General features: G+C 52.4%; 65 protein-coding genes and 6 pseudogenes (2 of these 71 only partly in view). 19 read left to right on the top strand and 52 right to left on the bottom strand.

Annotated elements, in window-relative coordinates; translation table 11 throughout:
- Together CPH80_RS01010 and CPH80_RS01005 are read right to left on the bottom strand one after the other, a co-directional pair.
- Positions 1-112: the beginning of an AmpG family muropeptide MFS transporter gene (locus tag CPH80_RS01010; RefSeq protein WP_172898573.1), read on the bottom strand. 1235 nt of this gene lie to the left of the window's left edge; only the first 112 of its 1347 coding nucleotides appear in the window; the start codon lies at positions 110-112; its stop codon lies off the left edge, out of view.
- A 78-nt stretch (positions 113-190) separates the two neighbouring features.
- Positions 191-673 carry a YajQ family cyclic di-GMP-binding protein gene (locus tag CPH80_RS01005; RefSeq protein ID WP_096275204.1) on the bottom strand — a complete coding sequence of 161 codons (483 nt, stop codon included), beginning with the start codon at positions 671-673 and terminating at the stop codon, positions 191-193.
- Positions 674-789: 116 nt separating this feature from the next.
- On the opposite strand from CPH80_RS01005, the gene CPH80_RS01000 reads away from it, so the two are divergent.
- A complete protein-coding gene (locus tag CPH80_RS01000; protein ID WP_096275203.1) occupies positions 790-1761 on the top strand; it encodes a response regulator in 972 nt (323 codons plus the stop codon).
- A gap of 306 nt (positions 1762-2067) precedes the next feature.
- Complete coding sequence (locus tag CPH80_RS00995; RefSeq protein ID WP_096275202.1) at positions 2068-3087, top strand: AraC family transcriptional regulator; 1020 nt, start codon at positions 2068-2070, stop codon at positions 3085-3087.
- A gap of 21 nt (positions 3088-3108) precedes the next feature.
- Here CPH80_RS00995 and CPH80_RS00990 read toward each other — a convergent pair whose 3' ends face one another.
- From CPH80_RS00990 to CPH80_RS00965, 6 genes are all read right to left on the bottom strand, one after another.
- A complete protein-coding gene (locus tag CPH80_RS00990) occupies positions 3109-4320 on the bottom strand; it encodes an argininosuccinate synthase (protein WP_096275201.1) in 1212 nt (403 codons plus the stop codon).
- A 257-nt stretch (positions 4321-4577) separates the two neighbouring features.
- Positions 4578-4970 carry a flagellar export chaperone FliS gene (gene fliS / locus CPH80_RS00985; RefSeq protein WP_096275200.1) on the bottom strand — a complete coding sequence of 131 codons (393 nt, stop codon included), beginning with the start codon at positions 4968-4970 and terminating at the stop codon, positions 4578-4580.
- Positions 4971-5027: 57 nt separating this feature from the next.
- Positions 5028-7007: a flagellar filament capping protein FliD gene (fliD, locus tag CPH80_RS00980; RefSeq protein WP_096275199.1), complete on the bottom strand. Its 1980-nt coding sequence runs from the start codon at positions 7005-7007 to the stop codon at positions 5028-5030.
- A gap of 325 nt (positions 7008-7332) precedes the next feature.
- The gene (locus tag CPH80_RS00975) at positions 7333-7770 is read right to left on the bottom strand and encodes a flagellar protein FlaG (RefSeq protein WP_096275198.1); all 438 of its coding nucleotides are present in this window, start codon (positions 7768-7770) and stop codon (positions 7333-7335) included.
- A gap of 70 nt (positions 7771-7840) precedes the next feature.
- On the bottom strand, positions 7841-9706 hold the full coding sequence (locus tag CPH80_RS23120; protein WP_096275197.1) for a flagellin: 1866 nt from the start codon (positions 9704-9706) through the stop codon (positions 7841-7843).
- A gap of 228 nt (positions 9707-9934) precedes the next feature.
- Complete coding sequence (locus tag CPH80_RS00965; protein WP_096275196.1) at positions 9935-10528, bottom strand: hypothetical protein; 594 nt, start codon at positions 10526-10528, stop codon at positions 9935-9937.
- A 611-nt stretch (positions 10529-11139) separates the two neighbouring features.
- Between CPH80_RS00965 and CPH80_RS23115 the strand changes: the two genes are divergently transcribed.
- Positions 11140-13032, top strand: coding sequence for a flagellin (locus CPH80_RS23115; protein ID WP_096275194.1), 1893 nt, complete (start codon positions 11140-11142; stop codon positions 13030-13032).
- Between the two features lie 86 nt (positions 13033-13118).
- Here the strand turns inward: CPH80_RS23115 and CPH80_RS00950 are convergent, their stop codons facing one another.
- Entirely contained in the window at positions 13119-14525 is a 1407-nt protein-coding gene (locus CPH80_RS00950; RefSeq protein WP_096275193.1) for a plasmid pRiA4b ORF-3 family protein, read from the bottom strand.
- A 108-nt stretch (positions 14526-14633) separates the two neighbouring features.
- Between CPH80_RS00950 and CPH80_RS00945 the strand changes: the two are divergent.
- A pseudogene (locus tag CPH80_RS00945) lies at positions 14634-14826 on the top strand (type II toxin-antitoxin system RelE/ParE family toxin).
- Between the two features lie 13 nt (positions 14827-14839).
- A complete protein-coding gene (locus CPH80_RS00940; protein ID WP_096275192.1) occupies positions 14840-15127 on the top strand; it encodes a HigA family addiction module antitoxin in 288 nt (95 codons plus the stop codon).
- Positions 15128-15320: 193 nt separating this feature from the next.
- On the opposite strand, the gene CPH80_RS21470 is transcribed toward CPH80_RS00940, so the two are convergent.
- The 3 genes from CPH80_RS21470 to CPH80_RS00925 form a co-directional block, all read right to left on the bottom strand.
- Positions 15321-15443: a HepT-like ribonuclease domain-containing protein gene (locus tag CPH80_RS21470; protein WP_227520308.1), complete on the bottom strand. Its 123-nt coding sequence runs from the start codon at positions 15441-15443 to the stop codon at positions 15321-15323.
- The gene (locus CPH80_RS00930; RefSeq protein WP_096275191.1) at positions 15433-15756 is read right to left on the bottom strand and encodes a nucleotidyltransferase family protein; all 324 of its coding nucleotides are present in this window, start codon (positions 15754-15756) and stop codon (positions 15433-15435) included. Before CPH80_RS00930 ends, CPH80_RS21470 begins: the two co-directional genes overlap by 11 nt.
- A 102-nt stretch (positions 15757-15858) precedes the next feature.
- The gene (locus CPH80_RS00925) at positions 15859-16200 is read right to left on the bottom strand and encodes a type II toxin-antitoxin system HicB family antitoxin (protein ID WP_227520307.1); all 342 of its coding nucleotides are present in this window, start codon (positions 16198-16200) and stop codon (positions 15859-15861) included.
- Positions 16201-16492: 292 nt separating this feature from the next.
- Here CPH80_RS00925 and CPH80_RS00920 point away from each other — a divergent pair, with 292 nt between their 5' ends.
- A complete protein-coding gene (locus CPH80_RS00920) occupies positions 16493-16771 on the top strand; it encodes a type II toxin-antitoxin system ParD family antitoxin (RefSeq protein ID WP_096275190.1) in 279 nt (92 codons plus the stop codon).
- Positions 16772-16989: 218 nt separating this feature from the next.
- The gene (locus CPH80_RS00915) at positions 16990-18990 is read left to right on the top strand and encodes a hypothetical protein (protein WP_096275189.1); all 2001 of its coding nucleotides are present in this window, start codon (positions 16990-16992) and stop codon (positions 18988-18990) included.
- Between the two features lie 128 nt (positions 18991-19118).
- Here the strand turns inward: CPH80_RS00915 and CPH80_RS00910 are convergent, their stop codons facing one another.
- The 3 genes from CPH80_RS00910 to CPH80_RS00900 form a co-directional block, all read right to left on the bottom strand.
- Positions 19119-19547, bottom strand: a complete 429-nt coding sequence (locus CPH80_RS00910) for an endonuclease domain-containing protein (RefSeq protein ID WP_227520306.1) — start codon at positions 19545-19547, stop codon at positions 19119-19121.
- Between the two features lie 154 nt (positions 19548-19701).
- Positions 19702-21144 (bottom strand): exodeoxyribonuclease I, encoded by a 1443-nt coding sequence (sbcB, locus tag CPH80_RS00905; protein WP_096275188.1) that lies wholly within the window; start codon positions 21142-21144, stop codon positions 19702-19704.
- 48 nt (positions 21145-21192) lie between these two features.
- Positions 21193-22092 (bottom strand): hypothetical protein, encoded by a 900-nt coding sequence (locus CPH80_RS00900; protein WP_096275187.1) that lies wholly within the window; start codon positions 22090-22092, stop codon positions 21193-21195.
- Positions 22093-22367: 275 nt separating this feature from the next.
- Here CPH80_RS00900 and CPH80_RS00895 point away from each other — a divergent pair, with 275 nt between their 5' ends.
- Positions 22368-23399, top strand: a complete 1032-nt coding sequence (locus CPH80_RS00895) for a response regulator (RefSeq protein WP_096275186.1) — start codon at positions 22368-22370, stop codon at positions 23397-23399.
- Positions 23400-23402: 3 nt separating this feature from the next.
- Positions 23403-24359 (top strand): GGDEF domain-containing protein, encoded by a 957-nt coding sequence (locus CPH80_RS00890; protein WP_096275185.1) that lies wholly within the window; start codon positions 23403-23405, stop codon positions 24357-24359.
- An 89-nt stretch (positions 24360-24448) separates the two neighbouring features.
- Here the strand turns inward: CPH80_RS00890 and CPH80_RS00885 are convergent, their stop codons facing one another.
- The 7 genes from CPH80_RS00885 to CPH80_RS22145 all read right to left on the bottom strand — a co-directional run bounded on the left by CPH80_RS00885 (position 24449) and on the right by CPH80_RS22145 (position 27106).
- On the bottom strand, positions 24449-24817 hold the full coding sequence (locus tag CPH80_RS00885; protein WP_096275184.1) for a histone-like nucleoid-structuring protein, MvaT/MvaU family: 369 nt from the start codon (positions 24815-24817) through the stop codon (positions 24449-24451).
- A gap of 172 nt (positions 24818-24989) precedes the next feature.
- Entirely contained in the window at positions 24990-25106 is a 117-nt protein-coding gene (locus CPH80_RS00880) for an MBL fold metallo-hydrolase RNA specificity domain-containing protein (RefSeq protein WP_264754855.1), read from the bottom strand.
- Positions 25107-25514: 408 nt separating this feature from the next.
- The gene (locus tag CPH80_RS23240; protein WP_413772254.1) at positions 25515-25934 is read right to left on the bottom strand and encodes a polysaccharide biosynthesis protein; all 420 of its coding nucleotides are present in this window, start codon (positions 25932-25934) and stop codon (positions 25515-25517) included.
- The gene (locus CPH80_RS23235; protein ID WP_413772279.1) at positions 25885-26037 is read right to left on the bottom strand and encodes a hypothetical protein; all 153 of its coding nucleotides are present in this window, start codon (positions 26035-26037) and stop codon (positions 25885-25887) included. Before CPH80_RS23235 ends, CPH80_RS23240 begins: the two co-directional genes overlap by 50 nt.
- Before the next feature lie 147 nt (positions 26038-26184).
- The gene (locus CPH80_RS21810; RefSeq protein WP_166671483.1) at positions 26185-26331 is read right to left on the bottom strand and encodes a hypothetical protein; all 147 of its coding nucleotides are present in this window, start codon (positions 26329-26331) and stop codon (positions 26185-26187) included.
- Between the two features lie 110 nt (positions 26332-26441).
- Positions 26442-26792 (bottom strand): hypothetical protein, encoded by a 351-nt coding sequence (locus CPH80_RS00865; protein ID WP_413772278.1) that lies wholly within the window; start codon positions 26790-26792, stop codon positions 26442-26444.
- 104 nt (positions 26793-26896) lie between these two features.
- The gene (locus tag CPH80_RS22145; RefSeq protein ID WP_227520304.1) at positions 26897-27106 is read right to left on the bottom strand and encodes an Rpn family recombination-promoting nuclease/putative transposase; all 210 of its coding nucleotides are present in this window, start codon (positions 27104-27106) and stop codon (positions 26897-26899) included.
- Positions 27107-27387: 281 nt separating this feature from the next.
- Here CPH80_RS22145 and CPH80_RS00860 point away from each other — a divergent pair, with 281 nt between their 5' ends.
- Positions 27388-27570: a type II toxin-antitoxin system ParD family antitoxin gene (locus tag CPH80_RS00860; RefSeq protein ID WP_096275182.1), complete on the top strand. Its 183-nt coding sequence runs from the start codon at positions 27388-27390 to the stop codon at positions 27568-27570.
- A 97-nt stretch (positions 27571-27667) separates the two neighbouring features.
- Here CPH80_RS00860 and CPH80_RS00855 read toward each other — a convergent pair whose 3' ends face one another.
- Both CPH80_RS00855 and CPH80_RS00850 read right to left on the bottom strand, forming a co-directional pair.
- The gene (locus CPH80_RS00855; protein WP_096275181.1) at positions 27668-27946 is read right to left on the bottom strand and encodes a helix-turn-helix domain-containing protein; all 279 of its coding nucleotides are present in this window, start codon (positions 27944-27946) and stop codon (positions 27668-27670) included.
- Positions 27946-29166 (bottom strand): RNA-guided endonuclease InsQ/TnpB family protein, encoded by a 1221-nt coding sequence (locus tag CPH80_RS00850; RefSeq protein WP_096275180.1) that lies wholly within the window; start codon positions 29164-29166, stop codon positions 27946-27948. The genes CPH80_RS00855 and CPH80_RS00850 overlap by 1 nt, the downstream gene beginning before the upstream one ends.
- A gap of 23 nt (positions 29167-29189) precedes the next feature.
- Here CPH80_RS00850 and tnpA point away from each other — a divergent pair, with 23 nt between their 5' ends.
- The gene (tnpA, locus tag CPH80_RS00845) at positions 29190-29600 is read left to right on the top strand and encodes an IS200/IS605 family transposase (RefSeq protein ID WP_096275179.1); all 411 of its coding nucleotides are present in this window, start codon (positions 29190-29192) and stop codon (positions 29598-29600) included.
- A 45-nt stretch (positions 29601-29645) separates the two neighbouring features.
- Here the strand turns inward: tnpA and CPH80_RS00840 are convergent.
- From CPH80_RS00840 to CPH80_RS00795, 11 genes and pseudogenes are all read right to left on the bottom strand, one after another.
- Positions 29646-30045, bottom strand: a pseudogene (locus CPH80_RS00840) (MBL fold metallo-hydrolase); the annotation flags it as partial.
- Between the two features lie 84 nt (positions 30046-30129).
- Positions 30130-30642, bottom strand: coding sequence for a hypothetical protein (locus tag CPH80_RS00835; RefSeq protein ID WP_227498960.1), 513 nt, complete (start codon positions 30640-30642; stop codon positions 30130-30132).
- A gap of 32 nt (positions 30643-30674) precedes the next feature.
- A complete protein-coding gene (locus tag CPH80_RS00830) occupies positions 30675-30989 on the bottom strand; it encodes a DUF1778 domain-containing protein (RefSeq protein ID WP_096275177.1) in 315 nt (104 codons plus the stop codon).
- 339 nt (positions 30990-31328) lie between these two features.
- Positions 31329-31721 (bottom strand): hypothetical protein, encoded by a 393-nt coding sequence (locus CPH80_RS21465; RefSeq protein ID WP_157746825.1) that lies wholly within the window; start codon positions 31719-31721, stop codon positions 31329-31331.
- A 133-nt stretch (positions 31722-31854) separates the two neighbouring features.
- Positions 31855-32607, bottom strand: coding sequence for a transcriptional regulator (locus CPH80_RS00820; protein ID WP_096275175.1), 753 nt, complete (start codon positions 32605-32607; stop codon positions 31855-31857).
- Positions 32608-32919: 312 nt separating this feature from the next.
- Complete coding sequence (locus CPH80_RS00815; RefSeq protein WP_096275174.1) at positions 32920-33249, bottom strand: addiction module antidote protein; 330 nt, start codon at positions 33247-33249, stop codon at positions 32920-32922.
- Positions 33250-33351: 102 nt separating this feature from the next.
- Positions 33352-33705, bottom strand: coding sequence for a hypothetical protein (locus tag CPH80_RS00810; protein WP_096275173.1), 354 nt, complete (start codon positions 33703-33705; stop codon positions 33352-33354).
- Between the two features lie 217 nt (positions 33706-33922).
- Positions 33923-34285: a hypothetical protein gene (locus tag CPH80_RS00805; protein ID WP_172898633.1), complete on the bottom strand. Its 363-nt coding sequence runs from the start codon at positions 34283-34285 to the stop codon at positions 33923-33925.
- Between the two features lie 300 nt (positions 34286-34585).
- Positions 34586-34915, bottom strand: coding sequence for a hypothetical protein (locus CPH80_RS22140; RefSeq protein ID WP_227520302.1), 330 nt, complete (start codon positions 34913-34915; stop codon positions 34586-34588).
- A gap of 22 nt (positions 34916-34937) precedes the next feature.
- Entirely contained in the window at positions 34938-35342 is a 405-nt protein-coding gene (locus CPH80_RS22135; protein ID WP_227520301.1) for an Rpn family recombination-promoting nuclease/putative transposase, read from the bottom strand.
- 271 nt (positions 35343-35613) lie between these two features.
- Complete coding sequence (locus tag CPH80_RS00795) at positions 35614-36612, bottom strand: Rpn family recombination-promoting nuclease/putative transposase (RefSeq protein WP_096275172.1); 999 nt, start codon at positions 36610-36612, stop codon at positions 35614-35616.
- A gap of 202 nt (positions 36613-36814) precedes the next feature.
- Here CPH80_RS00795 and CPH80_RS00790 point away from each other — a divergent pair, with 202 nt between their 5' ends.
- Complete coding sequence (locus CPH80_RS00790) at positions 36815-37108, top strand: hypothetical protein (RefSeq protein ID WP_227520300.1); 294 nt, start codon at positions 36815-36817, stop codon at positions 37106-37108.
- Between the two features lie 145 nt (positions 37109-37253).
- Here CPH80_RS00790 and CPH80_RS00785 read toward each other — a convergent pair whose 3' ends face one another.
- From CPH80_RS00785 to CPH80_RS00750, 7 genes and pseudogenes are all read right to left on the bottom strand, one after another.
- Positions 37254-37682: a hypothetical protein gene (locus CPH80_RS00785; RefSeq protein ID WP_096275171.1), complete on the bottom strand. Its 429-nt coding sequence runs from the start codon at positions 37680-37682 to the stop codon at positions 37254-37256.
- A gap of 217 nt (positions 37683-37899) precedes the next feature.
- Complete coding sequence (locus CPH80_RS00780) at positions 37900-38871, bottom strand: Rpn family recombination-promoting nuclease/putative transposase (RefSeq protein WP_096275170.1); 972 nt, start codon at positions 38869-38871, stop codon at positions 37900-37902.
- Between the two features lie 23 nt (positions 38872-38894).
- Positions 38895-39122: a hypothetical protein gene (locus tag CPH80_RS00775; RefSeq protein WP_096275169.1), complete on the bottom strand. Its 228-nt coding sequence runs from the start codon at positions 39120-39122 to the stop codon at positions 38895-38897.
- Positions 39123-39634: 512 nt separating this feature from the next.
- Complete coding sequence (locus tag CPH80_RS00765) at positions 39635-39817, bottom strand: hypothetical protein (RefSeq protein ID WP_101469853.1); 183 nt, start codon at positions 39815-39817, stop codon at positions 39635-39637.
- A gap of 116 nt (positions 39818-39933) precedes the next feature.
- Entirely contained in the window at positions 39934-40872 is a 939-nt protein-coding gene (locus CPH80_RS00760; protein WP_096275167.1) for an Rpn family recombination-promoting nuclease/putative transposase, read from the bottom strand.
- Positions 40873-40895: 23 nt separating this feature from the next.
- Positions 40896-41123 carry a hypothetical protein gene (locus tag CPH80_RS00755; RefSeq protein WP_096275166.1) on the bottom strand — a complete coding sequence of 76 codons (228 nt, stop codon included), beginning with the start codon at positions 41121-41123 and terminating at the stop codon, positions 40896-40898.
- A 206-nt stretch (positions 41124-41329) separates the two neighbouring features.
- Positions 41330-42223 (bottom strand): annotated as a pseudogene (locus CPH80_RS00750) (polysaccharide biosynthesis protein); the annotation flags it as partial.
- A gap of 252 nt (positions 42224-42475) precedes the next feature.
- Here CPH80_RS00750 and CPH80_RS00745 point away from each other — a divergent pair.
- Together CPH80_RS00745 and CPH80_RS00740 are read left to right on the top strand one after the other, a co-directional pair.
- On the top strand, positions 42476-42754 hold the full coding sequence (locus CPH80_RS00745) for a type II toxin-antitoxin system ParD family antitoxin (protein WP_096275164.1): 279 nt from the start codon (positions 42476-42478) through the stop codon (positions 42752-42754).
- A complete protein-coding gene (locus CPH80_RS00740) occupies positions 42754-43068 on the top strand; it encodes a type II toxin-antitoxin system RelE/ParE family toxin (RefSeq protein ID WP_096275163.1) in 315 nt (104 codons plus the stop codon). The genes CPH80_RS00745 and CPH80_RS00740 overlap by 1 nt, the downstream gene beginning before the upstream one ends.
- Positions 43069-43667: 599 nt before the next feature.
- On the opposite strand, the pseudogene CPH80_RS00730 reads toward CPH80_RS00740, so the two are convergent.
- Together CPH80_RS00730 and CPH80_RS22865 are read right to left on the bottom strand one after the other, a co-directional pair.
- A pseudogene (locus tag CPH80_RS00730) lies at positions 43668-44612 on the bottom strand (UDP-N-acetylglucosamine--undecaprenyl-phosphate N-acetylglucosaminephosphotransferase); the annotation flags it as partial.
- 282 nt (positions 44613-44894) lie between these two features.
- The gene (locus tag CPH80_RS22865) at positions 44895-45017 is read right to left on the bottom strand and encodes a hypothetical protein (RefSeq protein WP_264754863.1); all 123 of its coding nucleotides are present in this window, start codon (positions 45015-45017) and stop codon (positions 44895-44897) included.
- 267 nt (positions 45018-45284) lie between these two features.
- On the opposite strand from CPH80_RS22865, the gene CPH80_RS00720 reads away from it, so the two are divergent.
- The gene (locus tag CPH80_RS00720; protein ID WP_227520298.1) at positions 45285-45512 is read left to right on the top strand and encodes an MbcA/ParS/Xre antitoxin family protein; all 228 of its coding nucleotides are present in this window, start codon (positions 45285-45287) and stop codon (positions 45510-45512) included.
- A gap of 393 nt (positions 45513-45905) precedes the next feature.
- On the opposite strand, the gene CPH80_RS00715 is transcribed toward CPH80_RS00720, so the two are convergent.
- Positions 45906-47468, bottom strand: a complete 1563-nt coding sequence (locus CPH80_RS00715; RefSeq protein ID WP_096275161.1) for a hypothetical protein — start codon at positions 47466-47468, stop codon at positions 45906-45908.
- 591 nt (positions 47469-48059) lie between these two features.
- Here CPH80_RS00715 and CPH80_RS23230 point away from each other — a divergent pair.
- A complete protein-coding gene (locus CPH80_RS23230; protein WP_413772253.1) occupies positions 48060-48536 on the top strand; it encodes an RES family NAD+ phosphorylase in 477 nt (158 codons plus the stop codon).
- Here CPH80_RS23230 and CPH80_RS00700 read toward each other — a convergent pair.
- The 5 genes from CPH80_RS00700 to CPH80_RS00680 form a co-directional block, all read right to left on the bottom strand.
- Complete coding sequence (locus CPH80_RS00700; RefSeq protein ID WP_096275159.1) at positions 48453-48725, bottom strand: antitoxin; 273 nt, start codon at positions 48723-48725, stop codon at positions 48453-48455. The two genes, CPH80_RS23230 and CPH80_RS00700, sit on opposite strands and share 84 nt — an antisense overlap.
- The gene (locus tag CPH80_RS00695; RefSeq protein WP_096275158.1) at positions 48722-49000 is read right to left on the bottom strand and encodes a DUF4258 domain-containing protein; all 279 of its coding nucleotides are present in this window, start codon (positions 48998-49000) and stop codon (positions 48722-48724) included. The genes CPH80_RS00700 and CPH80_RS00695 overlap by 4 nt, the downstream gene beginning before the upstream one ends.
- A 125-nt stretch (positions 49001-49125) precedes the next feature.
- Entirely contained in the window at positions 49126-49584 is a 459-nt protein-coding gene (locus CPH80_RS21805) for a hypothetical protein (RefSeq protein WP_166671485.1), read from the bottom strand.
- Between the two features lie 335 nt (positions 49585-49919).
- A complete protein-coding gene (locus CPH80_RS00685; protein WP_172898572.1) occupies positions 49920-51269 on the bottom strand; it encodes a type II toxin-antitoxin system HipA family toxin in 1350 nt (449 codons plus the stop codon).
- Positions 51263-51664: a helix-turn-helix domain-containing protein gene (locus tag CPH80_RS00680; RefSeq protein WP_096275157.1), complete on the bottom strand. Its 402-nt coding sequence runs from the start codon at positions 51662-51664 to the stop codon at positions 51263-51265. The genes CPH80_RS00685 and CPH80_RS00680 overlap by 7 nt, the downstream gene beginning before the upstream one ends.
- Before the next feature lie 454 nt (positions 51665-52118).
- On the opposite strand from CPH80_RS00680, the gene nadS reads away from it, so the two are divergent.
- Genes nadS through CPH80_RS00660 form a run of 3 tightly spaced genes read left to right on the top strand, consistent with a single transcriptional unit; the run spans position 52119 to position 53119 of the window.
- Positions 52119-52496 carry a NadS family protein gene (gene nadS / locus CPH80_RS00670; RefSeq protein ID WP_134036786.1) on the top strand — a complete coding sequence of 126 codons (378 nt, stop codon included), beginning with the start codon at positions 52119-52121 and terminating at the stop codon, positions 52494-52496.
- 35 nt (positions 52497-52531) lie between these two features.
- Complete coding sequence (locus CPH80_RS00665; RefSeq protein WP_096275155.1) at positions 52532-52750, top strand: AbrB family transcriptional regulator; 219 nt, start codon at positions 52532-52534, stop codon at positions 52748-52750.
- An 18-nt stretch (positions 52751-52768) separates the two neighbouring features.
- A complete protein-coding gene (locus CPH80_RS00660; RefSeq protein WP_096275154.1) occupies positions 52769-53119 on the top strand; it encodes an IS66 family transposase in 351 nt (116 codons plus the stop codon).
- A gap of 205 nt (positions 53120-53324) precedes the next feature.
- Here CPH80_RS00660 and CPH80_RS00655 read toward each other — a convergent pair.
- Both CPH80_RS00655 and CPH80_RS00645 read right to left on the bottom strand, forming a co-directional pair.
- A pseudogene (locus CPH80_RS00655) lies at positions 53325-54211 on the bottom strand (nucleotide sugar dehydrogenase); the annotation flags it as partial.
- A gap of 330 nt (positions 54212-54541) precedes the next feature.
- Positions 54542-54664 (bottom strand): annotated as a pseudogene (locus CPH80_RS00645) (IS630 family transposase); its annotated part runs 626 nt beyond the window's last position; the annotation flags it as partial.

Below are 54664 nucleotides of genomic sequence, written 5' to 3'. Positions count from 1 at the left end.
ACCCGATGGTCGCCGTCTCCACGCCCACATCCGCCAAGCGCGCGTTCAGCGTAGAAAAAACCAGCAAGAATGGCAGCCCGGCAGAAAAACCGAGGAACAGCAACGCAATCACCTGCCAACGAGTGTAGGTGTGCAGGGTATCCCGGATCAGATCCAGGCGGGTGCCGGTTGAAATGGGGGAGCCTCCGAATCAGTCACGAAAATTATTGAACTGTAGAGGTATTTCCAGTTCGGTTTCACGTAGCAAGGCAATGGCGGTTTGCAGGTCGTCCCGCTTCTTACCGTTAACCCGAACCTTGTCGCCCTGAATACTGGTCTGCACCTTCAGCTTGGCATCCTTGATCATCTTCACAACCTTTTTGGCCATGTCCGTTTCAATGCCCTGCCTCAGTTTCAAATGTTGCTTTACGAGTTTGCCGGCTTTGCTGTCGCCGTCTTCTTCCAGGGCACGGCTATCGATGTTGCGCTTGGCAAACGCCATCCGCAGCATATCCATAAGCTGCTCAAGCTGGAATTCCTGAGGTGCACTGATCGTAATGCCCTTTTCATCCAGCTCAACATCTGCGTCTACGTTTTTAAAATCCCAGCGGTTGCCAAGATCCCGCTTGGTTTGATCCACCGCATTGGTGACTTCGTGCATGTCGATTTCAGAAACAATGTCAAAAGAAGGCATGATCGTTATTCTCCGGGAGCTGTAGCGAGTATACTCGGTGCTTCAAAATAAGGGCCAAGCATACCAAGCCCCGGAACTCCCCGCATCCGACAATGGACTGGTAAAAGTAGATAACAATGCCAAACCTAGATCTCCCTATCCTTGTAGTAGACGACGCGAAATTCAGCAGTATGGTGGTTGGCCGCACCCTGCGAAATGCCGGATATCGCGACGTACGTATCGTCAACGACGCGCCGGCGGCGCTTAAGCTGATAGAACAACGCCCAGTGAGCGTGCTGATAGCAGACTGGCTGATGCCTGAAATGGACGGCTTGCAGCTAACCGATCAAGTGCGCCAACAAGATGAACAAAACAACCACTACACCTATGTGATCCTCCTAACGGCTAGGGAAAGTGTAGCCGCCCTGGCAGAAGCATTCGATCGGGGCGTAGACGACTTCATCTACAAGTCCGACATGACCAAGCAGCTGATCCCCAGAATTTATGCCGCGGATCGCATGGCAGATCGCCAAAACACCCTGCTGCGCGCCAATGCCCTGCTCATCGAAAACAACCGGGACTTAGAATCCAGCAACATCATCGACCTGGAAACCGGGCTTTGCAACAACCGCTATGGCCGCGACCGCCTCACCAAAATGTTGCGACACGCAGAATCCCGGGGTGGCGCATCCGCCTATGTGCTGTGCGGCATTCGTAACTGGCAAGAGTTAAAAGGCAAGCACCCGCCCTCGGTAATGACCGAGTTGGCCGTTGGCATTGCTCGCAGGCTGAGCACTCTGGTTCGCCCCATCGATGTTCTGTGCCGCGTGGGTGACAACCAGTTCGCACTCATTGCCTATTTCCCGAACAGCGACAACTGCACAACAACCGCCTTTCGACGGGTGTTCGATGGCATTAACCACAAAGCCCTGAAAACCACCGCAGGGTATATTTCCGTAGAAGCGGGCATGGCGCTTTGCAAAGCCGATGCCCAGAACGGCACACCCTCCATTCAGGATATGGAGCGGGCTTCTGTTCACGGCCTGATGGACGCTTACGAAACACGCCGGTTTACCGAAACCGCACCAGAGATGGGCACAAACGCCTGACCCGGAAAACAATTCGTAACAGTGCGACACACATCACACACAGACACAGTAAAGCGAAAACCCTATTCTGAAATTGTGGATTTAAGCAGTATCCCCCATGGCGGAGGAGCCGAGTTGTACCTCCGCCGCCAAATGGGAAATCCATCGAATTAACGAATTTCTCAGGCACTTTCGTTGTTCTCTTTTTAGGCCAGCTAATTAGCTGGCTTTTTTATTTTCTGCGCCATACACATTCTTCGCTTAAAGTCCTTCGGCACAACTTCCGTTATACTGCGGCCATAACTTCCAAAAAACTGCGCTGTAATCATGAAGAATCTTGGAACCGCATCTATAGCCGCGCTTCGCCAATACGTTCGCGCCGCCGAATCCGCAGGTGCCGACACCTCCGCTCTTTTTACAAAAGCCGGCCTGGATCCTGCCATTCTGGATTCCAACGAGGATCGGATTAACGGCGAGCAGTTTCAGAGTTTCATCCTCCTACTGTGCGAACTCACCAACAACCCGATTCTTGGGCTAGAAACCGGCGACTTCGTGCAGCCAGGCTCCTACAGCGTACTGGGTTACATCACCATGAGTTGCGCCACCCTGGGGGAAGCCGTTGCGCGAATTGCCCCATTTGAAAAACTGGTTGGCGACATGGGAACAACCGGGCTCGCCATGGCCCAAGGCTCAATCAAACTCACCTGGCACTGCAACTACGACGACCCCATAGTACGGCCACAAGTGGTCGATAACGTATTCGCCTCCTGGGTAACCTACGCCCGCTGGCTAGCAGACGACACGGCCGCCTCCCCCACCCGCGTGCGCCTGAAGCGACAATCACCCGGCGCCGAACTGGAACAGGCCTACCGCCAGCGCTGGAACTGCCCGGTGCAGTTTGGTGCAGATGAAGACTCTATTACCCTGAAACAAGAGTTGATGAACACACGCTTGCGCCAGCCAGACCCCATGCTACGCAAAACGCTGGAAGCCCACGCCCTCACCCAACTGGCCTCACTGGATACAGACACCGACCTCACCTCACGGGTAAAGCACAGCATTCAGCAACAATTGCTGCACGGCATAACCCGGCAAGACATGGTGGCAGAAGATTTAGGAATAACCAGCCGAACCCTACAGCGAAAACTCAGCCAAGAAGGGGTTTCGTATCAGAAACTGCTGGATGAAGTAAGACAGAAAATGGCAGAAGATTATCTACTGAACAGCGACCTGACCATTCCGGATATTGCACTAAGGCTGGGCTACAGCGAAACCACCTCGTTCCACCGTAAATTCAAAGCTGTGGAAGGAAAAACGCCCGGAGAGTTCCGGGCGTACTCTGCATAATTTTATAGCTTGGGCCTGACCTTAAAGCTTACGACCCTTGCCAGCGGCAATGCGCAGGCGCAGAGCGTTCAGCTTGATAAAGCCTTCCGCGTCCTTCTGATCATAGGCACCATGATCTTCCTCGAACGTCGCAATCTTCTCATCGAACAGTGAATCGTCTGACTTACGACCAACCACATCCACGTTGCCCTTATAAAGTTTCAAACGAACCGTACCGTTCACGTAGGCCTGAGTCTGATCAATCAGCGCCTGTAGAGCTTCACGCTCCGGCGACCACCAGTAGCCGTTATAAATAACCTCGGCATAGCGCGGCATCAGGCTGTCTTTCAAGTGAGCTACTTCGCGATCCAGAGTGATGGACTCGATGGCACGGTGCCCACGCAGCATAATGGTGCCACCCGGTGTTTCGTAACAACCACGGGATTTCATGCCTACATAACGGTTCTCAACAATATCCAAGCGACCAACACCATTGGCGCCGCCAACCTTGTTCAGGTGCTCCAGCACTTCGTGTGCCTTCATTTCAACGCCGTCAACGGCAACAATGTCGCCCCTACGGTACTCAAGCTCAATGTACGTCGGCTTTTCTGGCGCAGCTTCCGGAGACACACTCCAGCGCCACATCTCTTCCTCGGCTTCCGCCCAAGGATCTTCCAGATTCATGCCTTCGTAAGAAATGTGCAGCAAGTTGGCATCCATGGAGTAAGGCGACTTGCCCTTCTTCATCTCCACCGGAATGTCGCGCTCTTCGCAGTACTGGAGCAGCTTTTCACGGGAATTCAGATCCCACTCACGCCAAGGCGCAATAACCTTCACACCCGGCTTAAGCGCATAAGCACCCAGCTCAAAACGAACCTGATCGTTACCCTTGCCAGTCGCGCCATGGGAAATAGCGTCTGCGCCGGTTTGGTTGGCAATATCGATCAAGCGCCTAGCAATCAACGGGCGAGCGATAGACGTACCCAGCAGGTACTCACCTTCATAAACGGTGTTCGCACGGAACATCGGGAATACATAATCGCGCACAAACTCTTCGCGCAAATCCTCGACGTAAATTTCCTTAACGCCCAACGCCTCAGCCTTCGCCCGCGCCGGCTCAACTTCTTCGCCTTGGCCTATATCAGCGGTAAACGTGACCACCTCACAGTTATAGGTATCCTGCAACCACCGAACAATAACGGAAGTGTCCAAGCCACCAGAATAGGCCAGAACCACCTTTTTAATATCAGACATGCCTGTGCTCCAGACTGAACAGAATGGATGTATTGAAAACAAGGGGCGATTGTACGGGAGTGCGGGGGAGTTGGCTATTGGGAGTGGAAGGGCAGCGGTTGTGGGGAACTAAGCAACCCCTCTCCCCCGGCCCCTCTCCCGCAAGGGGTGAGGGGAGCCAAACACCCAACCTTCAAGCTGGGAGTCTTTAGCCCCTCACCCCTTGCGGGAGAGGGGTTGGGGAGAGGGGGTTCTGTAGGCAGTAAAAATCAACAACCCTAAGCCGACTGCGCCACAGCCTCTTCACGAATGCCATCCCAGCCGCCTTTAATAGAGCGAAGCAAATCCGCCACCTCATCTAGCTTAGCCAAGTCGTTTTTGGCACTCGCCTCAAGAAGCGTTCGCTCCATATAGTCGTACAAAGCTTCAAGACGCCCAGCCAGATCACCACCATTCTCGAAATCCAGAAAGCCCTTGAGGCCGCCGATAATTTCAATCGCCTTCCCAATCAGCTGGCCCTTGCCAGCATAGTCCTTCGCCTGCATGCGAGCCTTGGCCATATTAATCCGCTCCAGCGCGCCGTTATACAACAGCTGAATCAATCGGTGCGGGTCGGCATCGGTGATGCTGGTTTGGGTATTTACCTGTTGGTATGCTCTTAAACCTTTCATTGATAACCTCGTTTCTCGCCGGCTACGCCGGACTTATCAAAGCGTTAGCCGGAATTACTACTTGTTGAAATTCTGTGGTGCCAGCGCGTCAAGCTGCTGGGTCACGTAATCTCGGGTGCTGTTGAGCTGGGAGATCAGCGCATCGGCGGCGCTGAACTGCTTCACCAGGCGCTCGCGGTAGGATTCGATGCGCCCATCCAGCTGCACCTGGTTTTCTTTAATTTGTTCCAACTCGCGGTTCAGGTTGCTGGCGCGGGATTCCAATCTACCCTCTGCACCCACAAAGCTATTAACCAGGTCGACGGTGTTTTTACCCAAACCCTGCACAAAATTGATAGAGCCGCGGGAACCAATCTGGTCGCCTAAAATGCGCACCTGCAAACCGGATGCCGGGCCATCGTCGCTGCTCAGAAACAGAACCTGACCATCGCCTTGGGCAGCCTTACCGCCGATGGTGCCAGCTATGTCTTTACCCCCGCTGCCAGTGGCGATTGACAAGCCAAACGCGCCGGGGCTTTCAACAGAATCAACGCTGACATTGGATTCCGAGCCGTATTTACCCGACGTAAATACAAGTTTGTTGTCGCTGCCCATAGACACTTGCACCGACTCGCCAGAGGCTTTCAAGGCTGCGTTGCTGTTTAACTGGGCCTGAATGTCCTCTACCAATGCCTGAGCGGAAACATCGGTGCCTTGAGTAAGCTTCAGATTTACCGTGGTTTCGCCATTTACCTTCAGAGCGAGCTCATCATTATCAGCAGTCACGTCAACCGATGACGCCAGCGCAGAACCGGCAACCAGCTGGCCTTGGGTAGCAGCCTGAGTGACGTTGATATCGTACCGGCCCGGCTGAGTGTTCAGACCACTGCGCACAAACTCCACCTGGCCATCGGTGGTTCTGCCCTGCTCGGCGAACAGCGCGGTTACGTCATCCGGATTATTCTTCAGCTGGGCTTCGAATTCTTCGCGATCGAATTCTAAGGCGCCGGTGCTGGGGTCGGTGGAAATGCCAACGTCGGCCAGGCTGCGCACGTTAGCATTTTCCAGCCCAGGAACTACGCCGGTCAGCACCTGGCGCAGCTCCCTCTGCAATGCACGCACGGTACTGTCGCCGGTCAACAAACTGCCTACGCCCGCTTCGGAGTTAAAACCTGCCAAGCCTTCGATGGTGCCCTGCAGTGCGTTGAACTTGTCGACAAAGCCCTGAACACGATCCGTTACCGCGCCCACGTCTTGGCTGACTTTGACGGTGGATGTGCCAATATCCTTGATATCAAAAGACAGGCCGTCAATCACATTTTCAAAACTGTTGCTGGAGCGGGTGACGGTGATACCGTTGATATCCATCTTCGCATCGGTGGCTTCAATCGTTTCGCTGAGCCCCCCCGCGTCCCCGGCGGTATAGGCAAAACGTGACAGTCCCGAACCGTCGGTGATGGCGTTGCCGTCACTGTCGGTGGCTGTGATGCTCGCCGCATTGGCCTTGCCAGTGTCATCCGCCGACAGCACCAGCTGAAAGCCGTTGCCCGTATCAATAACGCCCGCAGACACACCCACGCCGGCATCGTTAATGGCGTTGGCCAAGCCTTGCAAAGAGTTATTACTACTATCGATGGTGATCTCGGCCGTTTTGTCGCCCACGGCGATAGACAGCTTGCCTTCACCCACTGGCGTGGTGTCGCGATCGGCAAACACCTCCAGCGACGCCAGAGCCTGAGCGGAGGCCAAGCTGGTTACATCCAGGCTATAGCTGCCGCGGTTGGCTTTGGTGCTGTCTACCGAAACACCAATGTCTTCATTGGATGAGCTGGCGGAAAACGCCTTCAGATTGTCAGCAGCACTTAACTGGCGCATGGGCAGGCGCAGTTCGGTAATAGCGCTACGCAGCTTGCCATAAGCAGACAACATCGCCTCTGACTGCTGGGTCTTTTGGGCCAACCGATTATCAGTTGGCCTGCGCTCTGCTGCAACCATCTGATCCACCAAATCGGACGTCAACACGCCAGAGCCGATTCCCAGTGATGAAATACCTGCCATACCAATGCCTCCTTGAAGGGGCCAATCACTCTATCGTCTATTTAACGGCCGCAAGCGGCAAAACTTTGCCTCTTTCCCATCGCCAATTTGTAACACCGCGTAACACTGCTAACGAGCCCCCACTCCCCAACCCCTCCCCCGCAAGGGGCGAGGGGCTTTAACTGCACCGATGTGCTCCCCTCTCCCCCTGCGGGAGAGGGGCCGGGGGAGAGGGGGTAGGGCCAACCCTCCGTAAAAACCAGAACACCGCCGGCCCCTCACGGGTGCGGCGGTGCTGAACAACCATTGCCAACATCAAATCAAAAGCGGCAACTCTTTACACTTTTTATACCTTGATGTTAAACAACGTCAGCGGTTCGTCCTGCTGCAATTTCTCTGCCAACCTTAGCGCCAGTTCATCAGGAATTTGCCGAATAACTTCCTGGGTTTGCTGATCCACCACCCTTACGATGGTCTGCCCCAAATCGTTATCCATTTCAAACTGCAGATCTCTCTGAACGTTCTGAACATAATCATTCAGCTGAGAAACCGCCTCATCCAGCTCCTCCCGCTTCGCCTCATTCCGCTTCTGCAGCTGTTCAGCTTTAGAAACGTCTTGAGCTTGGGAAGCCGTCTGATTCGGCACTACACGCCCAGCTGATAAAGACGCAAGCTCGGAGGCATTCCTGCCTTCGGCCTGAGATGACGACAGTGCCCGAGCCGGAACCGCCTCGCCGGAGCGAGCCAGTTTCAGATCCGTACTGTTCAGGGTAACGTCATTCATAGCTTACCTCACTGTACTGAAACGGCGTAAAGCCGAAGCCCGAAGGCTTCGACTGTTATCCGCTAACCTCTTACTGAAGCAGCGACAGAACCTGCTGAGGACGAGCGTTGGCCTGTGCCAGAACCGAAATACCGGCTTGTTGCAGTACCTGGGACTTAGCCAGCGCCGCAGTTTCTGAAGCGAAGTCGGCGTCCAAGATGCGGCTATTGGCGGCGCTGAGGTTCTCTACTGAGGTACTCAGGTTCGCGATGGTAGATTCGAAGCGGTTCTGGACCGCACCGAGCTCAGAGCGGAACTCGTTCACCTGGTTGATCGCAAAATCAATCGCCACCAGCGCCTCATCAGAACCACCACGGGTGCTGATATCCAGACTGTTGAGCGATATATCTGAGCTCGCATCCGTGGTAACGTTCTGGTTGACCTCAACAGTCGCCGCGTTGTCGTCAATATCGGTAGTGATCGAAGCTGTAAAGCTCTCGCCCTTGGCTGACGCAAACACAATCTCGTCACCCTCAGCACTCAGGAATCCTGAAACACCGGTATTCTTCGTTTCAGCATTAACCTGCGCTACGACGTCCCGAAGGCTACTTGCGTCATCGACGTCAAAAGCTGTGCCCCCCACATTCAGGCTAAAAGAAACGGTATCACCTGCCTCAAACTTTGTGGCAATAGTTACGTCCTCAGCCGCTTTCAAAGAGCTCAAGCTACTTCCAACAGATTTATCTGGGGTTCCGCCATCGCTGATTGTGAAGTTTGTAATATCGTACGTAGTACCGCCGGCATTGGCATTTGTGAACTGAATGTCGTTGGTGTCTTCCTGAACCGTCAAGTCGGAACCTATAGCTCCCTCAGCCGCACTCCCGAGTTGGCTATTGATCTCCGCGACAATGGCAGCCGGATCATTTGTTCCAGCGGATAACGAGAAGCTTATAGTTTCCGTTGCACCACCACTCCCGATGATGTCGAAGCTGCCTGTAACGCCATCATCTTTTTTTGCCAGGTTCGAAAGATCGACACCAACGCTTGCAGGTGTGGTTTGTGCCAGCGTAGAGATGCTGCCAGTTTCAGTGATTTGATCACCTGACGCATCCGTGATCGAAAAACCACTTAAATCCACGGCTGTGGTTGTCGGATTGCTGATAGTCAGCGAGTTCCCATCATCTGAAGCAGTGACGGTTGCCTGATCGAGACCAGTTTCTTTTCGGATCTCAACTTGGAGGGCATCAGCCAAAGCGGCTGCAGGGCTTGGGGTACCTGCTGAATAGTCGCTAGTCACGCCACTGAGATCCGTTGCTCCAGCTCCCACCGTGCCTGCAACAGTGACCGTATCCGTCAAATCCAGGGATGAAATATCCAGAAGCGTCTCGCCCGCATCACCGGCACCTAGCACGTCTGTAGACAGCCCGCTGGTCTGGGAAATAGTGGCTCCCAGCTCGCTGCCTTTGGAATTCAGGCCATCAACTGAAATGGTTTCACCGGCGTTAGCACCCACCTGAAAAGCTTGAGTGCCAAAGGTACCATCAAGGACTTTCAGCCCGTTAAAGGACGTTTGGCTGGCAATGCGGTTAACTTCCTGAATACGCTGATCCACTTCGTTGTTCAGAGCGTCGCGGTCTGAATCACTGTTGGTTGCGTTAGCAGACTGAACCGACAGTTCCCGTATACGCTGCAGGTTGTTGGTGATCTCGTCGAGTGCACCCTCAGCGGTTTGCGCCAGAGAAATGCCGTCGTTCGAGTTACGAGTTGCAACGTTCAAACCGGAAATCTGTGACTGAAAACGAGTAGAGATCGCCAGACCAGCCGCATCGTCTTTGGCCGAGTTAATTCGCAGACCAGAAGACAAACGCTCCAGCGCCTGATCGTTCATGCCCTGAGACTTGGTCAGCTGGTTTTGGGCCATTAGTGAGGCTACGTTGGTGTTGATTCCGAGAGCCATGGTGATTCTCCTTCGACTGTAAGTCGTTATTTCATGGAAGAGGTCTGGCGTTCTCTTTTTGGTTTGGAGCGCCGCCCTGTTATTTCTCTTAACGGCGCCCCCTGCGGATCCTTTAGAAAAAAATATCAGGCTTTTGTAAAGGAATGTAAGCGCCAGTCACTCGCCGCGGTAATCCCCTCCTCCGAAACCTCACACCATGCTTCGTTCCTGAATTGTAGTGGTTCAACGCTACGCAACCGCTGCAAAAATCCCTTTGAGTTCCTGGATAGAGGCAGGCTGCCTCTCCATTAACACCTCTTCGTTGATCAACAGAATCACGCTCTTTATCAAATCTGTAGTGTTTTCGATATGCGCGGTCGTTTTGAGCTTGTTAATGTCTTCTGTAATTTTCCGGCCTTTCAGGGAAAGCCGCTTTTCAGCCTTGCCCTGTGCAAGCTCACTTTTCAGAAGAGCCGGAAGCTTGCTGGCTTTTTTTGGATCATAGGCAAGCTTGTGGATATAGTACTTCATCAAACTCGGTACAAAATCCGACGTACCGCCCAATTCAAAAGCTGCAAGACTGAGGATGTCCAGCATGTGGGCCGGCAATCTGCTTTCTACAGCTTTTCGTTGAGCATCTAACTGCGCCTTAATCGCTGGGGTGGATTGATGTGGTAGCAGGCACACCTGGTCGCACTGATCGCAAACACCCACTAGCGCCTTTTTTACAACTCCGCTGCCGTCACTTAAAGGCACATCCCGCAACCTGAAAGTTGCATTCTGGATTGAGCCGCAATGCTCACAGATGGCCTGTTTTGAATCGCCAACTTTGAAAATTTTCATAATGCCACCTTAGTGATGCACGCTGATGAAGACACTGTCAGGTTCCAAAAAATACCACTTGATATACCAATCCGCGCCGTACGACCTAGTTCTAATCACATGAACATCTACGCTGGCGACTGTATGGTGCGGGCTGCAACGATAATCTGTACCGCGAGCCCTGCCGATCACAGCTGCAACTTCGTCAAGCGTAACTTCACCCGTTGCAAGCAGGTTTTTAATATCGATATTCGCTCTCTCAGCGTGCAAGACCGCTCCCCTATCCAAACACGCCAATACACTGGCTTTAACATCCTTGAAACCCAAATCATACCTCCATTGTACGATAACTGGCGTACACTTCAACTTGCATTTATTTGTCAGCGAAAAATAACAGAAAGCGGCAATCCATTTCCTGTTTGACGCGACTAAAAACTGGCACCTGCTTTCCAATACTCTTTTCCCCATTCAACATAGTTGCATAGAAACAAACACTTATAGGATTTTTTGGAAAGCTGGCACACACTTCGCTTTACTCTCCCTCAAACGGTCATTTAACGATTCTTTGCCGGTATGCTGCCAAAATCTATACGAGCAGCGTGGCCCGGCACCTCTGAGTAGGGAGATTAGATATGCCTCAGGTCATTAACACCAACATTGCCTCACTGAACGCACAGCGTAACTTGAACGCTTCACAGACTCAGGCGAATACGGCTCTGGAGCGTTTGTCTTCTGGCTTGCGCATCAACTCCGCCAAAGACGATGCCGCCGGCCTCGCGATTTCTGAACGGTTCCAATCCCAGATCTCCGGCCTTAACCAGGCTCAGCGGAATGCAAACGATGGCATTTCCTTGGCGCAAACGGCTGAAGGGGCCATGAATGAGATCACCAACAACCTGCAGCGCATTCGTGAATTGGCGGTGCAGTCTGCCAACGCTACGAACAGCATTTCTGACAGGCAAGCGCTGAACCAAGAGGTACAGCAGCGGATTGAAGAGATCAATCGGATTGCCAGCCAAACCTCGTTTAACGGACTCAAGGTATTGGATGGCACGTTTGCAACTCAAACCTTTCAGGTTGGAGCAAACACCGGAGAGACCATCGCTCTAAGTGGCCTTGACTCTCGTGGAAGTCAGATCGGGTCTGTGCTGAAAGAAACCAGCAGCCTTGGTGGTTTTGTAGTTGGCCCTGGCGAGGCATCCTCAACACGGTTTGATGTGTCCAGCTTTGCTTTTGATGGCGCTGAAGATATTGGAGGTACCATCGAACTGAATGGCGTCAGCCTAACTATTGCCGCCACCGGCCCTGGCGGTGCCCAAGCATTGGGTACCGCCATCCAAGATAAAATTGATGCGGCTGCTCTGGCCGACGTAGACGATGCCGCTGCAAAACTGGAGGGCATTAAAGTCACTGGCGATAATGCTACCGGGGAGTTGACGTTCAGTAATGCCAATAACGAAACGATCGATGCGGATTTTAATCTGCTAGCGGATGGCATTACTCAACCAACGATTGCAAGTGTGACTGCAATTGATAACGCAGTTAAACCCGCTTACACCGTAGGGAATGCAACAGCTATTGAAGGTGCTACGGGCGGGGGAACTCTCACGTTTACAGTCGGTGGAACTCTTGCGGATGGCACTGTTGTAGATCAAGCGGTCACGGTGGACATCGCAGAGGGCGACAATGCTGCCGCTCAGTTCGCGGCTATTAACAGCTCTCTCTCTGGGGCTGGCAACAATCCTGGCGGACTTACGTTTAGTGAAAGTGGTGGTGCTGTGCAGGTCGCAGCGGCTGCCGCCGGAGATGCGATCACATTGGGCGATATTCAATTTGTTGGGAATGAGGATCTAGGAAAGCTCGTCTCAGGCAATACCCCGGATACCCTGACCGCCGCACCCGATATAACACTGGCTGACCAATTCACTGATGGCAAAGCTTACGACGTTAATGTCGATATCAACGGAGAGCTCTATTCCTTTGAAAAAATGACATCTCTTAACGACATCGTTAGCCAGATTAATTCCAAATCAAACGAAACAGGCATTAATGCCAATCTCAACGCTAACAACGATGAGATTATATTTTCAACGCAATTTGGCGAACCGTTTACCGTCAATATTCAAACGGACTTTGATGGAAATGGGACGTTTGACCCTGCAACAGAGACCGTTCAGTCTATGGTTGCATCGGTCGAAAATGACACGAAATCGATGAACGATATCGACATTTCAACTTCGAAGGGCGCCGATATTGCCATGATCGCAGTTGATCTCGCCATCGATACCATCAACGGCTTCCGCGCCGAACTCGGTGCAGTCCAGAATCGCTTCGAGTCCACCATCGCAAACCTGGCAACAACCTCAGAAAACCTCTCAGCCGCCAACAGCCGAATCCGCGATGCGGACTTTGCGGCGGAATCCGCCGAACTGGCGCGCACCCAGGTGCTTCAGCAGGCTGGCCTTTCTGTACTGGCTCAGGCTAATGCCCGGCCACAGCAGGTTCTGCAGTTACTGCAGGGTTAAAAGAAGCACGGAACCACAAACAACCGGGCCAAGCGCTCGGTTGTTTTGTTTAACCACACCGAATTCATAGGGCTTCCCCAAAGACATCACACCCTCACAAACATCCCCTCAAACAACGCCGTCCGCCGCATCATCTGCTTATCTTCCTCGCGAAACAGGGTCTGTTCCGGATTCAACTCTATCAGCCCAAGTATCCGGTAAAGGATCAGCATTCTGGAACTCAACACCCACCTCACTTGGTCTTCCTCGCTCGCATAGGGCATGGGATAGGCAGCAAGAGGCAACTGTGGAAAGGCTTTGAGCATATCGGCCAGGTATTCCTGAACCGGCAGCCATTGGCCACCCTTTTCTGACAGCAGCCAGAAGCAGAATGGGCCTATGTATTGCACATCTTCCAGGCCCTCGCTGTAATCCATCCAGGCCCAGTTGAACTGTGACAGCGCCGCGGCAAAAATGTCTCTGTAAACCGTAAGCCAACCTTTTTTTGCCAGGCGGGTTGCGGCAGTCTTTTTCAGCAGTAGGTAGCCTTTTTGCTTTTTGGTAAACCCGGCAATGTCCAGCAACACACGGGTGAGGTGGACGGCCAGAACGTTTTCCTCTGAACGCACTTTGCCAAATCTGGCCATGGGAAAAACAATCTCTTCCCCGCCCGCCTGAATCATGGCTTGAACCTGCCGCAACGGAAGATTGCCCTTGCCGGTCAGGCGAATGCCTTTATCTCCCATGGCGTCGATCAACACCTTGGCCATGCGGATAACCGGCGCGGTATCGAGTGCCTGGTTCACGGCTTCTGCATTGAAAAGAGGTTTGAAGACTGAGGGGCAGTTCAGAGGGTTCTGCAATAACTCATGAACCTGGTTCGGGTTCAGACCACAGAAGTCGCTGGCTGGTGGCGGTGCGTCGTAAGCGCTTTCAGCAAACAGGGCATGGCGTTCGAGAAGGTCTTCATTGATCTGGCCAAGATCCACAAACTCCGGATCAAACCACTCACCGCCCAGCCATTCCCTTACCGCAACATGGTCTGGGTGCGCCATATCCTCCATGATTTCTAAAAAATCATAGAACCCCGGCAAGCCCCCGACATCGTCCGGCGGGCACTGCCGCACGGCCTTTATGCACTGGGGCACTGGTTCGGTGGAATTGCCCGGCAGAATCTTTTCAAGCTCGACCTCATGCTCCCAGGAATCGCCAAAATCGTATTCATACTTCAACGCCTGCCCTTCCCTGGCCAGCAAGCTGGAGACCGGCACCGTGGATTCATCCACAAAATTCATCATGCCGTCAAAATCTTCGGCCAAGTCGCCCACCAGTCTGCCGTCCTCAGCCTGGAACAAATGCAGGTGCGAAGCCTGCCAGCTCATCGCCACCTGAATAATCCGGTGAAGATCCTGAAAGGTTGTGTCCGGCTCAATCAGTAATCGCCGCCAGATGGGTGGTTTCGCTCCGATGAGTGATACTTTGATTTGGTATAGGTTGTTGCTTCTTTTCGTCATGAAGTCTCCGCAGTTTTAAATGGAGGATCTGGGCCATGTCATCGTTGTCAATGCCCACCCAATCCAGCGCAAATTGCATCCCGTAACGCTACAAGATACACTCTTGTAATGATCACAGGATTCCGACACAAGGGGCTCGAGGCCTTTTATAAAACAGTAACAACCCGGGGTATCCAAGCTGCATCAGTTGAAAGGTGATTTAAAGGGGTATTGGTCACTTTCGGTAAATGGCAACTGGCAAGTGACCTTCCGTTTTATTGGCGTTGATGTCGAACTGGTCAATTATGTTGATTATCACTAAAGGAGATCGCACCATGATGATGAACCCTCCGCACCCTGGCGAACTACTGCGAGAGGACGTGGTCGCGGAACTTGGCTTGTCAGTCACCGAAACCGCCGCCCGGCTGGGCATGTCTCGCGTTGCCCTGTCTCGCGTATTGAATGGCCGCGCCGCAATTAGCCCTGACCTGGCTTTGCGCTTGGAAATGGCTGGCGTAAGCACTGCCCGCGCTTGGCTTGCCATGCAGGTAAATTATGACCTTGCCCAAGCTAAACTACACGTTCAACCGCCGATTCGCGCACTGCAGCCCACTCCAGACTAGCTTGGTTCATAAGGTCAAACTCACCCGCCAGCTTTTCATATTCAGTGCGAACCATCTCGTTCTGCAGCGCTTTCTGTTTTAGTGCTTCCAAACTCATGATTGTTTAACCTCCCGCAATCCATCCAGTGCTAACTTCAACTCTTTTTTCGGAATTTTCTGATCCTTCTTCACAAAAGCGTGTCTTAATAATGTTTCAAGCTCCCTCAAGAATAGCGGTGACCTGTTCAACCAAGTATTCAAGGTTACTCTCGATTACACCCCAAACGATCAGTGGTTCAATAGTCGCATAGCCGTGAATCAAAACCTCACGCTGCATACAGTGGCTGCCTTTCTTCCATCACAGAGCTGCGAAAATACGGATTGGTCAGAGAGGACGCGGTAACCAAATCTACCGATCGTGAGAACATGACCTCCAGCTCTTCTTTAAGCCCAAAAAAAGCAGCGGCTATGTCTCTCGCTGAAAGCGTTTCTTCAAAATCCACGAGAAAATCCAAATCGCTGGATGCGTTGAATTTTCCTGTAACTACCGAACCAAACACAGCCAACTGAGTCACTTTGTGCTTTTCACAAAGCTGGCGAATTTCATCGTGCTTATTACGTAGCAACTGAAGCATGTCCAGATTAGGCATGTTGTTTTCGCTCTGTGTACCATAGTGATCCTGAGTCTAGCTCAAGCGATTGGCAATGGAAATTGGAGTACCCAGAACTCGGACTTCTCTTGAATTCCCCGACTATTGCGCGACTACAAATTTCTCAACGGCCCGCTGAACCGCCTCATTCAACCCAAGCCCCTCATCCGCTGCTTTTATCGCTAGTTTCTGATGCAAATCCCTTCCAATCCGAATATTGAACGACCCTTTGAACGGCTTGTTGGGCGAAAGCCCCAGACCCTCACAATCAGCCAGGTACTCATCCACTGAGATTCTGAACTCCGACTCTAAGCCCCTTAGGCTTTCAGCTTCATACGTTACGAGATCGTTTATAAAAAGAAGCTTTCCGTAAAGCACACCTTGCTCTAAATCATGCTCAATAGAGCCTATCTGCCCTTTGTGTTTCATAACGTTGCTGTTCATAACAGACCCCATGCTTTTAATACACGCACTACATCCTTAACCATTAACGGGCCACATACTTTCTCCGGATGTAGTCTGTGCAGCCTGATCAACGCTTGCAACTATTATCTAGTTGCAAATAAGATTTTGCAACGCCGAGAGGCCCAACGCTCCGCGAGCTCGTTTGGCGGCCTAGGGCTTCCATGTACTGCATGAGAGTTAACGAACTTCTAATTAGCTCGGGCCAGAAGAAACTTGGCACACATCTTAACGAATGGCATTATATGCCAATCACTGAACCGGAGGTCTCAACATGGCAACGAGAAATATTGTTTTAACGGATCACCAGGAACATCTAGTAGGCACGCTTGTTAAAGTCGGCCGCTATCAGAATGCCAGCGAGGTTCTTCGTGAAGGACTTCGCTTGGTTGAAGAGAAAGAGTTACAGCATCAGCAGAAGCTCATAGCTTTAAGAGAAGCAGTGGCTGAGGGCCTACAGGATGTCGAAGAAGGCCGCACGGTCAGCATCGGTGTTGGTGACGAGATCACAGACTACCTCTCCAGCAGGGCTTCTGAACTCACAGGGAAATGACGGAATTTTATTCTCCCACTATGGACGATGTAGATCTCGCAAAAATCAGACAACAAAAATCCTAATCCTCCGCATACTGCACAAATCTATGGATTTTGGTGAGCACCTCTAATCTGGCACGCCTTTCGCTTTATCTAATAAAAAGCAGCACAAACCATCAAAAAACTGCAGGCCTTTGCCGCACATTTCGCAATAGCGGCAGGTAAATGAGGTATCCCATGCAAGCCAAACATCACATCCAGGAATCCCGCGCCCAACAGGCACAGGCTGCTCGCCTGCTTCTGCAGGCCAACCTTGCTTACGGCGAGTCTAACAGCAGCGGGCTTAGCCATATCCAGCGCTTGCAGGCCCGGCAGGAATGCCGCGTGTACCTGGAAGAGGTGATTGCGCTTGAACCAAACAGTGCCGTCGCTTTGGGTTTACTGGGGCGTGTTGAGATGGACGACGGGCAACTTGAAAACGCCCACGACCTCTTCAACGCTAGCCTGCAAGTTCAACCTGGCCAAGCGCAGCAACACGCCAACCTAGGCTACTGGGCATTAAAAACTGAGCGCCCGGCTCTGGCGGAGCAGCACTTTCTGCAAGCCTTGGATTGCGACCGGCAATCCGCAGCCGCTTTTTGCGGTGTGGCCCATGCCAAACGGTTGCAGGGGCAGTTTGATGTGGCGTACCTGCATTACCGCAAACTGCTAGAAACCGGCGCTGAATGGGATTCCGTATATAGCGGCATGCTCACCTGCGCCCAACACCTCAGCGTAAACAAAGCGGATAGCCGCTTGGCTCTGGATGCCATTGCCCTGCTAAGCCACGAAGGCCTACCCCATCAAGAAATCGGGCGTTTTGTGGGTGCCATTATCCGCCAGCAATATGACTTGGATAATCCTCAGGCAGAGATATTTCTGGATGCCGCCTGTGCAGATGAACTGCTGATTCTGGCGCTGCAAAACACACTGATGCCAGACCCAGCCGTGGAAGAGCTTGTAGTCATGCTACGCCGCGCCATTTTGGCGGAAGTCGCCCAAACCGTTGAGCTTCGCGACGAGCTACAACAACTCACCCTCGCCATAGCCCAGTATGCAGACCGCACCGGCTATGCGCTGACAGCAGAAGATGACGAAGAGCGGCTCGTAGCAGCCGTGAACGACAGCCTAAAAGCACAGCTTGTGATGGGCGAAGCCCAAGAAGCCTTGACTGGTTCATTGATGATCAGCGCCATGTACGGCGCATTGTTTCATCAGGATTTTGCGGTACAGCTTGGGCAGTGGAATTTAGTGGACTGGCCGTTGGCACTTCAGCCGGTTCTCGCCGCCAGCTACTATCACCGCGCCGAAGAAGAAGGCATTAAACAACACTTTGATGAAAAAGCAGAAGAACTGTGCCTGGATAAAACCGACGTTCCACAAGCTTGGCCCACTTGGTCGAAACTGGCTTACCGCGCGGAGAGCAGCCTGAAGTCCGTGATGGCCATAGAATTGGGATTGACCACAGACAAACTGCCAGACACCTTGCGGGTTATGGTCTGTGGCGCTCAATCTGGCCAGCGAGCCATGGAACTTGCGCGCTACTTGGCAGACGTAGAAGTCATCGCCGTAGATGAGTCCCTGGCCAACACCGCCAAAGCCACACGCATGGCGGCGGAATCCGAAATCAACAACATCGTGTTCTGGCCCTGGTCTATCGCCCAGCAGTTTGTGGCAGATGGCCACCAAGTACACTGGGTTGAAGTCGGCCGCCTACCCTCCCCGGCCATGACCGAACTCTCCTTGGCTGCATTGGTAAACAGCGCATCCGGCTCCGGCGCCATCGTACATTTGCATACCGCCATTGCCGAACAAACAACCGGCGACCAGCAAATGCGGAAGCTGATTAAAGAACATGGCCTTCACGCAACCCGCTCTACACTGCGCCAACTTCGCAAAATGGTACTAACCAACCGAAAAGATGCTACGTGGCAAGAACTTGCCCATGAAGACGACTTCTATAGCCTAGGCGGCTGCCGCGACCGCTGGTTTCGGCCACAAGATGAAGCGCAGCTGAAAGACTTGATGGCGATGGTGAGTAACGAGGTGGAATGGAAGCTGGTAAAGGCCCGTGATGAAGACGGCCACAGCTTAGCCACGCGGCCCGTGCAAACGCAGATTCAGGCAGAGGCACTGGGGAGCGAGGTGCAGAGTGTGGTTGGGCAGAATTTGAGTGTGTATTTTCAACGGCGGCGGTGATTTTGGTGGCGGGGGAGCTACACATCCAAGGCCCGAGAGCAGCTCAATAAGTCCTCGCGAGCCCGCAAGCGGTGCAGTTAAAGCCCCTCACCCCTTGCGGGAGAGGGGTTGGGGAGAGGGGGTTCGTATCAACTCCCAACACCCACTACTCCCTTCCCCACAACCTCCCCCCGCCTCTCCAGCACCTCATAAACCACCGAAAGCACAACATCAACCTGCTTCAAAATCTCGTGATTCCAAAACCTCAGCACCTGAAACCCCTGCGAGTTGAGCCAGGCGTCCCTTTTCTCATCACTTAATGAGTCATTATGCTGACCGCCATCGGCTTCAACGATCACCCTTGAGCCGAAATGCACGAAATCGACAATGTAAGGCCCAAGGGGTTGCTGGCGGCGGAAGCGCTTGCCGTTCAGGCGGTAGGCTCGCAGGTGGAACCAGAGTCGTTTTTCCGCGTCGGTCATGTTTTGGCGGAGGTGTTTGGCAAACAGGGCTTGGTTCATACGGCCATCCGTGGCTGAGTTTGGTGATTGCTGTGTGGTGGTGCTGCGGAGCAGCACCACCCCCTCTCCCCCAACCCCTCTCCCGCAAGGGGTGAGGGGAGCTAAACACCTAGAGCCTGAGGGAGTTGCAGTAAAAGCCCCTCGCCCCTTGAGGGAGAGGGGTTGGGGAGAGGGGGCGCAATGTGGCGGGCCCGCAGGCCCAACATCCTTTTCAGATATAAGGAACCAAAGACTCCCCATACAAATGCAAATCCTCCAAAACCTGCCGCGCCTGCGGCGTCAGTTCGGGATCACTAGCAAGCCTCTGCAACTCAAGCCCAAAAGCCTCAAGCGACAACCAACCCTTCTTCGGCGCCATCAACCGCTGAGTCCGAAACTCTTCCCAGCGCTCCATCTCCTCACCCGATAGCGAATCCGGATAGTTGCGGGCGCGATAGCGGAATAGTAGCTCCTGCAAACGCTCATCTTTAAAATTGAAGGGCTCTTCCACCAGTGATTCCGGTGGGGTTTTCAGCACTCGGTTCAGTTCACTGCGATCTGCAGGTGAGATAAAGCCGCCGGCGTAGAGCTGTTCGTCTGGGTCTGTCAGGTCGCCTTCATAGGGCTGATCGAAGGCCTCGGCTATTCTTTGGGGTAAACCCTCAGCTTTTTTAAGCAGTGCGCGATTGGCACGAAGTGTATCGCCATCCAGATCCAGATCTTTCAGCCGTTCGGCAGATAACGTAGACAGCATCTTAGCGGGGGCTAGCACCGGGCACTTGTTCAGTTGCACGCTTTTTAACGCAAACCGGCGCGTATCACCTAGCTGCGCCTGGGACGTGAATACCCGTTCGCGGATCTGCTCAGGTGTGGCGTTGATCAGTTCACTTGGGTCTTCCCGCAGGTCGTAAACAATCACCAGGTTTTTATTCGTGGGGTGATCAACAAGCGGCGCAACCATGGCGCAACAGCCGCGGGTGGCTGGGTATTTAGCGGAGATGTGGAATACGGGCTTCATCGCCACAGTATCCAGCATGGCCCGGGCAGAATGTTTGTCTTTGTTGTTCAACACAAAATCAAACAGCTTTGGCTGCTTTTCCCGGATCAGCCGGGCAACGGCCAGGGTGGCTTCCACGTCCGACATGGCATCGTGTGCGGCTTCGTGGGCAATGCCGTTGGCAGTGGTCAGCGCTTCCAGCTTGAAGCTGGGGCTACCATCGTCCTTGCGCGGCCAGTTTATGCCTTCTGGCCGCAAGGCGTAGGTCAGCCGCACCATGTCGATAATGTCCCAGCGAGAATTGCCATTCTGCCACTCCCGGGCATAAGGGTCTTGCAGGTTGCGGTAAAGCGTGTGGCGGGTTACCTCGTCGTCAAAACGCAGGCTGTTGTAGCCCACCACGCAGGTACCCGGTTGGCTGAACGCTTCGTTTATCTGGGCGATGAACTCGGTTTCTGGGTAGCCTTCTTGCATGGCTTTCTGCGGGGTGATGCCGGTAATCAGGCAGGCTTCCGGTGATGGTAGGTAGTCGTCGGTGGGTTTGCAGTAGATAACCAACGGATCTTCAATAATATTCAGATCCGCATCGGTTCGCACGCCGGCAAACTGCGAGGGGCGGTCGTGAACCGGGTCGACACCAAAGGTTTCGTAATCATGCCAATAAAAAGAGCGGATCAAAAGAAGACTCCCGACTTATGAATCATTAGGTTCAGGAGTTTAGCAAAATCAAAACAGGTTAGTACCCATATCCACCTGATGAGTACGCAGGCGGTCGATGCCCGCACCGGTGAGGTTGGTCAAATCAACCGTCATATTGGTTGGCAGGTTGATGAACACGCCTTGGCCAACATCAATAACGTTCGCACCATCGAGGGTTTGCCATTCCATATTATCGTCGCGCTGAAAGCCAATGAAAAAGCCATCGGTAAAACCAATCGTGCCATCGCCCGCGCCTGTATCTTCGCCAACGGTCACAGATCTAAGATTGGTTAACGGAGCACAGTTGGCTAAATCAGCACTAATGTTGCAACCTGCCGCTTGGCCGGGGCTATTAGGCGCAAGGCCGATGTGAGTGGCGCGTTTGTTCGTCGCAGCCCCATCTACACCGTCAAACAACATAGCGTCGTAGACCTGGCCGGAAGATTCGATCTTCATACCGATATTGCCACTGAAACTCGCGGTAGAAGAAGAAACCGACCCCCGAGCCTGCTCAAAGCCCATGCGAAAACCGGCCAGCCCAGCGCTGTCTTCAGCCAGTTCGATATATGGCTTCCGTGCTTCGAAGGGAATGATATCACCCGCATTATAAGTAACGCCGTTAAACTGCTCGCCATCATCACGGGCAATATGGCCCAAGGCTAAATGCTGGGCGGAAAAATCTGCACCACCATCAATCTGGCCAACCTGAATGTCATCAATATTTACCCGCGTATCAACATCCATACCCAATGTCATGCGCGTGTATTCGTGAGCCACTCCGGAAATATTCTCAATCTGCATAAACGCCTGACCCGTCACATCACCCATCGCCGATTCAGATATGGGCTCCAGTTCAGCTTGGGCAACAGGCACCATACCTAGGCAGAACGTGATGAGGGCAGCGTATCCATACGCGTGATGTCTCATAGCAATGTCTCGGATTAAGGGTTGAAGGGCCAGTTTAAGTGTACTGCATCACGCAAGCGGCTTGTGCTTGCAATACTCACTTACTTTTTGTTTTTAACACGTACACTATAGCGGAGACAGCTCGCGCTATAGAGTGAGCTTAGTCACAAACGCGGATAACAAACCGTTACACTGCAGCCGTTTTGAAGCCGCCCAAAAGGTGTCGTTTACGTGTACATAGTTAAGCGTGCTGTTATAATTGGGGCATCGTTAATCATCCCCCGCTGGCCGCAATCATGACCACCCGCATACTCATCTGCGACGACTCCGCACTTGCCAGAAAACAGATGGCCCGGGCCCTACCCACTGGGTTGGCCGATAAGATTCTGTTTGCCACTAACGGCGTGGAAGCCCTTGAAATGCTACGCGCGCGGCAGGCCGATTTGATGTTTCTCGACCTCAACATGCCACAAATGGACGGCTACGAGGTTCTGGAACACGTGCAGGCCGAAGACTTGCCGATAATGACCATCGTAGTTTCTGGCGACATACAGCCAGAAGCCCGGGAACGGGTGCGTAAGCTCGGCGCCATCGATTTCATAAAAAAGCCCACAGACATGGGCCTTGTCCTTAGCCTGCTTGCGGATTATGGCTTTTATCGCCCTGGCGATCTAGAAAGTGCGGCGCTGAGCGATGGGCAACTCAACCCAAGCAACGAATCCCAGGCACAAGAAATCTCCGTTTCATTGAACGACTACCTGCAGGAAATCTCCAACGTCGCCATGGGGCGCTCCTCAGACCTACTTGCCCGGCTGTTGCGGGTATTCGTGAAACAGCCCATCCCGAAAGTCGCCTTTATTGCCAACTCCGAACTCCACATGGCCATTTCTGCCGCCGGCGACAGTGATACCTACTCTGCCGTGTGCCAGGGTTTCACCGGCGCAGGTATTGCCGGCGAGGCGCTGTTACTGTTTGCAGACGCCAGCTTCCGGGAAATGGCCGAACTGCTCCACTACGACACCCTCGAAGGCGAATCCGTAAACGTAGAAGTGTTGATGGATATGTCCAGCATCCTGTTTGGCGCCTTCCTTAAAGGCATTGGCGACCAGCTGGATCTTAAACTCGGCCTGGGCCATCCCAGCGTATTAGGCCAGCACCGACAGGTCACAGAACTGCTCGAACATCAAAACTCCAGAGACGAACAACTCCTGTGCATTGAAATAAGCTACACACTTGAAGAACGGAATATACAGTGCGACATGTTGGTGCTGCTCACGGAAGATTCTGTGCCCTTCCTTGAACAACGTCTCCAATATCTGGTGGAATGAACCATGCCCATAAACGAACTTGAAGCTCAATCCTTCCACTGGCTGGTGGACATGCTGGAATCCGTTGAGGTTGGCCTGGTAGTGCTGGACCTGGAATTTCGGGTGCAGGCCTGGAATGGCTTTATGGAAAACCACAGCGGCATCACCGCCAGCAAAATCCGCAACCAGGTACTGTTCGAACTATTCCCCGACATCCCAAAAGCCTGGCTAACCCGCAAAGTGGATTCCGTGGCACTGCTGAACACCCGGGCGTTTACATCCTGGGAGCAACGCCCCTACCTGTTCCGGTTCCGCAATACGCGCCCCATTACCGGAACGGAAGACCATATGTTCCAGAACCTCACTATCAGCCCGTTGTCAGGCAGTACCGGGCAGGTGGAGAAGATATGCCTAATGGTGTACGACGTAACCGATATCGCCACTGGCAAGCGCGCACTAGAGCGGGCTAATGAGCAACTCGCGAAACTCAGCATGACCGACCTGTTAACCGGCCTGCTAAACCGCGGCACCTGGGAGAACCTGGTGGATGCGGAGTTCGAACGGTTTCGCCGCTACGGCCAAGCAACCAGCCTTGTGATGTTTGATATCGACTTCTTCAAAAAAGTGAACGACACCCACGGCCACTTGGCTGGCGATGAAGTGATCAAACACACCGCTGAAACCGCCAGAAGCAATTTGCGACAATCTGACAGTATTGGCCGTTATGGCGGTGAAGAGTTTGGCGTTGTATTACCAGAAACCGATGCCGAAGGCGCTCGCATAATATGTGAGCGAATACGAGACGCCATAGAAAAAAGCGTGGTTCAAACCTCTGTTGCACCCGTTCGTTATACGGTGAGCGTGGGCATAGCGCAATTAACCGACAGGCCGAAAAACCATATGAAGTGGATGCAGCAAGCAGACGAAGCCTTGTATGCCGCAAAGAAAAACGGAAGAAATTGCGTGGTTGTTTTTGAATAGCATTGATTGGAACAAAAAGAGGGGCCAGATGATTATTCACCTGGCCCCTCTTTTTTACTGCTTTTTTTACAACTTTTATATTCGACTGATCAGTCTTGCTGCCAGCTCTGCACCGCTTCTTTGCCGTGCTTTTGACGCCACTCATTCAAAACCTTGTGATTACCGCCACGGGTTTGAACTTCTTCGCCTGTGTGCGGGTTCTTATAGGTTTTCATGGGGCGCTTGGCGCGGGTGCCGGTGCTGCCTTCTGCCTTAGCGCCGACAATGGAAGGATCAATCGCTGCCAGAATCTGAAGCACATGCTTCGGAGACTTATCATACTCTGCCATCAACTCACGAATGCTGTTCTCAAATGCCAGCTCGTGCTTCAGTGACTGATCCTGCTCCAGCTGATTAATCTCGGCTGTAAGCTTTTCCATAAGCTGCTTCTTCTGGTAGTAATCGTTAATCTTTGCCATGGAATTAAAACCTTATTTTTTCTACATTCAACATGAGGCTTCTAAAACTCAAACCGTGTAAAACGACTCAAGGGCTTACTGAAATCCACGGCAATAATAAGTCATCGAATTATATATGGCAAAGACTATTCATTTACCCGTCTTTAACAAAGCAACATACCCGTTTAAACATTTATTGATCGGGTATCAACACACTCGGATAATTCAATTCAACAAGGCACTGTTTAAACGCCCGCTTTGCCGACTCATCCCCGTGCACAATACGAATCTCCGCGGGCTTCGTCGCAATACCCTCAATAAAACGGATTAAATCCGATTGCCCAGCATGGGCGGAGTAACCACCAGGGCACGAATATGCTCAAGAGGGAAATCAACGGAGAGATTGGAAGCAGGCCGCAGTCAATTAGAATGCCGGCGGGAGCGTTTTGTTCAGAACGGAGGGTCAGTTCGTGGCAGGAGCCAGTGACGCCGGTGGTGGCGCCGTGATGGGTTATGTTTATCATCTTCAACAGTCCTTGTTGTACATTTTAATACCACCCCCCCTCTCCCCAACCCCTCTCCCGCAAGGGGTGAGGGGCTTTTACTGCGATGGCGAGACCAGCTACAGCACCCTCAGGCTTCGAGTGTGTAGCTCCCCTCACCCCTTGCGGGAGAGGGGCTGGGGGAGAGGGGGGGGGCAAGCACCTCCGAACTTTAATCAAACAGGAAGCCGGTGTACCTTTCCTGTGCTCTCATGATCAACCGCCAAATCACTGCCGCCATTGCACCAAACCAAATCAGCCACATTACTATTCGGCGTAAACCCCGTCGGCGCACTTTTAAGCGTTTCTACAACCTGCTTGCAATCAAATTCCTGGCTAGCCCGCGAAAGCTTACTTAACACAGCTTCCAAATCCTCCCAAGCCATAGATACTTCTCGCGCCATCATAATGCGCGGGTGCGAGGTACCCTGAGGGTCATCACCAATCAACAACTCCTCGAACAGTTTCTCACCAGGGCGCAGGCCACTGAACACCAACTCCGCCATACGTTTACTGGCGCCCATCACATTGGTGGGCCTTACCGCTTCACAGCGGCGGCGGTGCACCACACTGCCCAACAATGGGTGAACGCACACGTTCAGGTTCCACCAGATTGATCTGCTGAAGCTCGCGCTCAATCGCGTACAAGGCAAACTCAGACTGCTCAAACAACACCAGGCACTTGGGCTGGTGGCGAATAATCTGCCGGCACAGCTCAGAACCAATCGAGCCACCCGCGGCGGTTCACGTCCGTATCCGCATCCACCACTAACAGCAAGCGTTTGACCCTATGGCTACGCACCGCCTCTTCCAAGTGGCTCAAGGCAAACGCCGGCAAGCCCACAATCAAGGTTTTGTGGTTAGTGGGTCTGCGCCCTGAAACAAGCCGCAGTCAGTCAGAATACCGGAGGAGGGATACGATCGGTTAGAAGGGATAATGCTCAACTCGTGGCAGGAGCCAGAAACGGCGCCGTGGTGGGAAATATTGATCATAACAACCTCCTTGTTGCCGGTTTCAGAAGCCGGCCAGGGCCAGACTTTGAGTCTGTCCCTGCTCTGGGGCCTTCGGGACAGATTTCAAATCTGTCCCTGCTTTTCTTCTATTAATGCTTGTCTTCAATTCGCAGCTTGACGATCTCGTCAACCGATAACCCCGTCGCTACTGCAATCTGATCGTTACTGAGCACGCCAAATGAAAGAAGATGACGAACGGTTTTACGCTTTTCTTCTAATGCGCGCCAATCGCTCTCCTGACGGCCCTCCTGACGCCCCTCAAGCCGTTCTTTCTTAACCAGGTTCTCCAAATTCTCTGCCAACATATCTCTGTCCTCCACCAAACTGTTGAGCTGATCCAAGTGTACTTCAGCTCCAAGTCGCTGCAAATGGCGTTTGAGCCAACGAGTAATGATTCTGTCGGTACGATCTTTGTTCCGATCCGACTGTATGATCGCCACAACCCGATCCACAGCCTGCTCTGCGGTCCAGCGCTGCGAACCATTGTAAAGCACGATAGGGAATACTGGCGGCAACCCACCTTTTGGTGTTGTCACCTTGTTCTTCAGCAGGTGGTCGTAGAAACAGACCACACGACGTCTTCGAACTTCTCCTCGAACAGCGGCGTAATGTAATTGCCGCTGTGATTCTTGAGTGTACTGAAGTCCATCAGATCCGCGATCTCGAACGGGGCAAACCCTTCGATCAACTGCTGAACAAACTCCGGGTGGCTAAACAATTCCTTGTAACCGGTGTCGTGGTGATTCGTTGCCATGCGTCCTCCTATCTCGATGCCTGAAGTTTACCACAGGAACCCAACACCCCTCCCCTGATGCACCACTACAGACCTTGCAGACCTGGAATATGGTTGTCATTGGATCAGCCGTGCCATAACGCCGAATTATGCGCAGTAGGAGGGAATAAAAAGACTAGAGCGCGCGCGCCTGTCCATGAATTTTTCCATAATTTTTCACAAATCCGTTCCTGCTTTTACAACCGTGATTATCTACGCAGGATGGAGTAGGATTAAATCCTATCTTTTGCGGGAGGCCCGTCATGCGTACTACTCAACAATTCAGCATTACTCTACCCAACCAGATGGCCGACGTAGTAAAAGCCAAGGTTGCCGCTGGCGAATACGCCACTGAAAGCGAAGTAATTCGCGATGGCTTGCGAGCGCTCAGCGCTGACCAAGTGCGTGCCCGATTGTCAGCAAAACACCAGAATTCCACTTCATAAACTTAATGGTGTACACAGTCGAGTTTACTCCAGAAGCGCTGGAACTGCTTAAGCTGAAAGACCAGCCGCATGCAAAAGGCTTCGGTGCTCCAAGGCCTTAAGCAGCGATTTTCACTGGATGCAGGTTTACTCGTGCAGCCATAGAAACCAAGGCGTCGATTGAGAACACGCTGACATGGCCGCGCGCGACATCACCGATTCTTGAACGCTGCACTCCCATCAAATCCGCTGCTTGCCGCTGAGTTAAACCATTCGAGGCAATGTAATTACGAATGCAATCCATTAAAGCCGCCTTAACCTTCAGCACTTCCGCCGCAGCCACATCCTCTTCAATGGCATCGAATACTGAGCCTTTTGTAATATAAACTACCGCCACTAAGCCACACTTAGAAGCGGTTTTGCAGAGTGACCTGCATTGGGCGAGTTTCCGCCCAAACCTAAAGCCCACTTGATAGCCACAAGGCCGCTCGCCGCGTCACGCGGCATGGTACAGCCGCAATCGCACTGATGCGTTCGTTCGCTGAGCGTCTTTTTTACGACCTCCCAGCAGGCAGGGCAACGCTGACTCGGCTTTGCTTTTCGAGTGGGTATTTCGACAAACTCACCACCAGTTTCTTCGACTTTGTAGTGAATCATGGCCAGCAACTTTGCCGGCGCGGTGTCTAGTATCTCCCGGTTTAACCCGGACTTCTGCTTGACCATTTTCCCTGGCTTGTCGAGTGTGCCTTTTGCCGTTCGGGTCATGTTCCGAATGGTCAGTTTTTCCGTGGCAAAGAGCGTGTACTCCTTCGCGAGATCGTGACTCAGTTGATGGTGATCGTGGTGGCGCTGCCGGGCAACCTTAGCTCTGGCTTGAGTCAGAACTTTACAGGCCCGCTTCCACCGGTTGGAACCTCGCTTTTTGCGTGATACAGCCTGCTGCATCGGCAGCAAGCTCTCTTTGGAGTCCCGGTAGTAACGTGGGTTCTCGATCGCGTAATGCTCGCCGTTTTCGTGCGTAACCGTGCCTAAATACTCCACGCCCCAATCGAACCCGCAAGCTTTCTGGCCTTTGCAGGCCCGCACAGGCTCACATTCGACGGTAACTGATAAGAACCACTGCCCGTGCTTATGGATAACCTGGCTAGTTTTGACCTTTCCCAGAGTTCGAGCCTTCCCCCGAGCCTTGATGCGGCCAATGCCGTTGATCGAAAGCCTGCCGTGCTTACCGTTCGCCTCGGGAATAAACGCCCAGCCGCTGCCACCGCACATCTCAAAACTGGAAAACCGGCTGAGTGAGCGAAAGCGGGGGAACCCCGGAGCCTGGCCTTTCTTTACGCGCTCAAAAAATGCTTTGAACGCTTTGTCCAGGCGGCGAAGCGTCATTCGGGTAATGTAAACCGGAATGGCTTTGTATTCGGGATGGTCGGCGCGGATCTGAGTCAAACTGGCTTGTTGGTCGTTATAGGATATCGACTTTCCGGTTTTTCGGTAACAGTCGATACGCTCTTGTAGTGCGGCATTATAAAGTTGTTGGTGTAAGCGCAAGCTCTCAAGCAACCGCTCAGATTGCGATTGGCTGGGGTAGAGCTTGTAATTGATTTTGCGCTTATCCATGAATCCTAATATAATTGGTTCCTATGTCTAAAACAACCCTGAAAGCTCAGCACCATTGCGTATACAACACAAAGTATCACTTGGTTCTTGTGACAAAGTATCGAAACCCGGTCATTAACGAGGGCATATTAGCTCGCCTGTCTGAACTGATTTCTGAGCGTGTGAGCGCTTGGGAGGGGGAGCTTTTTGAGGTAAACGGCGAGCCTGACCACATCCATATTTTGATGGAACTACCCCCCAAATACGCCGTAGCTGATTTTGTGAACGCCCTGAAAACGGGAACCTCTCGAAGAATCAGGAAAGAGTTTGCCGACCACGTTAATAGCTATTACTGGAAACCAGTTTTCTGGTCGAAAAGCTACTGCGTAATCACCTGCGGTGGCGCACCGCTTTCGACTATAAAGCAATACATCGAAAACCAAAAAGGCGCTTAACCCTCACCAAACTTCGTATGGAAAGGGAATGCAGCGCTAATGCTGTTCAATCACCAGCCGATCAGCACGCTCTGGCGACACCGGTGCCGTCAGCAACGGCGCGTGGGCAGCTCCTAAATCGCCACTAAACACAATGCGTTCGCCCGCTTGCCCCGCCGCAGTAACATCACACTCTACATAAGCCGAACCCAGAATGTGCCCTGCCGGTTGAAAACGAATATCCAGCGCGTCTTCCAGAATTTCCGGCAACATAATGGCTGAAGGCTCAGAGCATATAATCGGCCCGTTAAACCCCGCCGCCAGCAAATACGGTATGCGGCCAACGTGGTCAATGTGCACGTGGGTAACCACCAGCGCACGAATGTGATCAAGGGGGAGTAATACTCAATTCGTGGCAGGAGCCAGTAACGCCAGAGACGGCGCCGTGGTGGGAAATATTGATCATAACAACCTCCTTGTTGCCGACTCCAGAAGCCGGCCAGCCAGGGACAGACTTGAAATCTGTCCCTACTTTGGCCTGGAACTCCACTTAGGGCTCTTTGTACATTTGGGCTATCGTTGCTACTGGCAGGAACATTCTTAGCGGATGCGATGGCAAGCATTGAAACCCAAAACTGTTATACAGCGTTTGTCTTCGAGCTACATCAGCCGAGTTTCCACAATCGAGAACATCAAGTAGAACCATCGCCGTTCCTACCCTATATGAAGCGATGTAAGCGCCTTTGAGCGCGTCGGCAAGGAGCAAGCCGCCTAATCCCTGGCTTTGAGCGGAAGACGTAACCCCCATCATGCCTATGAACGCGGCGGGTACTTTCCCGTCGGGCAACGCATATCGCCGGTAGCGATTATGAAGGTCACCATAATCCACGCTATGTGCGTTGATCGAATAGAAGCCGAGAATTTCTTCGGGATTATCATTGGGACTTGTGGCTACAAATATCCTCGCCGTTCCTCCTTTCATAAGCTTCCCTGCTGTTTTCTTCAGGAAGTTATCAACTTGTTCAACGCCAGACCCAAAAGCCGCTCGATCGTGTTTATTCACGTCGAGCGGCTCAATAACTATTCCACTCCGCATCAGCGCTCAACCACCCTCTGATCATGTTGAATAAAGGCGGCACGCAGTTTTTCCGTTGGGGTGGGAGGGCTCTTCAAGGCATCAAAAAAGGCATGATGATCCTCGGGTTTTAGATGTGTCACCTCATGGGCCTGTATCGTGGCAATGGCACGCTGATAAACGGCATCGATTGCGAACGCCGACACATCCTGACCTGTCATCGCTGCTGCACGTTCAACCATTTTTTTGATATGTTCAGTTGTACGAAAGTTAAAGCGAGCGGTGTTACGCTTCCCAGCCTCTGGGCTGTCTTTTGAAGTCGTTGAAGCCAGCATGCGATACTCCTTTTAGATTTCAAAATACATGGTAAATTGTACGCCTTATGGGCGTACAATTCTAGTTCGAGAAAATCTTCAGGCTCACCACGGAACAAAACTGCCAAATTAACATCGCTGTCGGGCCTGTAACGCCCTTTGGGTAACTACCACTCATCTCTCATTGTTCTTTGAAGTTCAAGCGCATCTCTTCCTGAGAAGGCTTTAATCTCTGTGTTGCTGAAATCCAGCTCTACCTCGGGCGCCCCCGTAAAGCGTTCGTCGTTTACCGTGCAGCCTCCGGCTGTTCATTATTTGAACAGCGCAACACGTTATAGCCGTGTGTCTCTGGGACAGATTTCAAATTCCACACCAAATCCCCACACGCTCTTTATCACGCCCGGAAGAGTACTGCACCAGCATGCGCATGCTCATACGGCTGCCACCAACAAAAATAAACGCCAGCGCAGCGTAGATCAGCAGCTGACCCTTGTTTGGCTCCCACAAAGCCACGTCCAGGCGCAACGCAAAAGAGGGGCTAAGCTCTTTCGTTAATGCCGATTCAGTAATGACTCCAACGTATCCGAGGTCAATATAGCTTCCAGCCAGACCTCCAGTTCTGGAACACCGGCAGATTGAATTTGCGCTTCGGCCCAGCGGGAATGTTCGCTCACCATTACCTTTCTGGCAGATTTCGTAATCACCAGCCACAACGAAATCCCAAAAGGCGGCTGCGAAACGGGGATCAAGCACTTCAATCGCCAGAACGATATCCAGATCTTTGGTGGCTCGCGCATCCAGCCCGGCCTCATCCAGTAATAGCCATGCCGCAGCACCGCCTATAAGCAGGTATTGGTCCTGGTAATTTGCGAAGTGCTCTCGAAACTTAGGGGGCCGTCAACATGGTTCTTCGAGACAATGCAGATTCGCCGGCCAGCGGGAGGTTGCTAGCGTTAATCTCGGCCAAACGAACCCTACGAACCTGTCTTACAGGGGTTCGCAGATATTTGCGGGCTCGCTCCCAAAGTGCCTCCGAGCCCTCGGGAAAGCTCAGCAACCTCTCGCGACCTCGCGTGATAATGCAACCGAGCCCTGCAGATTCCAATTCATCGAAAGCCCTGGAGATTGTCATCGGGGTGTATCCCAAGCGCTTGGACAGTGCCTGAACACTTGCTGGCTCGTCATCAGATTCAATTAAACCATGAAGAACAACGGCCTGAGTGGCTGGCTTGAAGCGATCAGATATCTCTCCCGGCTCCCGCTTCTTCCTGGCCTGAACAGCCATGCCCAGCTCTGGCCAATGCAACTGCCGCCATGGCAACACGAAAGCAGATTGGCGCGCTACAAGACGTCGACGGGTGTAACTGGGAAGATCAGCGGCGATGAGGAGCCAGAATTCCGCTACATCGACAGCGTCCATCAGCTTACTCATATGTTTTTCAAACGCTACCGGCTTAAAACTTTCCGGAGATTTGAGTGCCACTCCCAGAAATCTCTCTTTACCCATGGAAATCTCATACAGGTCGTAACTGCCGGCCAGGTAGTTGGGCAATGAAACGCTCAAAGGCCCCGACACCAATATGGAGAGACCGGCTACCTCAGAGACGTACTCGCACAGATCTGTGATTAATTTTTCCATGGCAAGACAACAGACTGGATACAGCTTGCTTGTCGGACTGGCCAACCAGCAATTCGTGGCAGGAGCCAGTGACGCCCGAAACAGCGCCGTGGTGGGAAATGTTGATCATAACAACGTCCTTGTTGCCGACTCCAGAAGCCGGCCAGCCAGGGACAGACTTAAAGTCTGTCCCGGCTTTTGCAACCGTGATTAGACGCCATACGTTTGTTACGTTTGTGCGAGCGGGCCACGGCTTTTGAGGCGACTATCGCAAAGAACGCCGAAGAGTGGCCTAGCGGCGTACCCGGACGACCCTTTTTTGCTGAACCGGTCTCACGCCTGGGGATTTTGCACCACTACAGGTTCTTGGTGTGGGCGAGTCGTCAAGTCCACGCCCAACGCTCGCGTTACCGCAAGCATGGTTTTCAGCGTAGGGTTGCCCTGCCCACTGAATGAGCGGTAAAGCTGTTCACGGGAAAGACCGGTTTCACGTGCCAGTTCTGCCATACCCTTGGCGCGAGCCACTACCCCCATCGCCTTAGCTATATAGCCAGAATCACCGGTTTCCAGTGCATCAGCAAGAAATATCGCAATGGCATCCTGACTGTCTAGCGCCTCCGCAGGAAGGAGTGCCTGTCCATGAAAATCAGAAAGAACGAGCATGCGTCATGATGCGTTGATGCGTCGTGGTTACCTCTACATAGATACAGCAAAGGCAGCCAATGGGCTGCCCTTGTCATGTTTGTAATTCACATTGAATTTCGGTCAGTGCTTGATCTCTGGCCTTAACCGACTGACTTCATCAACCGTCAAACCAGCAATCTCTGCAATCACTTGGTCGTTCATCTCGGTACGGCTGATCAGGTTACGGGCGATTTGTTCAGCCTTCATGTGCTCACCTTCTTGGCGACCTTCTTTACGGCCTTCTAGACGGCCTTCCTGGCGCCCTGCCAGCATGCCCTCAAGCCGTTCTTTTTTAACCAGATTCTCTAAGTTCTCTGCCAACATATCTCTGTCCTCCACCAAACTGTTGAGCTGATCCACCGCCTGCTGCAAAGCCTCCCAGCTGTGGCCGGCATTCTCGACGCCAAAGACCCCACTCAACGGTGTCTGGCGCATCGAACGGGGCAAACCCTTCGATCAACTGCTGAACAAACTCCGGGTGGCTGAACAATTCCTTGTTGCCGGTTTCAAGAGCCGGCCGGGGACAGACTTAAAGTCTGTCCCCACTTTGGTGCTGGCTTTACTCCCTGGGGACAGATTTATAAATCTGTCCCCGCTTTACTTTAGTTTCCTCCTTGGGACAGATTTCAAATCTGTCCCTGCTTTTCTTCTATTAATGCTTGTCTTCAATTCGCAGCTTGACGATCTCGTCAACCGATAACCCCGTCGCTACTGCAATCTGATCGTTACTGAGCACGCCAAATGAAAGAAGATGACGAACGGTTTTACGCTTTTCTTCTAATGCGCGCCAATCGCTCTCCTGACGGCCCTCCTGACGCCCCTCCTGACGCCCCTCAAGCCGTTCTTTCTTAACCAAGTTCTCCAAATTTTCTGCCAACATATCTCTGTCCTCCACCAAACTGTTGAGCTGATCCAGGTGTACTTCAGCCCCGAGTCGCTGCAAATGGCGTTTGAGCCAACGAGTAATGATTCTGTCGGTACGATCTTTGTTCGGGTCCGACTGTATGATCGCCACAACCCGATCCACAGCCTGCTCTGCGGTCCAGCGCTGCGAACCATTGTAAAGCACGATAGGGAATACTGGCGGCAACCCACCTTTTGGTGTTGTCACCTTGTTCTTCAGCAGGTGGTCGTAGAAACAGACCACACGACGTCTTCGAACTTCTCCTCGAACAGCGGCGTAAAAAAGAAGGAGTGCCTGTCCATGACTTACCCCATGACTTAAGCAAGCTCTGTCGTGCAATTGGATTATAGATACAGCAAGGGCAACCCGTTAGCTGCCCTTGTCATGTTCGTAACTCACATTGAGTTTCGGTCAGTGCTTGATCGCTGAGCGCAACTGGCTGACCTCATCAATCGTCAAACCAGCAATCTCTGCGATCATCTGGTCATTCATTTCAGTACGGTTGATCAGGTTACGTGCGGTTTCCTGACGTCCTTCCTGACGTCCTTCCAGCCGCTCCTTCTTCACCAGATTCTCTAAATTCTCGGCCAACATATCTCTGTCCTCCACCAAACTATTCAACCGCTCCAAGCCCACTTCCGCGCCTAGACGACTCAAGTGGCGTTTAATCCAGCGGGTAATGATTTTGTCCACTCGCTCCTTGCTTGGATCGGCTTCGATGATCTTAACGACTCGATCCACCGCCTGCTGCAAGGCTTCCCAGCTATGACCAGCGTTTTGAGCCGTTGTACAGAACCATTGGAAAGATAGGCGGCAAACCCTGTCGCGCCGTTGTTTCACGGGTTTTCAGTAAGTGATCGTAAAAGCAGGCCACGTAGTGCATCAGCCGCAGTGGCATGGTGCTGTCTACTTTGGACTGAAACTCCAGCAGGATGTATAAGAACACCCGTTGGGTGATGCCTTCCCAGTTCACTTCCACTGACCACACCACGTCTTCGAACTTTTCCTCAAACAACGGTGTGATGTAATTGCCGCTATGGTTCTTCAACGTGCTGAAATCCATCAGGCTCGCAATCTCGTTTGGCGCGAAGCCTTCCACCAGCTGCTGAACGAATTCCGGGTGACTGAACAATTCCTTGTAACCGGTATCGTGGTGGTTCGTTGCCATGCATCCTCCTGATTCAACAAATTCCATTATACCACGCTAAGGTTTTTCTTTAGAGGGAACAGGAATGCATGAGGAAGGAGTGCCTGCGGAAGCAGCGCGATGGCGTCCGGAGTGTCGCCCAGAGTCTGCGGACAACGCCTGAAGGCGATCCAGATCAGTCTGGGTCAGGGGCTCGAAGCCAAAGAGAGTGCCTAAGAGAGTGCCTGTCCATAGCTATATCAATAATGAATAAGTCCATAAGTCCATGAATAATCAATTTCAGGCAGAGTTATCAGTGTTTCTGCTCTTCACGAAGTACCTTGACCTCATTATCGGACAAGCCAGAAGCTGTCGCAATTTGGGCATCGGTCAGCAGACCCATCGCAATCAGGTTACGGGCGATTTGTTCAGCCTTCACGTGTTCACCTTCTTGGCGCCCTTCTTGACGGCCTTCTTGACGGCCTTCTAGACGGCCTTCCTGGCGCCCTGCCAGCATGCCCTCAAGCCGTTCTTTTTTAACCAGATTCTCTAAGTTCTCTGCCAACATATCTCTGTCCTCCACCAAACTGTTGAGCTGATCCAGGTGTACTTCAGCCCCAAGTCGCTGCAAATGGCGTTTGAGCCAGCGGGTAATGATTCTGTCGGTACGATCCTTGTTCGGGTCCGACTGTATGATCGCCACCACACGATCGACTGCTTGCTGCAAAGCTTCCCAACTGTGGCCCGCATTCTCGACACCGAACACGCCGCTCAACGGTGTTTGGCGCAAGCCCAGCTCTTCGTCAGTATAACGCCCTTCATCCACTAAGTAATATCGCAGATGTGGTTGATAGACTCGCAGGAAGCCAGGAGGTTCCGGCTGCACCATCTCATACACATCCTGTTCAGCACTCCAGCGTTGCGATCCATTGTACAGCACGATGGGGAATACGGGAGGCAACCCACCACCGGGTGTTGTTACTCTGGTTTTCAGTAAGTGGTCATAAAAACAAGCCACGTAGTGCATCATTCTGATCGGCATGGTTCGATCTACACGGGACTGGAACTCCAGCAGAATATACAAATACACCTGCTGAGGCACGCCTTCCCAAGTGATCTCAACAGACCACACCACGTCTTCGAACTTTTCCTCAAACAGCGGCGTAATGTAATTGCCGCTGTGATTCTTGAGTGTACTGAAGTCCATCAGATCCGCGATCTCGAACGGGGCGAATCCTTCGATCAACTGCTGAACAAACTCCGGGTGGCTGAACAATTCCTTGTAACCGGTGTCGTGGTGATTCGTTGCCATGCGTCCTCCTATCTCGATGCCTGAAGTTTACCACAGGAACCCAACACCCCTCCCCTGATGCACCACTACAGACCTTGCAGACCTGGAATATGGTTGTCATCAGACCCGCTTTGCCATAACGCCGAATTATGCGCAGTCGGGGGGAAGGGAAAAGAGTGGAAACGGAAAGGAGGAGTGCCTGTCCATGAACTAACAGTAGTATATGGATGGGCAAGACCTGTGCGATGCCGAGTTGCGAGTGGTGGCGCGTTATGCTGAAACCTACAGGGCTAGGCTTGGGGATTTAAGCTGGTTTATGAAATGCCTGAACGAACCCATCGCGCGCCAGGCCAACCGAGAAGGTCAGTGCACGGGTCACTTCTGGGAAAGCCGATTCAAATCCTACCCGCTAGACACCGAAGAGGCCGTACTGACGTGCATGGCCTACGTAGACCTTAACCCTATTCGGGCGACTACCGCAAAGAACGCCGACGAGCGGCTTAGCACCCTACCCTGACGACCCATTCCTCGTTACCGGCGACAATGATCGGGGCTCGTCTCTGCCCCAAATTGCGGAACAAGAACGAGCAAGAACGAGTGCCTGTCTATGAATAAGTCCATAAGTCCATAAGTCCATGAATAATCAATTTCAGGCAGAGTTATCAGTGTTTCTGCTCTTCACGAAGTACCTTGACCTCATTATCGGACAAGCCAGAAGCTGTCGCAATTTGGGCATCGGTCAGCAGACCCATCGCAATCAGGTTACGGGCGATTTGTTCAGCCTTCATGTGTTCACCTTCTTGACGGCCTGCCAGCATACCTTCAAATCGCTCTTTCTTAACCAAATTCTCTAAGTTCTCTGCCAACATATCTCTGTCCTCCACCAAACTGTTGAGCTGATCCAGGTGTACTTCAGCCCCAAGTCGCTGCAAATGGCGTTTGAGCCAGCGAGTAATGATTCTGTCGGTACGATCGTTGTTCGGGTCCGACTGTATGATCGCCACAACCCGATCCACAGCCTGCTGCAAAGCTTCCCAGCTGTGGCCGGCATTCTCGACGCCAAAGACCCCACTCAACGGTGTCTGGCGCATCGAACGGGGCAAACCCTTCGATCAACTGCTGAACAAACTCCGGGTGGCTGAACAATTCCTTGTTGCCGGTTTCAAGAGCCGGCCGGGGACAGACTTAAAGTCTGTCCCCACTTTGGTGCTGGCTTTACTCCCTGGGGACAGATTTATAAATCTGTCCCCGCTTTACTTTAGTTTCCTCCTTGGGACAGATTTCAAATCTGTCCCTGCTTTTCTTCTATTAATGCTTGTCTTCAATTCGCAGCTTGACGATCTCGTCAACCGATAACCCCGTCGCTACTGCAATCTGATCGTTACTGAGCACGCCAAATGAAAGAAGATGACGAACGGTTTTACGCTTTTCTTCTAATGCGCGCCAATCGCTCTCCTGACGGCCCTCCTGACGCCCCTCCTGACGCCCCTCAAGCCGTTCTTTCTTAACCAAGTTCTCCAAATTTTCTGCCAACATATCTCTGTCCTCCACCAAACTGTTGAGCTGATCCAGGTGTACTTCAGCACCAAGTCGCTGCAAATGGCGTTTGAGCCAACGAGTAATGATTCTGTCGGTACGATCTTTGTTCCGATCCGACTGTATGATCGCCACAACCCGATCCACAGCCTGCTGCAAAGCTTCCCAGCTGTGGCCAGCGTTCTCGACACCAAAGACCCCACTCAACGGTGTTTGGCGTAAGCCTAATTCCTCATCAGTATAACGCCCCTCGTCTACCAGGTAATACCGCAAGTGTGGTTGATAGACACGCAAGAAAGCAGGAGGTTCCGGCTGCACCATCTCGTAAACATCCTGCTCTGCGGTCCAGCGCTGCGAACCATTGTAAAGCACGATAGGGAATACTGGCGGCAACCCACCTTTTGGTGTTGTCACCCTGTTCTTCAGCAGGTGGTCGTAAAAACAGGCCACATAGTGCATCAACCGGATTGGCATAGTGCGATCAACCCGGGATTGAAACTCCAGCAGAATATACAAATACACCTGCTGAGGCACGCCTTCCCAAGTGATCTCAACAGACCACACGACGTCTTCGAACTTTTCCTCGAACAGCGGCGTGATGTAATTGCCGCTGTGATTCTTGAGTGTACTGAAGTCCATCAGATCCGCAATCTCGAACGGGGCAAACCCTTCGATCAACTGCTGAACAAACTCCGGGTGGCTAAACAATTCCTTGTAACCGGTGTCGTGGTGATTCGTTGCCATGCGTCCTCCTGACTCAGCAAACTTTACCATACCACGCTCAGGATTTTCAGTAGGTGGAACGGGATGTTCTCGGGGACAGATTTAGAAATCTGTCCCCGTGCGAGCCTGCTAGCGGCGTCTGCGCCCTGAAACAGGCCACAGTCAATCAGAATACCAGCGGAAGGGTGCAACCGGCCAGGCGAGGTAATACTCAATTCGTGGCAGGAGCCAGTAACGCCGGTGGTGGCGCCGTGGTGGGTTATGTTTATCATGAACAACAGTCCTTGTTGTAGATTTTAATACCACCCCCTCCCGAAGCGTCGGACCGCCCCAACCCCTCTCCCGCAAGGGGTGAGGGGCTTTTACTGCGATGGCGAGACCAGCTAAAGCACTCTCAGGCCTCGGGTGTGTAGCTCCCCTCGCCCCTCGCGGGAGAGGGGCCGGGGGAGAGGGGGTTGGGCAAGCACCTCCGAACTTTCATCAAATAGGCAACCGATACACCTCCCGCGCCATCATAATGCGCGGGTGCGAGGTGCCCTGAGGGTCATCACCAATCAAGGTGTTGTGATTAGTGGGTCTGCCCCCTGAAACAAGCCACAGTCAATCAGTGGAGCTTTTCGTCATTCGTCACCAATACGTATCCCCCAACCATGGCTGTTGCGGAGATAATGCTGTCCGGGAGTTTTAATGAGGTTGCTCTGCGGATTTTGATGGCTGATACCGCGTAATGCCCTTTGGGTAACTTGAGTTTGCTTAGATGAGGGCGTTGGTGTCTAGCAGGTACTTACCACTCATCTCTCATTATCCTTTGAAGTTCTAGCGCATCTCTTCCCGAGAAGGCTTTAATCTCTGTGTTGCTGAAATCCAGCTTTACCTCGGGCTCACCCATAAGGCGTTCGTCGTTTACCGTAAGCACCACTCTGACGTGAGTGCTGTCCAACAGGCGATACTTCTCCGGTAGTTTCACAGAACGAGTTCCTGTCCATGACTTAAGCAAGCTCTGTCGTGCAATTGGATTATAGATACAGCAAGGGCAACCCGTTAGCTGCCCTTGTCATGTTCGTAACTCACATTGAGTTTCGGTCAGTGCTTGATCGCTGAGCGCAACTGGCTGACCTCATCAATCGTCAAACCAGCAATCTCTGCGATCATCTGGTCATTCATTTCAGTACGGTTGATCAGGTTACGTGCGGTTTCCTGACGTCCTTCCTGACGTCCTTCCTGACGACCTTCCAGCCGCTCCTTCTTCACCAGATTCTCTAAATTCTCGGCCAACATATCTCTGTCCTCCACCAAACTATTCAATCGCTCCAAGCCCACTTCCGCGCCTAGACGACTCAAGTGGCGTTTAATCCAGCGGGTAATGATTTTGTCCACTCGCTCCTTGCTTGGATCGGCTTCGATGATCTTAACGACTCGATCCACCGCCTGCTGCAAGGCTTCCCAGCTATGACCAGCGTTCTCAACTCCGAATACGCCGCTTAACGGCGTTTGCTTGCTGATTAATTCTTCATCAGTATAGCGCCCTTCGTCAATCAGGTAATAACGAAGGTGTGGCTGGTACGCTCGCAAAAACTCCGGTGGCTCCGGCTGTACCATCTCGTAAATGTCCTGACGGGCTGACCAACGTTTTGAGCCGTTGTACAGAACCATTGGAAAGATAGGCGGCAAACCCTGTCGCGCCGTTGTTTCACGGGTTTTCAGTAAGTGATCGTAAAAGCAGGCCACGTAGTGCATCAGCCGCAGTGGCATGGTGCTGTCTACTTTGGACTGAAACTCCAGCAGGATGTATAAGAACACCCGTTGGGTGATGCCTTCCCAGTTCACTTCCACTGACCACACGACGTCTTCGAACTTCTCCTCGAACAGCGGCGTAATATAATTACCACTATGGTTCTTGAGCGTATTGAAATCCATTAGGCCGGCAATTTCAGAGGGAGCAAACCCCTCAACTAACTGTTGTACAAATTCCGGGTGGCTGAACAATTCCTTGTAACCGGTGTCGTGGTGATTCGTTGCCATGCGTCCTCCTGACTCAGCAAACTTTACCATACCACGCTCAGGATTTTCAGTAGGTGGGACTGGATGTTCTCGGGGACAGATTTAGAAATCTGTCCCCGTGCGAGCCTGCTAGCGGCGTCTGCGCCCTGAAACAGGCCACAGTCAATCAGAATGCCAGCGGAAGGGTGCAACCGGCCAAGCGAGGTAATACTCAATTCGTGGCAGGAGCCAGTGGCGCCGGTGGTGGCGCCGTGGTGGGAGATAGAGATCATATTCAAACATCCTTGTTGTAGATTCTAATACCCCCCTCCCGAAGCGTCGGACCGCCCCAACCCCTCTCCCGCAAGGGGTGAGGGGCTTTTACTGCGATGGCGAGACCAGCTAAAGCACTCTCAGGCCTCGGGTGTGTAGCTCCCCTCGCCCCTCGCGGGAGAGGGGCCGGGGGAGAGGGGGTTGGGCAAGCACCTCCGAACTTCAATCAAACAGGCAACCGATGCACCTTCCCCGCCCCCTCATTCGCAACCGTCAAATCACTACCCCCATTGCACCAAACCAAATCAGCCACATTACTATTCGGCGTAAACCCCGTCGGCGCACTTTTAAGCGTTTCAACAATCTGGCTACAATCAAATTCCTGGCTAGCCCGGGTAAGCTTACTCAATACTGCTTCCAAATCCTCCCAAGCCATAGATACTTCCTGCGCCATCATAATGCGCGGGTGCGCAGTGCCTTGTGGATCATCACCAATCAACAACTCCTCAAACAGTTTCTCACCAGGGCGCAGGCCACTGAACACCAACTCCGCCATACGTTTACTGGCGCCCATCACATTGGTGGGCCTTACCGCTTCACAGCGGCGGCGGTGCACCACACTGCCCAACAATGGGTGAACGCACACATTCAAGCCTTCCACCAGATTAATCTGCTGAAGCTCGCGCTCAATCGCGTACAAGGCAAACTCAGACTGCTCAAACAACACCAGGCACTTGGGCTGGTGGCGAATAATCTGCCGGCACAATTCCGAACCAATCGAACCACCGGCGCCGGTCACCATCACCGCACGGCCAAACAGCGACGACGCCACCTGGGCGTTGTCTGGCCGCACCGGATCGCGGCCCAGCAGATCCTCAATCTCAAGATCGCGAATGTCATTAATGCGAGCCTGGCCGGCAATCACTTCGCTGAACGACGGCACCGTTTGCACCGGAAGATTCAGCTTTTCAAGCTGTGTCAGCAACTCGCGACGATTGACATCCATATCCGCATCAACCGCCAACAATAAGCGTTTGACCCTATGGCTACGCACCGCCTCTTCCAAGTGGCTCAAGGCAAACGCCGGCAAGCCCACAATCAAGGTTTTGTGGTTAGTGGGTCTGCGCCCTGAAACAAGCCGCAGTCAATTAGAATACCGGAGGAGGGATACGATCGGTTAGAAGGGATAATGCTCAGCTCGTGGCAGGAGCCAGAAACGGCGCCGTGGTGGGAAATATTGATCATAACAACGTCCTTGTTGCCAATTGGCGGAGGCAAGGGACAGACTTAAAGTCTGTCCCTGCTTTTGCAACCGTGATTATCTCCGCAGGATGGAGTAGGATTAAATCCTATCTTATGCGGGAGGCCCGTCATGCGTAGCACTCAACAATTCAGCATTACTCTACCCAACCAAATGGCCGACGTAGTAAAAGCCAAGGTTGCCGCTGGCGAATACGCCACTGAAAGCGAAGTGATTCGCGATGGCTTGCGGGCGCTACTGGCCCGTGACCGTGCCTTGGAGAACTGGCTCGTCGGTCAGGTAGCCCCTGCTTACGATGCATTGAAGACTGACCCAAAGCGCGCGCTCAATGTCGACCAGGTGCGCGCCCGGTTATCAGCAGAACACCAGAACTACACTTCACAAGCGTAATGGCGTACACCATTGAGTTTACACCGGAAGCGATGGAACAGCTGGCGGTGCTCTATCGCTATATTGCCACGAAGGCTTCACCGGAAATTGCTAAACGCTACACAGACGCCATCGTGACCCACTGTGAAGAGCTACAGACGTTTCCACATCGAGGAAACCAACGTGACGACATACGACCCGGACTGCGAATCACAAACTACCGCAAGCGGGCCGTAATTGCATTTGCTGTGGATGACAAGCATGTTTCCATCTTGGGCGTTTTTTACGGCGGACAAGACTTCGAGGTTGCTTTGCAGTTTGAGCTGGGCGATTAGCCGTTCAGGACCTTATTCCGTGGGGACAGATTTATAAATCCGTCCCCGTTTTACTTTCCATTTCATCAGGTTCAGACACAGCCGGGCGATCAAATTGCTGCTTTCCCAGTAGTCCTCGGCATTCAATTCCTGCAAGGCACAGCGAATGTAGTGGAATCTCAGGTACTCATGGCAGTCACCACTGGCACCACCCGACTGGTCTCACAGAGTTCCGACAAATCCAGGCAATAATGGGCCAGGCGGTGTATCGAAAAGCGGTCGGGGTCGATTTCCTCCTTAAGCACAAACAATAGCGCTTCAAATCAGTCAGCCCATTCTTGAGGGATTCAGCGAACAAGCGAGGAAGTTGAGGTAAGGGGCTCTCAAAAGTCCGAACGGACAGGGGGTGGGGGTACCTTTTCTGCCAGAAAAGGTGTCTGAGCGAAGCGGGTTCTTTTTCCAAAGAAAAGGTACCCTACCCGTGGGCGAGCCTCACAACCGGCAGGCTAGAGGGTGTCGGATTACGCCTGCGGCTAATCCGACCTACACCTGATCGCGTCAGACAAAAATTTGACTCAAAACAGACACCCTATCCTTGGAGCCAGTGAGTTAGCTATGCACTAGTTTTGATCCACAATCTCAGGGTTTTTTCGGAAGAACACCACCAACCGCCACACGTGGCTGATAGCCCAGTTATAGGCAAGGAATACCGCCATAAACAGTCCAAACATAAACCACTCGGGTATCAGCAGCATTTCACCACCGATTCCAATCACCGCGCAAATAACGGCCAACAGTGTAATGACCGTCAGTGCCTGCCGGTCCGAGAAGCCAGCTCGAAGAAATATATGATGCAAATGATCCCGGTCCGGTTTCATCACGGATTCACCTTTGCGGGCGCGCCGAATCATGATCGCAACCATGTCCATTAACGGCACCGCACAGACCCAAAGCGCGGCTACAGGGCGAAAAGCCCCACTCTCTGTCTGGGCGCCATTTACCAGCAACCACACAACAGAGAAACCAATAAACATGGAGCCTGCATCGCCCAAAAAGATCTTTTTTCGGAAGGGACCCAACTGAAGATTAGCCGCCATGAATGGCAACAGCGCCATAGCAATGGTGACGGCCAGAACCAGCTCCAGATTGAATCCGGGTGCGACAGCAAACAGTATTGCCAGCGCAGTCAACGTAACCAGGCTCATGGTTCCTGCCAGGCCGTCAATACCATCCATCATGTTATAGGCATTCGTTGCACCGATAACCGCAGCAATGGTTACCGAGGCGCCAAGCCACCCAAGCTCGATAACGCCGAAACCCAATAAATTTCCAAACGTCGTCAGATAGATACCAGAGCCGTAAGACAGCAAAGCACCGAGTGCAACCTGGGCCCACAGACGGAACTTTGCCGGTATGTCTCTGGCGTCATCAATAGCGCCAAGAATAACCAGCATCAAAGCGCAAAACAGATAAATCCCGAAGCCTTCAACCAGCGGCATGGAGATCAGCCACGCGGCCAAAAGGCCAGAAAAAGCACTTAAGCCTCCGATGAGCGGGACAGCCCCGCTGTGGACTTTTCAGTAATCAGGCAGGTCGACCAAACGGAATCTGCGGGCGATTGGTCGCAAAACGACCAGCGCAGCAAAAGCAAAAATTATGGCAATCAGACCGGTAAAACTTGCGGTTTCCATAATCACTCATTGTGGAGCTGGATTTGGGCTTCGTTGACGGGACATCGTGTGTCTAGCGCGGGGGCAATCTTACTCCACTGGGCTTAAAAATGTGATTCTTTTGACGAACTTTAACGACACTTATACAAAGGTATACAAAGGTCTTAGGTCCAAACCTCATTGATTTCCGCCGGTCAGCGGGTGTAGCACCCGATCTACCAGGGCAAGTGCCTGCTGCAGGGCTTCTTCCAGGATATTGAGAAACCAGGCGAGCCATTGAAGACCGCACAGAGCCCACATTCAGAAACTCGCCTTCGATCTCGCTGGCGCGGATCGCGTTTTGAATCATTGAGTCCGTTCCCACTTCCGGATTGACCTGATCTGTTGTGGATTTTCTGCGGCCCAGTGGAATAGCCAGGCGCTAAAAGATGCGTACGCAATCACCAGAATCTTCAGCTTAATCGAACGGTCCATATCAGGGATTCGGCATCGCTCTAACCGTGTGCAATACTACCAATGATTAACTGCACGTTCTGGTCACTTTCTTCTCGCAATGAAGGATCAAACATGACGAACATGGATAGAAACGCTGCCTACCTGCGCAGCTTACGTCACAAAGCCCTCGCAGAATCCGTCGAGTTTTTTGAAGGGGACGTGGAAGCCGCCGAGCGCTGGCTGTCAACGCCCGTCAGGGGGCTGGGGTATCAAACCCCAAATGATATGCTGTCCAGTGAAACCGGTATAGAGCAGGTCAGGACTTTGATTGGTCGACTGGAGCACGGCATTGTCACTTGAGACACCCTCAACGCCAGCAATCAAAGATGCCGGCCAAATGCTCTAAGAGCGCTTTATCGTATAACGGCGGTCGACCGGCGTCTGTCAAAGTAGCTGCCCCTGCCTCACAAACACTGGCCGCTTTCCATTGCGCGACGCCCATGTTCATCGGAACCCACCGCAGGCAGCGACGTACACAGACGGTTTGCGCCGAGGTAACGAACGACTCGAACAAGACCGCCTACCTGTCGGAATATCGGCTCATCTGGCTGATGGGTGGCCTTCAGCAGCAGTTGAACCCTCGGACGTTGATTATCCCGCCGGTAACCGGCTGCCGTGCCGGGGCCGCCTCGTTTTTTGTACTCTCACTTTCGAGGACCTTCACAAATCACCAGCATCAAAATCGTCTCTGCGCTATTGTTTAGTCTCGAAAAACTCCAAGACCTCGCCAAAACAGCCTACCGCCCTACCATGGTATGTGTATGATTCATCCTTCAGCTTCCACGGCGCATCGACCACCCGTAAAGCCGAGAGCAAACTCCAATCGACAAAATCATGCTCTGAGATAGAGAGCGCTTGAGTGAAACGGTCGATCACCTTTTGGGTGCGCGGAAATCTTTCCCCATTATATAGGTTTCTTAGGTAGGATCGGTCGGTGGAGAGTGAACTTGCGATCTCCACAAGCTTTTTACCCTCGGCCCTTAGAGCTTCAACACGACCTGAGAGATGGCCCTTAAATAAGTTTGCCTCTGGGTGGTATAAGACCGCTCTGAAGGCTTCGTTCCGCCTTTTTCTTCGCTGAAAAAAAACGGCTTTATCATGTTTGTCAGATATCTGGATTCCGAAACCATGGCTATCTAGCTTTTGGACAACCTCAAGGATATGCCTCCTGCTACTCGTTATGCTGACTCGCCAAGCATTCTTAGAACCCTCCTTTCGAATATCGTGCACAATGCCTTTTATTTCACTGCGCAAAAAAGCGGCTATATCCTCACACATTTTCATTGTTGACGTTATTTGCCAACCTAGCGTCACATTCCATCCTGGTGATCCGTTTTGCACCAACGAGTTTCTCTTCACACCAAGCGTTAGACCACCATCCCCATTATAAAAACCTGAAAGAAACGACCAGTAAAGATCCGGACTCATTTTCGAAAACGGAAATCGCAGATCGGCGTCCTTTTGCTCAGTCATCCCAAGTTTCAATAAGTCTTCAGCCATTTTCCTCCGACTCAGACAGAGAATCGCCTGCTTTTTGGGTGTGTGCGACTTGGATGCAAGCGTGAAGGCGCCCGGGTAATTCAATTGATCCGCAATGATCTGTAATACATGGCTGTGCTCAATGCTTTGTGATATCTGGACATCTCGCAACTGATTGATCGACCCATCGGCAAAGATAAAACCAAGCACCCAAGCCTTCTCCGGGCAGTCGATCTTACGGAAGTAATCTGCATTCATACCCGAGTAGCGGACCGACGTCTGTAATTGGCTTCTGCGATCAATGCTGTTGATCTTGAGAATCTTGCTTACCGTGTGCGTACAAATGTTGAGCGTTTCCGAGATCAATTTCACACTTATCTGGCCGTTATACATTCGGCAAACGTCGTCCGTGTGCTTTTTGGATGACTCATCCAACGGAGAGTGCGCGGAATTTCGGATGAGGCTTTTAAGCTGGTACTCAGAAATCGAATAGTTTTTGAGAATTGAAGAGATGTCGGCCCCTTTGGCTAGGTCCCGTTCAATCGCACGATTCCGCTCTTTGATCAAAGAAAAGTAGGAACGTAAGCTTGGCGTCTTGTAAACAATGTTTTGAAAACGTTTTGATGTGATCAATTTTTTGGACTTACGCAGGTCATGCTTGACGATCAAGTGATCTGCGCTCGGTTTTTCCCACCGGCTGACCATTTCGGCATATTCGGCTAGTGCTAAGCTCAACCGGCCATTGAACTCATTTTCCTCTGCTCGGGTTAGGCGCATAGCAATTACCCAAAGGAAGCTTTTAGGATGGTCTGATTAACACCCAATTCTCCGCTGAATCGCTTTTCAGTGCGGACCTCGTCGTAACATAAAGACCTGTTTAATGTTTCGGAAGGGATGCTAAAGCCGAATGAATCAGCGCTTCCTTAGAAGACGATACTCGAAATTCGCCGAAAATCAAGAAAAAAATAATACAACTAACTGATTAATAACATAAAAATGAGCATTCGGGCGCAGAAACGTTCTAACCCACTGATCTAATCAGATTTCAGCGAAATGACGATTTTAATGCCACTCGCTAACCCGTCCGCTGAACGCGCCAATCGCCGGGTTCGACTGACTATGAGTGAACTGCCTTTTTCAGGGACATCCGCACTAGAATTTATGGCACGAGGCTCCATGAAGCATCTGATGCAAGCCCGGCGCTATTTCGATGCAAAACGGGGCTGGGCGTGAGGCCCACCCCCCGTTCTGGTTCTTCCAGACTGGAAGGCACATCGCATCATACCCAGCCACTACCCTCCGATCGACCTCTTCGAACGTGTCTACGAAACCCCCGAAGAGCTGGCCATCGCTTTTGAGATAGAAGCCATGACCAATGACCGCCTGCTCGATGAGGCTGGGGATTTGCAGCTTGTCGCCTCGGGGGACCGCCTAGTGGGCCCCGGCTCCAGCCCGGTGATGGCGGCATTCACGCACCGGGGTTTCAGAAGCCGATTCACCAACGGTGATTTTGGAGTCTATTACGCGGCTGATTCGTTGGAAACGGCGATTGCTGAGACCATTTACTATAAGGAGCGGGGAATGAAGGCTGCTAACGAATCTAACAGACTACTCTACAACTCAGTTCGCCGTCCTGGTTACGAGTGCCTTGCCGCGTTCAGGCCTATTGCTTTATGTGCTCCCGCGCAAAGCGATGGTTTGGCCGTTGCGGAAGAAGCTTTGTCGGCGCTAGCAGGGCAAAGGCGGATATTGAAAACTCGGCTATCTTTCTTCGTGCAGCCGACCCTCGACATACTTATGGAGGATGCTGGTAACCAGTGTCTGGTAGGGGATACCTTCTGCTAACGCCTTTTTCTGAAGACCACGCAGGTCTTTAGAAGAAAGCCGTATATTAATTCGCGCATCTTTTTTGAACATCGCCTCAGCGTATTTTTGATGCCGCTGCTGTATATTTTCAGCATGCGGAGCTCGCTTGAGCTCTCCGGTTTCAAACGCTTCTAGCAGTTCACGCTCTTCCTGATCTAGCCTACTCATTTCGGACCTCCCAAGTAAGTTTTGGTCGCTTTTCTGCTCGGAATAACGGTTTTCAAAAAAACTTCATCTTCTGACTCCAGGAAGGGGACGAGGTAGGCATACCCCTCAATCTCAACAACATGAATTTGCTGGCCTGGATAACGCTCCTGATTCGGATGCTCGAACGTATCCAGAATACCCCCGGCCATGATGTGGTAAACGACGTCCTCGAAAGCGACATTTCTCTCAGCTTGGAGGAGCCTGTTCTTCTCTAAATTCCATGTTATTGGCTTCATCGCTCAAATCGTAGCACAACGTGTGCGCTTTGTACTCAATAGTCATCAAGCCTGGGAGTGGCTTCAAAACACAAAAGGCAGCCCGCAGGCTGCCTTTTTCGTATCTAGCGATCCATCACCCTGAATCAGTGCTTAACCTGCGAGCGCATATCACTCACTTCATCCACTGCAAGACCGACAATCTCTGCGATCAATTGATCATTCATTTCTGTCCGGACAATCAACTTATGAGCCACTTCCTGCTTGACTGCTTGGACGCCCTCCTGAAAGCCTTTCTGATACCCTTTCTGATATCCCAACGGCATCCCCTCTAACCATTCTTTATTAACAAGATTCTCCAAGTTCTCTGCCAACATATCTCTGTCCTCCACCAAACTGTTCAGCCGCTCTAACCCCACTTCTGCGCCCAAGCGGCTCAAGTGGCGCTTGATCCAGCGGGTGATGATTTTATCCACTCGCTCTTTGTTCGGGTCGGCTTCGATAATCTTAACAACCCGATCCACCGCCTGCTGCAGGGCTTCCCAGCTGTGGCCGGCGTTTTCAACACCAAATACGCCACTCAGCAGTGTTTTCTTGTTGATCAATTCTTCATCAGTACAGCGCCCTTCGTCAATCAGATAATAGCGAAGATGCGGCTGGCTGCTGCAGATCTAAACCGGGGACGGATTTCAAATCCGTCCCCTACTTTGCACCATGTCGTAAATGTCCTGACGAGCGGACCAGCGTTGGGAACCGTTGTATAAAACCATCGGAAAAACCGATGGCAGGCCTTGGCGGGGTAACGCCTTCCCAAGTCACCTCCACCGACCAGACAATATCTTCGAATTTTTCCTCAAATAACGGCGTAATGTCGTTGCCACTGTGGTTCTTGAGGGTACTAAAATTCAGCAGCTGCGCAATCTCAGTCGGCGCAAAGCCTTCAAAGATCGAGTCGAAGATTTCCCTCAATCTCATCGATCAGTGACTTGGGAACGTTGTTCTTGGAGGCCAAGGGGCGCCATTGAGAAACGGCATGGATGCATTCTCGGATAATCTCCAGTGCATCGCTCTCGGGGAAGTTGCCAATCTGAGAAGCCACCGCCAGCAAGTCCGCCTGTGTAAACTCCGAACGCCGGCCGTTGAGAGAGATGTTGTGCTGTTCGACCCAGAAAGACCCCGGTCGATAGCTGTAAGCGATGTCATAAGCCGGTGCCAAAGACCAGTCTCCCTCTTCGCTCATGAGGAACGAGAAGTTCTTGGTGTGGTCGTCCTGGTTACGGGCAACAACGTTGAACACCATCCGGCGATACAGCTCTAACGCCTCGACCCGAGAGAGCCGCAAGCGGCGAGCCACCTGAAACAACTCCTCGTAACTGAACTGACCAGGCTTCTTGTAGTCCGCATGAGCCATAGCACAGAGCGTTTGCATGTGGATCTTGTTATTGCCCTTGCGGTCAAATCGGCGGGTCAAAAAGTGCGCTCGGGGCCCGTCCAGGAGAATCTCAGAAGGCTCCATGCGGATGCCGGCCAAGGTCGCCATCTGGTAGTAGGTGTACTCCATGAGGCCGAAGCCCATGGGATCGCCAAAGATCTCACTGCCTGAGCGGTGTTCGGTCACTCCATCAAATTTAAGAAGGTAGTGTTCATAGCCCGCGGGGGCATCCATCTGGCCTGAACGGATATCGGTTCGGTTTTTATTGAGAGCAACGACGGCCTTGGGGCGGGCGCCCCCGGCGGAGGAGCCTACCTGAAAGATGGAATCAATCCCGCTGTTGTTTTCCGGAGCGATTTCGCCGCCGGCCCGAGCTCGTTCATCAAGAACCGTTTGAGCCGTTCTGACTAAGGCATCAATCTCAAGAGACTCGCTTGAGCCGGTATTGGCACCGAACATGGCAGGCAGGAACTCCAGCGCTCCCATGCCCCGGGTGCCAGTGTACAAAAGCCGCTCAACGGCTGAGAAGTTCTTAGGATCACGACCCTGGCGAGCGATCCAGGCGTTAATGACGGCGTTGCCGAAATCGTCAGGCAGGGTATCGGCAAAGCAGCCGGGCAGCCCTTTGTAAGTCTCCGGGTTCAGGGAGGTGAATTCGAAGACGCTACGAAGGCCATGAAGAGGCATTGTAAGAGGCGCAATGTCCAAGCCATGGCTGTGCCAGTCAGGATCGTAACCAAAGCGATAAACGCCTTGTTGGCGGTCGTACATGAGTGCACCAACAGCCTTCCCCCAGAGCATGACCTCTGCGATGTCTTCTGGGTCAAGGCCTGAGCGGTGACGCTTACGCACTACCATTCGAGCTTGTCCTTACTGCCATCTTTTGGGGGTTTTGTCGGTTCAGAGGATTCTTCTTCCTCGAATCTCCGCTGCTTTGCATAAACTGACGGCGAATGACCTCTTGCGGAAACACTGAGACCTTTGCGGATTCCGCGCAATAAAACCGCCGGGTTTATCGGCTCCGGAGCAATAAAGAGTTCCAGCGTATCCATCGCCTCCATGGCACGAAGAGCCGCGACCAGATAAGGGAGCTTGCCGGCGCCTTCGTCAAGAAGCTTGCGCAAGGTGGGTTGGCTGACGCCCGTCTCCGAGCCGAGGTCCTCACGACTCATCCCCCGTGACTGGCGGAGCAGATCGAGCCGGCTTCCTATTTCTTTACACCAGGCATCGTCTGATAGCGCGTAAGGATCCATAGCTGCTCCAACTGAAAAATATTTTTCAGAAAATACTCAATTCATCTTAATTTTGTAAGAAACGTTTCACAAATAGTATAAAACAATGGAAAAATCCATACAATGAAAGGAATTTTTCAGAATACTGGGTATAATGCCACTAGTTGAAACAAAACTTTCACTTCTATTTTATATTGGCTTGAGTCTGACCACCTCTGCCCCAACGGTGTAGAAAAAGCTCGACATCCCTCCGATTCTGTAAAAAAAGTGAGCCTTGTGTGGAAAAGTTCGAACAGACAAGACATCGGATAAAATTGGTAACAAAATTTTCCCCTAGGGTCATTTATTTCCTGGCCTCCGCGGAGATCATTTATCTAATACTAGCGTATCCTAAAAGCACTAAAGACAGCTTGACGCCGGCCGAGAAAATCACATTGAAAGCGCTGACTCATCAATTAAAAGGGGAGTTTTCCAAATGAGCATTTTTAACGAACTCCAGACATCCCTGGAAGAAGCCATCAGTATTAAGCACGGCAAAGCTCAGGCCTCCCGAACAACTCGCCACGAAGTGGCCGATGTGAAAGCGATACGAGCTGCATTGCATGTTTCACAGGCCGAATTTGCAAAGGCCATGGGAACCAGTGTCGTTACCATAAAAAGCTGGAAAACCAAACGCCGTAATCCCACAGGCCTTGCAGCCAAGGTTCTCGCGACAATTCAAGACAACCCCAGTTATTTCAGCGAGCGGATGGCTACGGTTATCACATCCAACCCAACCAACGAAAGGAGGGAGACAGGAAAAACGAGTCGTGCTAACGCACGATGCGCTGTCCCTCCCAGCCCTAAATTCTGAATTTTGCCTCGTAGTCATTCGTAAGGGGGAGCCATATGCCCGTTGTCAGCCAAAAAAGACAAGTCACGCTTCCGGTTGAGCAATGCTCAATCGCAGGTATTCAACCTGGCGACGAATACGAGAGCTTCGTCAGTCGGAAGGGTGTCATTTCGATAGTCCGAATGCACAAAGGAGCCGCCAAAGGCCTGCTCAAAGGCATCCCCGTTAATGACCATGTGTGCGATGAACAATCCCTAGAAAGCGTCATACGCTGAGGGTTGCCGTTGATACAAATGTGGAACAGCAGCTTTGGCCAGGCGGTCAACTACTTCAACAAGCACTTCGACGGACTCAGCGCATTCTGCCGCCATGAGGGGGCACCGCTCGACAATAATCGCATGGAGCGTGGTCTCAAGCTGCCGATCCGTAATCGCAAGAACGCCATGTTCTTCAAGAGCGCCGCCGGTGCGGCCATCGCCGATGTGATCACCTCAGTGATTGCGACCTGCGCCTTTGCCGGAATCAATCCGCTGATTTACCTGCGGAGCGTCCAGCGCCATGCCAGCGAAGCCAGGCAAAGCCCGCAGAGCTGGTTGCCGTGGACCTATCAAAGCCATAGCAGTCAAGACATCAAAGCCGCCTGAGCGCGCCATCCAGACAGGTCTAGCACAAGCATAGCGCGAAGTTGCGCTATGCTGCCGTAAGGTCACCATAGGAAAGGGCGATGGCTTGGGTGTTGTGGGGCAAACTAGGGATAGCTAGAACAGGGACAGATTTCAAATCTGTCCCTGTTCATCATGGCTAAACCGGGGACGGATTTAAAATCCGTCCCCTTCCCCACTACTCCCCTTACAACCTCAAATCCGCCGCGCCCAACGGCAACACGCCTTTAAGGTCAAACAAAACGCCGCCCTGTTTCAAATAAGCGCGGAAATCGCCGGCCGTCCTACCCATATACTCGTGATGAGGCACCGCCAGTATCAGCGCATCGTAGTGCCCGCTGTTCGCGGTCTCGGTCAGCGCAATACCGTACTCGCGTTCGGCCTCTTCACTGCTCGCCCAAGGGTCTGACACATCCACCGAACAGCCAAACTCTTTCAGCTCCCGCACAACGTCAATAACGCGGGTGTTGCGCAAGTCCGGGCAGTTCTCCTTGAAGGTAAGGCCCGACACCAACACCCGGGCGTGGGCAACGGTGTGGCCCGCTTTGATCATCTTTTTAACCAGCTCGGCGGCGACGTACGGCCCCATGCCATCGTTCACCCGGCGACCGGCCAGGATGATTTCCGGGTGATAGCCAATGGCTTGCGCTTTGTGCGTCAAATAGTACGGGTCTACCCCAATGCAATGCCCGCCCACCAGGCCCGGTTTGAACGGCATAAAGTTCCACTTGGTGCCGGCTGCGGCCAGTACTTCGTGGGTGTCGATGTTCATGCGCCTGAAAATCATTGCCAGTTCGTTCATCAGCGCGATGTTCACATCCCGCTGGGCATTTTCAATCACCTTGGCGGCTTCGGCCACGCGAATAGAGCTGGCCTTGAAAGTTGAACTGGTCGATGGGCGTGGGCACGGTGATGATGAACACCGTGCCCACGAAAGTCTTCCAATTCCGTGGTGAAGGATAACTGCGACACCTCCGCCAGCTCTTCGCTGGAGACTTCCTGGGTCACATCCACACCGTCGCGCAGCTGTCGTACGCGGGTGGTGTTGATATCAAAACCGATTACACGGCGCTTCATTTCCTTACCAAGCCACTCGCCACCAGTTGGCCTAGCATGTGAGCTGCTTGGCGTTTACCGTATTTGCTTTGTTGCTCTAAGCCTCCAACCGCAAGAACTTTTTGGGATCATCTAAAAACTCTGCGATATTCAACGGCGAAAATGTTCTTTCATTCGACTCAACGAGGTCACGCGCTCCCACGCACAACTTTGTGATCGGGAAAACTAACCTCGGCTCTTCGGCAAAAAATACTCGCGCTACCCACTTGCCCGGAAGCATTCGTCCATTGCCATCGATAAGACCATACCCCAAAAGCGTAATGCCGTTTAGGCCTTGTAATTGCTCACCATATCCTTTGACGAGTTTTGAAACATGTCGATTTGCCGTAGAAAGTCGAGAAACTCCCTGGCTCGATGACGTTGGGTGAGCCGTCCGATCACCTCGCCGTTCAGGATGTTAAAGGCCGCATA

This window comes from Marinobacter sp. LV10R510-11A (assembly GCF_900215155.1).
GTDB lineage: Bacteria > Pseudomonadota > Gammaproteobacteria > Pseudomonadales > Oleiphilaceae > Marinobacter.
The sequence above is the reverse complement of the archived record's forward strand: the minus strand, read 5'-3'. Positions and strand labels throughout refer to the sequence as shown.

Bases quoted from the DNA above. Each gene is read 5' to 3' on its own strand.
- CPH80_RS01005 (WP_096275204.1), bottom strand. From the start codon at position 673: ATGCCTTCTTTTGACATTGTTTCTGAAATCGACATGCACGAAGTCACC.
- CPH80_RS01000 (WP_096275203.1), top strand. From the start codon at position 790: ATGCCAAACCTAGATCTCCCTATCCTTGTAGTAGACGACGCGAAATTC.
- CPH80_RS00995 (WP_096275202.1), top strand. From the start codon at position 2,068: ATGAAGAATCTTGGAACCGCATCTATAGCCGCGCTTCGCCAATACGTT.
- CPH80_RS00990 (WP_096275201.1), bottom strand. From the start codon at position 4,320: ATGTCTGATATTAAAAAGGTGGTTCTGGCCTATTCTGGTGGCTTGGAC.
- fliS (WP_096275200.1), bottom strand. From the start codon at position 4,970: ATGAAAGGTTTAAGAGCATACCAACAGGTAAATACCCAAACCAGCATC.
- fliD (WP_096275199.1), bottom strand. From the start codon at position 7,007: ATGGCAGGTATTTCATCACTGGGAATCGGCTCTGGCGTGTTGACGTCC.
- CPH80_RS00975 (WP_096275198.1), bottom strand. From the start codon at position 7,770: ATGAATGACGTTACCCTGAACAGTACGGATCTGAAACTGGCTCGCTCC.
- CPH80_RS23120 (WP_096275197.1), bottom strand. From the start codon at position 9,706: ATGGCTCTCGGAATCAACACCAACGTAGCCTCACTAATGGCCCAAAAC.
- CPH80_RS00965 (WP_096275196.1), bottom strand. From the start codon at position 10,528: ATGAAAATTTTCAAAGTTGGCGATTCAAAACAGGCCATCTGTGAGCAT.
- CPH80_RS23115 (WP_096275194.1), top strand. From the start codon at position 11,140: ATGCCTCAGGTCATTAACACCAACATTGCCTCACTGAACGCACAGCGT.
- CPH80_RS00950 (WP_096275193.1), bottom strand. From the start codon at position 14,525: ATGACGAAAAGAAGCAACAACCTATACCAAATCAAAGTATCACTCATC.
- CPH80_RS00940 (WP_096275192.1), top strand. From the start codon at position 14,840: ATGATGATGAACCCTCCGCACCCTGGCGAACTACTGCGAGAGGACGTG.
- CPH80_RS21470 (WP_227520308.1), bottom strand. From the start codon at position 15,443: ATGCAGCGTGAGGTTTTGATTCACGGCTATGCGACTATTGAACCACTG.
- CPH80_RS00930 (WP_096275191.1), bottom strand. From the start codon at position 15,756: ATGCCTAATCTGGACATGCTTCAGTTGCTACGTAATAAGCACGATGAA.
- CPH80_RS00925 (WP_227520307.1), bottom strand. From the start codon at position 16,200: ATGAACAGCAACGTTATGAAACACAAAGGGCAGATAGGCTCTATTGAG.
- CPH80_RS00920 (WP_096275190.1), top strand. From the start codon at position 16,493: ATGGCAACGAGAAATATTGTTTTAACGGATCACCAGGAACATCTAGTA.
- CPH80_RS00915 (WP_096275189.1), top strand. From the start codon at position 16,990: ATGCAAGCCAAACATCACATCCAGGAATCCCGCGCCCAACAGGCACAG.
- CPH80_RS00900 (WP_096275187.1), bottom strand. From the start codon at position 22,092: ATGAGACATCACGCGTATGGATACGCTGCCCTCATCACGTTCTGCCTA.
- CPH80_RS00895 (WP_096275186.1), top strand. From the start codon at position 22,368: ATGACCACCCGCATACTCATCTGCGACGACTCCGCACTTGCCAGAAAA.
- CPH80_RS00890 (WP_096275185.1), top strand. From the start codon at position 23,403: ATGCCCATAAACGAACTTGAAGCTCAATCCTTCCACTGGCTGGTGGAC.
- CPH80_RS00885 (WP_096275184.1), bottom strand. From the start codon at position 24,817: ATGGCAAAGATTAACGATTACTACCAGAAGAAGCAGCTTATGGAAAAG.
- CPH80_RS21810 (WP_166671483.1), bottom strand. From the start codon at position 26,331: ATGATCAATATTTCCCACCACGGCGCCGTTTCTGGCTCCTGCCACGAG.
- CPH80_RS22145 (WP_227520304.1), bottom strand. From the start codon at position 27,106: ATGGCAACGAATCACCACGACACCGGTTACAAGGAATTGTTTAGCCAC.
- CPH80_RS00860 (WP_096275182.1), top strand. From the start codon at position 27,388: ATGCGTACTACTCAACAATTCAGCATTACTCTACCCAACCAGATGGCC.
- CPH80_RS00850 (WP_096275180.1), bottom strand. From the start codon at position 29,166: ATGGATAAGCGCAAAATCAATTACAAGCTCTACCCCAGCCAATCGCAA.
- tnpA (WP_096275179.1), top strand. From the start codon at position 29,190: ATGTCTAAAACAACCCTGAAAGCTCAGCACCATTGCGTATACAACACA.
- CPH80_RS00830 (WP_096275177.1), bottom strand. From the start codon at position 30,989: ATGCTGGCTTCAACGACTTCAAAAGACAGCCCAGAGGCTGGGAAGCGT.
- CPH80_RS00820 (WP_096275175.1), bottom strand. From the start codon at position 32,607: ATGGAAAAATTAATCACAGATCTGTGCGAGTACGTCTCTGAGGTAGCC.
- CPH80_RS00815 (WP_096275174.1), bottom strand. From the start codon at position 33,249: ATGCTCGTTCTTTCTGATTTTCATGGACAGGCACTCCTTCCTGCGGAG.
- CPH80_RS00810 (WP_096275173.1), bottom strand. From the start codon at position 33,705: ATGCGCCAGACACCGTTGAGTGGGGTCTTTGGCGTCGAGAATGCCGGC.
- CPH80_RS22135 (WP_227520301.1), bottom strand. From the start codon at position 35,342: ATGGCAACGAACCACCACGATACCGGTTACAAGGAATTGTTCAGTCAC.
- CPH80_RS00795 (WP_096275172.1), bottom strand. From the start codon at position 36,612: ATGGCAACGAATCACCACGACACCGGTTACAAGGAATTGTTCAGCCAC.
- CPH80_RS00790 (WP_227520300.1), top strand. From the start codon at position 36,815: ATGGATGGGCAAGACCTGTGCGATGCCGAGTTGCGAGTGGTGGCGCGT.
- CPH80_RS00785 (WP_096275171.1), bottom strand. From the start codon at position 37,682: ATGCGCCAGACACCGTTGAGTGGGGTCTTTGGCGTCGAGAATGCCGGC.
- CPH80_RS00780 (WP_096275170.1), bottom strand. From the start codon at position 38,871: ATGGCAACGAATCACCACGACACCGGTTACAAGGAATTGTTTAGCCAC.
- CPH80_RS00775 (WP_096275169.1), bottom strand. From the start codon at position 39,122: ATGATAAACATAACCCACCACGGCGCCACCACCGGCGTTACTGGCTCC.
- CPH80_RS00760 (WP_096275167.1), bottom strand. From the start codon at position 40,872: ATGGCAACGAATCACCACGACACCGGTTACAAGGAATTGTTCAGCCAC.
- CPH80_RS00755 (WP_096275166.1), bottom strand. From the start codon at position 41,123: ATGATCTCTATCTCCCACCACGGCGCCACCACCGGCGCCACTGGCTCC.
- CPH80_RS00745 (WP_096275164.1), top strand. From the start codon at position 42,476: ATGCGTAGCACTCAACAATTCAGCATTACTCTACCCAACCAAATGGCC.
- CPH80_RS00740 (WP_096275163.1), top strand. From the start codon at position 42,754: ATGGCGTACACCATTGAGTTTACACCGGAAGCGATGGAACAGCTGGCG.
- CPH80_RS22865 (WP_264754863.1), bottom strand. From the start codon at position 45,017: ATGTGGGCTCTGTGCGGTCTTCAATGGCTCGCCTGGTTTCTCAATATC.
- CPH80_RS00720 (WP_227520298.1), top strand. From the start codon at position 45,285: ATGACGAACATGGATAGAAACGCTGCCTACCTGCGCAGCTTACGTCAC.
- CPH80_RS00715 (WP_096275161.1), bottom strand. From the start codon at position 47,468: ATGCGCCTAACCCGAGCAGAGGAAAATGAGTTCAATGGCCGGTTGAGC.
- CPH80_RS23230 (WP_413772253.1), top strand. From the start codon at position 48,060: ATGACCAATGACCGCCTGCTCGATGAGGCTGGGGATTTGCAGCTTGTC.
- CPH80_RS00700 (WP_096275159.1), bottom strand. From the start codon at position 48,725: ATGAGTAGGCTAGATCAGGAAGAGCGTGAACTGCTAGAAGCGTTTGAA.
- CPH80_RS00695 (WP_096275158.1), bottom strand. From the start codon at position 49,000: ATGAAGCCAATAACATGGAATTTAGAGAAGAACAGGCTCCTCCAAGCT.
- CPH80_RS00685 (WP_172898572.1), bottom strand. From the start codon at position 51,269: ATGGTAGTGCGTAAGCGTCACCGCTCAGGCCTTGACCCAGAAGACATC.
- CPH80_RS00680 (WP_096275157.1), bottom strand. From the start codon at position 51,664: ATGGATCCTTACGCGCTATCAGACGATGCCTGGTGTAAAGAAATAGGA.
- nadS (WP_134036786.1), top strand. From the start codon at position 52,119: ATGAGCATTTTTAACGAACTCCAGACATCCCTGGAAGAAGCCATCAGT.
- CPH80_RS00665 (WP_096275155.1), top strand. From the start codon at position 52,532: ATGCCCGTTGTCAGCCAAAAAAGACAAGTCACGCTTCCGGTTGAGCAA.
- CPH80_RS00660 (WP_096275154.1), top strand. From the start codon at position 52,769: ATGTGGAACAGCAGCTTTGGCCAGGCGGTCAACTACTTCAACAAGCAC.